The 56,784-nt window shown below is 60.9% G+C and carries 52 protein-coding genes and 1 pseudogene (1 of these 53 only partly in view); 23 read left to right on the forward strand and 30 right to left on the reverse strand.

The window, feature by feature from the left end:
- Positions 1–127 precede the first annotated feature (127 nt).
- The 3 genes and pseudogenes from AC19YR_RS17870 to AC19YR_RS17880 all read left to right on the forward strand — a co-directional run.
- A pseudogene (locus AC19YR_RS17870) lies at positions 128–853 on the forward strand (Mu transposase domain-containing protein); the annotation flags it as partial.
- Complete coding sequence (istB, locus tag AC19YR_RS17875; protein ID WP_182341123.1) at positions 846–1,649, forward strand: IS21-like element helper ATPase IstB; 804 nt, start codon at positions 846–848, stop codon at positions 1,647–1,649. The pseudogene AC19YR_RS17870 and the gene istB, both read left to right, overlap by 8 nt.
- 183 nt (positions 1,650–1,832) lie before the next feature.
- The gene (locus AC19YR_RS17880) at positions 1,833–3,371 is read left to right on the forward strand and encodes an IS3 family transposase (RefSeq protein WP_133076947.1); all 1,539 of its coding nucleotides are present in this window, start codon (positions 1,833–1,835) and stop codon (positions 3,369–3,371) included.
- 272 nt (positions 3,372–3,643) lie between these two features.
- On the opposite strand, the gene AC19YR_RS17885 is transcribed toward AC19YR_RS17880, so the two are convergent.
- The 5 genes from AC19YR_RS17885 to hrpB are packed head-to-tail and all read right to left on the reverse strand — an operon-like array spanning position 3,644 to position 12,083.
- Complete coding sequence (locus AC19YR_RS17885; protein WP_500599503.1) at positions 3,644–4,054, reverse strand: hypothetical protein; 411 nt, start codon at positions 4,052–4,054, stop codon at positions 3,644–3,646.
- Positions 4,051–6,105 (reverse strand): integrase, encoded by a 2,055-nt coding sequence (locus AC19YR_RS17890; protein ID WP_500599505.1) that lies wholly within the window; start codon positions 6,103–6,105, stop codon positions 4,051–4,053. The genes AC19YR_RS17885 and AC19YR_RS17890 overlap by 4 nt, the downstream gene beginning before the upstream one ends.
- The gene (locus AC19YR_RS17895) at positions 6,102–8,030 is read right to left on the reverse strand and encodes a hypothetical protein (protein ID WP_500599558.1); all 1,929 of its coding nucleotides are present in this window, start codon (positions 8,028–8,030) and stop codon (positions 6,102–6,104) included. The genes AC19YR_RS17890 and AC19YR_RS17895 overlap by 4 nt, the downstream gene beginning before the upstream one ends.
- Complete coding sequence (locus AC19YR_RS17900) at positions 8,023–9,498, reverse strand: site-specific integrase (RefSeq protein ID WP_500599507.1); 1,476 nt, start codon at positions 9,496–9,498, stop codon at positions 8,023–8,025. Before AC19YR_RS17900 ends, AC19YR_RS17895 begins: the two co-directional genes overlap by 8 nt.
- Before the next feature lie 56 nt (positions 9,499–9,554).
- Positions 9,555–12,083 carry an ATP-dependent helicase HrpB gene (hrpB, locus tag AC19YR_RS17905; RefSeq protein ID WP_500599508.1) on the reverse strand — a complete coding sequence of 843 codons (2,529 nt, stop codon included), beginning with the start codon at positions 12,081–12,083 and terminating at the stop codon, positions 9,555–9,557.
- Positions 12,084–12,200: 117 nt separating this feature from the next.
- On the opposite strand from hrpB, the gene pmcY reads away from it, so the two are divergent.
- Together pmcY and AC19YR_RS17915 are read left to right on the forward strand one after the other, a co-directional pair.
- Positions 12,201–12,620: a periplasmic Zn2+ metallochaperone PmcY gene (pmcY, locus tag AC19YR_RS17910; protein ID WP_095109580.1), complete on the forward strand. Its 420-nt coding sequence runs from the start codon at positions 12,201–12,203 to the stop codon at positions 12,618–12,620.
- A 27-nt stretch (positions 12,621–12,647) separates the two neighbouring features.
- The gene (locus tag AC19YR_RS17915; protein WP_095109581.1) at positions 12,648–13,535 is read left to right on the forward strand and encodes a cation diffusion facilitator family transporter; all 888 of its coding nucleotides are present in this window, start codon (positions 12,648–12,650) and stop codon (positions 13,533–13,535) included.
- Here AC19YR_RS17915 and AC19YR_RS17920 read toward each other — a convergent pair.
- Positions 13,529–14,467: a DUF6515 family protein gene (locus AC19YR_RS17920; protein ID WP_500599510.1), complete on the reverse strand. Its 939-nt coding sequence runs from the start codon at positions 14,465–14,467 to the stop codon at positions 13,529–13,531. The two genes, AC19YR_RS17915 and AC19YR_RS17920, sit on opposite strands and share 7 nt — an antisense overlap.
- 418 nt (positions 14,468–14,885) lie before the next feature.
- Here AC19YR_RS17920 and AC19YR_RS17925 point away from each other — a divergent pair, with 418 nt between their 5' ends.
- Both AC19YR_RS17925 and AC19YR_RS17930 read left to right on the forward strand, forming a co-directional pair.
- Entirely contained in the window at positions 14,886–15,365 is a 480-nt protein-coding gene (locus AC19YR_RS17925; protein ID WP_095109583.1) for an Lrp/AsnC family transcriptional regulator, read from the forward strand.
- Positions 15,366–15,492: 127 nt separating this feature from the next.
- A complete protein-coding gene (locus AC19YR_RS17930; protein WP_095109584.1) occupies positions 15,493–15,702 on the forward strand; it encodes a DUF2788 domain-containing protein in 210 nt (69 codons plus the stop codon).
- Here the strand turns inward: AC19YR_RS17930 and AC19YR_RS17935 are convergent.
- From AC19YR_RS17935 to AC19YR_RS17950, 4 genes are all read right to left on the reverse strand, one after another.
- The gene (locus tag AC19YR_RS17935) at positions 15,697–16,263 is read right to left on the reverse strand and encodes a pseudouridine synthase (protein ID WP_176465122.1); all 567 of its coding nucleotides are present in this window, start codon (positions 16,261–16,263) and stop codon (positions 15,697–15,699) included. The genes AC19YR_RS17930 and AC19YR_RS17935 overlap by 6 nt on opposite strands.
- Positions 16,264–16,402: 139 nt before the next feature.
- On the reverse strand, positions 16,403–17,875 hold the full coding sequence (amn, locus tag AC19YR_RS17940; protein ID WP_176465118.1) for an AMP nucleosidase: 1,473 nt from the start codon (positions 17,873–17,875) through the stop codon (positions 16,403–16,405).
- A gap of 173 nt (positions 17,876–18,048) precedes the next feature.
- Positions 18,049–19,698 (reverse strand): acyl-CoA dehydrogenase family protein, encoded by a 1,650-nt coding sequence (locus tag AC19YR_RS17945; RefSeq protein WP_095109587.1) that lies wholly within the window; start codon positions 19,696–19,698, stop codon positions 18,049–18,051.
- A gap of 72 nt (positions 19,699–19,770) precedes the next feature.
- Entirely contained in the window at positions 19,771–22,146 is a 2,376-nt protein-coding gene (locus AC19YR_RS17950; protein WP_095109588.1) for a hybrid sensor histidine kinase/response regulator, read from the reverse strand.
- Between the two features lie 278 nt (positions 22,147–22,424).
- Here AC19YR_RS17950 and AC19YR_RS17955 point away from each other — a divergent pair, with 278 nt between their 5' ends.
- From AC19YR_RS17955 to AC19YR_RS17970, 4 genes are all read left to right on the forward strand, one after another.
- Positions 22,425–23,222, forward strand: a complete 798-nt coding sequence (locus tag AC19YR_RS17955) for a hydroxymethylpyrimidine/phosphomethylpyrimidine kinase (RefSeq protein ID WP_095109589.1) — start codon at positions 22,425–22,427, stop codon at positions 23,220–23,222.
- 18 nt (positions 23,223–23,240) lie between these two features.
- Positions 23,241–23,864, forward strand: a complete 624-nt coding sequence (thiE, locus tag AC19YR_RS17960) for a thiamine phosphate synthase (protein WP_095109590.1) — start codon at positions 23,241–23,243, stop codon at positions 23,862–23,864.
- A 16-nt stretch (positions 23,865–23,880) separates the two neighbouring features.
- Complete coding sequence (gene hemL / locus AC19YR_RS17965) at positions 23,881–25,164, forward strand: glutamate-1-semialdehyde 2,1-aminomutase (protein WP_500599514.1); 1,284 nt, start codon at positions 23,881–23,883, stop codon at positions 25,162–25,164.
- Positions 25,165–25,380: 216 nt separating this feature from the next.
- Positions 25,381–25,935 carry a tetratricopeptide repeat protein gene (locus AC19YR_RS17970; protein ID WP_095109592.1) on the forward strand — a complete coding sequence of 185 codons (555 nt, stop codon included), beginning with the start codon at positions 25,381–25,383 and terminating at the stop codon, positions 25,933–25,935.
- A 24-nt stretch (positions 25,936–25,959) separates the two neighbouring features.
- Here the strand turns inward: AC19YR_RS17970 and AC19YR_RS17975 are convergent, their stop codons facing one another.
- Complete coding sequence (locus tag AC19YR_RS17975; protein ID WP_017735645.1) at positions 25,960–26,286, reverse strand: DUF1820 family protein; 327 nt, start codon at positions 26,284–26,286, stop codon at positions 25,960–25,962.
- 135 nt (positions 26,287–26,421) lie between these two features.
- Here AC19YR_RS17975 and miaB point away from each other — a divergent pair, with 135 nt between their 5' ends.
- The 5 genes from miaB (at position 26,422) to lnt (ending at position 31,834) form a co-directional block, all read left to right on the forward strand.
- Positions 26,422–27,750: a tRNA (N6-isopentenyl adenosine(37)-C2)-methylthiotransferase MiaB gene (gene miaB, locus AC19YR_RS17980; RefSeq protein WP_095109593.1), complete on the forward strand. Its 1,329-nt coding sequence runs from the start codon at positions 26,422–26,424 to the stop codon at positions 27,748–27,750.
- A 215-nt stretch (positions 27,751–27,965) separates the two neighbouring features.
- Positions 27,966–28,970, forward strand: coding sequence for a PhoH family protein (locus AC19YR_RS17985; RefSeq protein WP_500599517.1), 1,005 nt, complete (start codon positions 27,966–27,968; stop codon positions 28,968–28,970).
- Positions 28,963–29,457, forward strand: coding sequence for an rRNA maturation RNase YbeY (ybeY, locus tag AC19YR_RS17990; protein WP_095109595.1), 495 nt, complete (start codon positions 28,963–28,965; stop codon positions 29,455–29,457). The genes AC19YR_RS17985 and ybeY overlap by 8 nt, the downstream gene beginning before the upstream one ends.
- A 5-nt stretch (positions 29,458–29,462) precedes the next feature.
- On the forward strand, positions 29,463–30,302 hold the full coding sequence (locus AC19YR_RS17995; protein ID WP_095109596.1) for a CorC family transporter: 840 nt from the start codon (positions 29,463–29,465) through the stop codon (positions 30,300–30,302).
- Positions 30,303–30,310: 8 nt separating this feature from the next.
- The gene (gene lnt / locus AC19YR_RS18000; RefSeq protein WP_095109597.1) at positions 30,311–31,834 is read left to right on the forward strand and encodes an apolipoprotein N-acyltransferase; all 1,524 of its coding nucleotides are present in this window, start codon (positions 30,311–30,313) and stop codon (positions 31,832–31,834) included.
- A 62-nt stretch (positions 31,835–31,896) separates the two neighbouring features.
- On the opposite strand, the gene AC19YR_RS18005 is transcribed toward lnt, so the two are convergent.
- The gene (locus AC19YR_RS18005) at positions 31,897–32,658 is read right to left on the reverse strand and encodes a YdcF family protein (RefSeq protein WP_095109598.1); all 762 of its coding nucleotides are present in this window, start codon (positions 32,656–32,658) and stop codon (positions 31,897–31,899) included.
- A gap of 128 nt (positions 32,659–32,786) precedes the next feature.
- Positions 32,787–33,113: a hypothetical protein gene (locus AC19YR_RS18010; protein WP_095109599.1), complete on the reverse strand. Its 327-nt coding sequence runs from the start codon at positions 33,111–33,113 to the stop codon at positions 32,787–32,789.
- 274 nt (positions 33,114–33,387) lie between these two features.
- Here AC19YR_RS18010 and leuS point away from each other — a divergent pair, with 274 nt between their 5' ends.
- The 5 genes from leuS to AC19YR_RS18035 all read left to right on the forward strand — a co-directional run bounded on the left by leuS (position 33,388) and on the right by AC19YR_RS18035 (position 39,452).
- Positions 33,388–35,994, forward strand: a complete 2,607-nt coding sequence (gene leuS / locus AC19YR_RS18015; protein ID WP_500599520.1) for a leucine--tRNA ligase — start codon at positions 33,388–33,390, stop codon at positions 35,992–35,994.
- Positions 35,995–36,084: 90 nt separating this feature from the next.
- A complete protein-coding gene (locus tag AC19YR_RS18020; protein WP_500599522.1) occupies positions 36,085–36,687 on the forward strand; it encodes an LPS-assembly lipoprotein LptE in 603 nt (200 codons plus the stop codon).
- A 39-nt stretch (positions 36,688–36,726) separates the two neighbouring features.
- On the forward strand, positions 36,727–37,764 hold the full coding sequence (gene holA / locus AC19YR_RS18025; protein ID WP_095109602.1) for a DNA polymerase III subunit delta: 1,038 nt from the start codon (positions 36,727–36,729) through the stop codon (positions 37,762–37,764).
- Between the two features lie 139 nt (positions 37,765–37,903).
- A complete protein-coding gene (gene arfA / locus AC19YR_RS18030) occupies positions 37,904–38,068 on the forward strand; it encodes an alternative ribosome rescue factor ArfA (RefSeq protein ID WP_095109701.1) in 165 nt (54 codons plus the stop codon).
- A 61-nt stretch (positions 38,069–38,129) separates the two neighbouring features.
- Positions 38,130–39,452: a lytic murein transglycosylase gene (locus AC19YR_RS18035; RefSeq protein ID WP_500599524.1), complete on the forward strand. Its 1,323-nt coding sequence runs from the start codon at positions 38,130–38,132 to the stop codon at positions 39,450–39,452.
- A 48-nt stretch (positions 39,453–39,500) separates the two neighbouring features.
- Here the strand turns inward: AC19YR_RS18035 and AC19YR_RS18040 are convergent, their stop codons facing one another.
- The 13 genes from AC19YR_RS18040 to AC19YR_RS18100 all read right to left on the reverse strand — a co-directional run bounded on the left by AC19YR_RS18040 (position 39,501) and on the right by AC19YR_RS18100 (position 52,029).
- Positions 39,501–40,454, reverse strand: coding sequence for a S66 peptidase family protein (locus AC19YR_RS18040; protein ID WP_095109604.1), 954 nt, complete (start codon positions 40,452–40,454; stop codon positions 39,501–39,503).
- A gap of 154 nt (positions 40,455–40,608) precedes the next feature.
- Complete coding sequence (lipA, locus tag AC19YR_RS18045) at positions 40,609–41,628, reverse strand: lipoyl synthase (protein WP_095109605.1); 1,020 nt, start codon at positions 41,626–41,628, stop codon at positions 40,609–40,611.
- A gap of 1 nt (position 41,629) precedes the next feature.
- Complete coding sequence (gene lipB / locus AC19YR_RS18050) at positions 41,630–42,277, reverse strand: lipoyl(octanoyl) transferase LipB (RefSeq protein ID WP_500599525.1); 648 nt, start codon at positions 42,275–42,277, stop codon at positions 41,630–41,632.
- Complete coding sequence (locus tag AC19YR_RS18055; RefSeq protein WP_095109607.1) at positions 42,277–42,552, reverse strand: DUF493 domain-containing protein; 276 nt, start codon at positions 42,550–42,552, stop codon at positions 42,277–42,279. Before AC19YR_RS18055 ends, lipB begins: the two co-directional genes overlap by 1 nt.
- Positions 42,553–42,632: 80 nt before the next feature.
- Positions 42,633–43,790, reverse strand: a complete 1,158-nt coding sequence (locus tag AC19YR_RS18060) for a D-alanyl-D-alanine carboxypeptidase family protein (RefSeq protein ID WP_095109608.1) — start codon at positions 43,788–43,790, stop codon at positions 42,633–42,635.
- Positions 43,791–43,966: 176 nt separating this feature from the next.
- Positions 43,967–44,962: a septal ring lytic transglycosylase RlpA family protein gene (locus AC19YR_RS18065; protein ID WP_500599528.1), complete on the reverse strand. Its 996-nt coding sequence runs from the start codon at positions 44,960–44,962 to the stop codon at positions 43,967–43,969.
- A complete protein-coding gene (gene mltB, locus AC19YR_RS18070) occupies positions 44,962–45,972 on the reverse strand; it encodes a lytic murein transglycosylase B (protein WP_095109610.1) in 1,011 nt (336 codons plus the stop codon). Before mltB ends, AC19YR_RS18065 begins: the two co-directional genes overlap by 1 nt.
- A gap of 17 nt (positions 45,973–45,989) precedes the next feature.
- The gene (gene rodA / locus AC19YR_RS18075; protein WP_176465124.1) at positions 45,990–47,093 is read right to left on the reverse strand and encodes a rod shape-determining protein RodA; all 1,104 of its coding nucleotides are present in this window, start codon (positions 47,091–47,093) and stop codon (positions 45,990–45,992) included.
- Between the two features lie 31 nt (positions 47,094–47,124).
- Entirely contained in the window at positions 47,125–49,020 is a 1,896-nt protein-coding gene (gene mrdA / locus AC19YR_RS18080; RefSeq protein WP_095109612.1) for a penicillin-binding protein 2, read from the reverse strand.
- A gap of 10 nt (positions 49,021–49,030) precedes the next feature.
- On the reverse strand, positions 49,031–49,498 hold the full coding sequence (gene rlmH, locus AC19YR_RS18085; protein ID WP_500599531.1) for a 23S rRNA (pseudouridine(1915)-N(3))-methyltransferase RlmH: 468 nt from the start codon (positions 49,496–49,498) through the stop codon (positions 49,031–49,033).
- Between the two features lie 9 nt (positions 49,499–49,507).
- Positions 49,508–50,002, reverse strand: a complete 495-nt coding sequence (rsfS, locus tag AC19YR_RS18090) for a ribosome silencing factor (protein WP_095109613.1) — start codon at positions 50,000–50,002, stop codon at positions 49,508–49,510.
- Between the two features lie 70 nt (positions 50,003–50,072).
- A complete protein-coding gene (nadD, locus tag AC19YR_RS18095) occupies positions 50,073–50,789 on the reverse strand; it encodes a nicotinate-nucleotide adenylyltransferase (protein ID WP_095109614.1) in 717 nt (238 codons plus the stop codon).
- Positions 50,758–52,029, reverse strand: coding sequence for a glutamate-5-semialdehyde dehydrogenase (locus tag AC19YR_RS18100; RefSeq protein ID WP_095109615.1), 1,272 nt, complete (start codon positions 52,027–52,029; stop codon positions 50,758–50,760). Before AC19YR_RS18100 ends, nadD begins: the two co-directional genes overlap by 32 nt.
- Positions 52,030–52,205: 176 nt before the next feature.
- Here AC19YR_RS18100 and AC19YR_RS18105 point away from each other — a divergent pair, with 176 nt between their 5' ends.
- Positions 52,206–52,892, forward strand: a complete 687-nt coding sequence (locus AC19YR_RS18105; RefSeq protein WP_500599533.1) for a DNA-3-methyladenine glycosylase — start codon at positions 52,206–52,208, stop codon at positions 52,890–52,892.
- 19 nt (positions 52,893–52,911) lie between these two features.
- A complete protein-coding gene (locus AC19YR_RS18110; RefSeq protein WP_500599535.1) occupies positions 52,912–54,228 on the forward strand; it encodes a bifunctional DedA family/phosphatase PAP2 family protein in 1,317 nt (438 codons plus the stop codon).
- Positions 54,229–54,280: 52 nt separating this feature from the next.
- Here AC19YR_RS18110 and AC19YR_RS18115 read toward each other — a convergent pair whose 3' ends face one another.
- The 4 genes from AC19YR_RS18115 to AC19YR_RS18130 all read right to left on the reverse strand — a co-directional run.
- Positions 54,281–54,898: a hypothetical protein gene (locus AC19YR_RS18115; protein WP_500599536.1), complete on the reverse strand. Its 618-nt coding sequence runs from the start codon at positions 54,896–54,898 to the stop codon at positions 54,281–54,283.
- A 103-nt stretch (positions 54,899–55,001) separates the two neighbouring features.
- Positions 55,002–55,175, reverse strand: coding sequence for a hypothetical protein (locus AC19YR_RS18120; RefSeq protein ID WP_176465119.1), 174 nt, complete (start codon positions 55,173–55,175; stop codon positions 55,002–55,004).
- A gap of 252 nt (positions 55,176–55,427) precedes the next feature.
- Entirely contained in the window at positions 55,428–56,405 is a 978-nt protein-coding gene (locus AC19YR_RS18125) for an IS5 family transposase (protein ID WP_458729687.1), read from the reverse strand.
- A gap of 70 nt (positions 56,406–56,475) precedes the next feature.
- On the reverse strand, positions 56,476–56,784 hold the 3' portion of the coding sequence (locus AC19YR_RS18130; RefSeq protein WP_095109619.1) for an LON peptidase substrate-binding domain-containing protein. It continues 282 nt past the right edge of the window; 309 of the gene's 591 nt are visible here — the last part of the coding sequence; its start codon lies beyond the right edge, outside the window — the gene reads right to left on this strand; the stop codon is at positions 56,476–56,478.

Raw genomic sequence — 56,784 nt, forward strand, 5'->3', positions numbered from 1 at the left:
ACGTAAAAAGACGGAAGAAGAAGCGGCATCGTGACCGATGCGGTTAGAATTTAGACCCCGCGCAATCGGGTGGAGAAACCGGTCACGTTGTTAGCGAAATGACCGGTCACGATGAGCGAAATACGCATTCCACACCTTCGAAGAACTAAATGTCTGGCTTGGACAACGCTGTCGTGCGCTCTGGAACGAGTTGCTGCACCCACAGTACAACGGTCTGACGGTGGCGGACGTCCTGGAACTGGAACGGGTGGAAATGATGCCAATGCCCACGGCCTTTGACGGCTATGTCGAACGCACTGTGCGGGTCTCCAGCACCTGTCTGATCAGCGTGACGCGAAATCGCTACTCGGTGCCTTGTGAACGGGTCGGTCAGTGGGTCAGCAGCCGCCTGTATCCCACTCGGGTAGTGGTCATCGCCGATGAAACGATGATTGCCAGTCACGAGCGCCTCTTTGATCGAGACCAGGTCAGTTTTGACTGGCAGCATTACATCCCACTCATCGAACGCAAGCCCGGAGCGCTGCGCAATGGCGCTCCGTTTGCCGATCTGCCGAAGCCGTTGCTGCTTCTCAAGCGCGGTCTGAGACGTCACACCAATGGTGATCGAGTCATGACGCAGGTACTGGCGGCAGTTCCCATCGCCGGGCTCGATGCCGTGTTGGTGGCTGTGGAGTTGGTACTTGAATCAGGCAGCTTGAGCGCTGATCACATCCTGAATGTCCTGGCTCGACTGACATCGACAGCAGCCCCTCCATCTGCCGAAACCAGCCTTCAACTCAAGGTCGCGCCTGTCGCCAATACGGCGCGCTACGACCGGCTCCGTACCACCGACGAGGAGACTCGCAATGCGTGATCTTATGGCGGAACTCAAAGAACTGCGGCTGCATGGCATGGCCAGCGCCTGGGAAGAGCTGGCGTCCCAAGGAGAAGCTTCGACGGCGTCGTCGAAATGGCTGCTCGAACATCTGCTTCAACAGGAACATGCAGATCGCGCCGTACGCTCTGTGAATCATCAGATGAACATGGCCAAACTCCCCATGCATCGTGATTTGGCAGGCTTCGACTTCAGCGCTTCCAACGCAGACGCCCGCTTGGTCAGGGATCTGTCCAGCCTGGAGTTCACCGATACCGCGCAGAATGTCGTGTTCATCGGCGGGCCTGGAACAGGCAAAACACACCTGGCCACCGCCTTGGCCGTGTCCGGGATCACGACGCATAACAAACGCGTGCGCTTCTACTCCACGGTGGATCTGGTCAATTTGCTGGAGCGCGAAAAATACGAGGCTAAGGCAGGCCGAATCGCTCAAGGACTGCTTCGCACAGACCTGGTGATACTCGATGAGCTGGGGTATTTGCCCTTCAGTCAGAGCGGTGGTGCCCTGTTATTTCACCTGCTGTCCAAGCTATACGAGCACACCAGCGTGATTATCACCACCAACCTCAGCTTCTCGGAATGGTCGAGTGTGTTCGGTGACGCCAAGATGACCACTGCGTTGCTGGATCGGCTGACACACCACTGCCACATTGTCGAAACGGGCAACGAGTCCTACCGCCTGCAACACAGCAGCTTGGTCGACCAGACAAAGATCAAATCACGTGAGCGAAAGCGCAAGGACGATGACGGTACAGAGGACGATGAACCGTTTTGATCAACACCGGGAATACCCTGCCGCATGCCTGTATGCGGTGGGGCTTAGTGCCTATGTCAGCAGGACACTGCTGCTAAGCTTATCCACAGTTGCTGATGCAAAAATCAGCAATCCGCCCTGGGTCAATTTTCAACCGGCAGGGTGGGGATGCGGCGGAAATCTTGGACTACCTGGAGGTAGTTCATGTATTCATACGAAGACCGCATCCGAGCGGTCGAGCTCTACATAAAAGTGGGGAAACGCATTGGGGTAACGATTCGTCAGCTGGGCTACCCGACGAAGAACTCTTTGAAGAGCTGGCATGCAGAGTATGAGCGATGCCTCGACCTGCCGCGTGGCTACGAGAACTCGAAGTCGAAGTACTCACTGGCCCAAAGGGAAAAGGCTGTCGAGTACTATCTCGAACACGGTCGCAGCATCGCCGCTACCGTCACGGCGTTGGGCTACCCGGCACGGGATTCGTTGCGTGCCTGGATTTACGAATTGCACCCCGAGTTGCATACGCGTGTCGTTGGCCGATCTGACGGGTTGGCCCGCCCGCCAGCGATGAAGCAGTCAGCGGTCATCGCGCTGTGCACGCGAAAAGAAAGTGCGAAAGCCCTGGCTGAAAAACTAGGCGTATGTAGGCCGACCTTGTACAACTGGAAAAACCAGCTACTCGGCCCAGAGGTATCTGCATCCATGAAGCGCCGACTAGAACCCCCGTCGTCACCGGAGCGAGAAGAGTTGGAACGGCAACTCGAATCTCTCAGGCTCGACGTGCGCCGTCTGCAGCTTGAACACGACCTGTTGATGAAGGCGAATGAACTCATAAAAAAAGATACGGGCATCGACCGGCAAGTCCTGACCAACCGGGAGAAGACATTGCTGGCTGATGCCCTGAGGCAGACATACTCCTTGTCAGAGCTGCTTGAAGCGCTGGGCTTGGCCCGAAGTTCCTATTTCTACCATCGAGCCCGAATGCAGGTCGCGGAAAAATACACCGAAGTGCGTCGTGCCATGGCAGACATCTTCGAGCGCAATCATCGCTGCTATGGCTACCGACGGATGAGGGCTTCGCTGAGCCGGCAGCGCGTGCGTTTGTCAGAGAAGGTGGTGCAGCGCTTGATGAAGCAGGAGTGCCTGGTCGTCGCCAAGCCGAAACGGCGTCGATACGGTTCCTACCTCGGGGAGATCAGTCCCGCGCCGGAAAATCTCGTCAACCGGGACTTCACAGCTGTTGCTCCGAATGAGAAATGGCTGACTGACATCTCGGAGTTCCAGATCCCGGCCGGCAAGGTGTACCTGTCCCCCATCATCGACTGCTTCGATGGGAAGGTCATCAGTTGGTCGATCGGCACGCGTCCCGACGCCGAGCTTGTGAACACGATGCTGGATGCGGCCGTCGAAACGGTGGCCTGCAACGATAAACGGCCTGTTGTTCACTCCGATCGTGGCGCGCACTACCGCTGGCCCGGCTGGTTATCGCGCATCGCTGATGCGAAGCTGATTCGTTCGATGTCGCGCAAGGGCTGCTCACCTGATAACGCGGCGTGTGAAGGCTTCTTCGGCCGGCTGAAAACGGAGCTGTTCTATCCTCGCAACTGGCAGTCAACGAGCATCGAGCAGTTCATTCAGGCCCTGGACTCATACATTCGCTGGTACAACGAGAAACGTATCAAGATTTCCCTCGGCGCTCTCAGTCCCATTGAGTATCGTGAGAGCCTGGGCCTCGCGGCATAACCAGTCCAAGTTTTTGTCCGCATCCCCGGTGGGTCAGTTTTCAATCAGCGCCAACACGCATGGTACTAAATGGTACTAAGTGGCGGACCGCTTATGGCCATTCTCTACCGATCATGGTTAAAAAGCGTGCTGGTCAAATCCGATGCAATCGGTGGTCAGCGCGAATGCAAATGAGCATTAAAGTGGAGTGAAATTTCGCAAAGACTCTAAATAACTCACCATAATCTCATCCCTCTCTCAATAAACCTGTAAAATCTCAGCACTGATCAGTATCAGCGATTGAGTCGAGCTGTCAGGGATTTGTTATTGAGCAACGCCTGCTCCAATTCTCGTACACGCTCCCACAACTGAAGATTCTGTGTAAGAACTCGGTTACTTTGCTTCTGACTCATTGCAAGTTCGTACTCCAATTGCCGCAAGCTTTCTTCGAGACGTTCAATTTTTTTGCGATTTGACGACACTCCACCGTTACAAGCCTCCGCACGACAGATCTCAATCTTGGCCAGTAGCGGCCAATGAGATTTGCGCGATTTTTTTAAATAACCTCGATCGAACCCAGCCTCCAGGCTAACAATACTAGCCGTGATCTTTGCGAGATCCAACCCACCATGACCTGGCACCACAGGATTGCCATCAATAAGGCGTTGCAAGGCCTCCTCGCACGCGATCAGTCCATGGCTCATTCCGAAACCTCCACCCTATTGACCATTCGCGCCTTAAACTTTGAAAGCCGCTCAAGATCAGTCTTTGTGATTTGATACTCCCCTGAATTCTCTGTGTAATTCACGAGCTCCGCGCTTAAAGTTTCGATCACAGCATTAACCTTTTCCGGCTTGATAATTGCTTCTTCGCATGCAAGACACTCGGTGAAGTCACCAAGCAAGAAGGCGTCGCATCGGCCAATTTTTGTGCAACCACCGAGTAGCGTCGCACGATAACTAATATCGCCATTCGTTACCCGATCCAGTGTTTCAGCACGAACGCTCTCAATACATATCTCAGATCTATCTAAGCGCTTCTTTTGCTTTTCCATATAGGAGCCCGTGCCGCCGAAGAGAGGAGTGTCCCTAAACAGCACATCGGAGAGCAGTTGGTTGGCGACAGCCATTGGCATCCCCATCTGAAACTCCAGCGCAACATGCGATGGAGGCAGAACAAACTCTTTTTTCCTCGGATCGTAATATCCAAAAATCGTCCTGAGATTTTGGAACCCATTGCTATAATACCGGCTCATTTCAATAGTCATGTGTTTGTATTGGGATTTCACGCTCGGCAGTGAGACAAAGCCACTGTTGCTGGCATAGAAAGCCAGGGAGCGGCGAAATTGATGACTTGTCAGCGGCCAAGGTTGGCCAACTGCAAATTTAGCCTCACTGTAAAAATCACGCTTAGTATCGGTTTGAGATAGTTCCTGCAAGTCGGATGGCTCGATTAGCAACGAATTAACCGCAGAGAATTTTACGTTAGACGCAGCCAAAGCCCCTATACCAACTTCAGTTTTTTTATGCTTCAGAATAGCTGGATTAAGAAAAAGTGGGCAGTTCTCATCAATATTAATGTCGTACAACCTTGCAAGCCCGCGACAAATCGCCTGTGCGACTTTTACTGCTTTCACAACCTCACCCGGCGCGAACCACGACTCCGATTTTTTGTAGCCCACAAATTTTGTAGTCGCAGAAAGTAAATTTACTGCCTTAAAGCGATCACGTACTACCCCGCCATCGTCAACCACCTCCCTTATATAAATTTCATTAGCGAGACAATCATATGGCATACGCAGTACTTCCTGATCCCGCATCCCCGTATACAAGTGAACAACAAGCTTTAACACATACTGCATTCTGAGCAATACAGAACTTAAATATCTTTTTCGCCCACAAAAAAACTCACCAACAAAAACCTTATCTAAACCATGTTGTTCCAAGGCACCAGCCATAGTCGGCCTGAAACACGTCTTTCCACCAACCCCCAATGAACTCTGATTCGCAAGCTGAAGCCCATAATACTGATCATCAAAATTATGTATGAATGATTCAAAGCGATCAACGCCACCATACATTTGCTCTAACAGATCGGACAGGCTATTGATCAAACCCAAATAGATTCGGGTAGGTATAACCGGATGCTGGTAATAAGTGCCTCTATTAAATTTAAGATCCCCCGCACTGACCACTCGGTAACCCAAGCGATCCTCACCAACAAGAATCAAGGCCCTAAGAAGGCTAGAAACTAGTCTAACGATCATATGGTTGTTTTTATTCTCACTAAGGAATGACGCCAAATAAACGGGGGTAGTTAATAGCTGCCGCAATGTTAACTGGCCCACTGCCAGCTTCTGTTTCTGTCGTTCACAAAACATAAGCATCGCGCGAACCACAAACCAATAATTTGCTATAGTGCTGGCACTGAGCTTACCTATGCGCCCACCACCTACAAAGTAAATTAGGCAGTAGAGGATATATTTCGCTTCATCAATCAACAACCGTGACTCAACGTCGATAGATTCAAAAACCGTATCAAAATAAATTTTGTTCAGTTTTTTCGCACTGAGCCTGTATGGATTGAAATCCCAAATATTCTCCTTATAGACAGCCGTGGGAATACCTTCTTTATCTCGACATAAAACAAAGTCTGGCCCGGGCGCGAAATCCCCGTTCTGTAGGGCAACATCCGGTGCAAAAGCCGTAGACTTATTGACACCATCATACAAACTGCTTACAGAAACAAGACTCAAAAAACCACCCCCATCTGCTCGTAACGCTGCAAGCGACGCTCCCAAAAGCTCGTAAGCACGCCTAGTTCGTATACTCTATTTTTCATTCGCTCAACCATCTGAGCCAGCACATCCGAGCGATCTGAGATGGCATCTAATATAAACTCAACTCTGATGGATAAATCTTTAAATAACGTTTCTGCATGATTTGAATCACCTGCAGTATCACGCACTGCATTGATCACGTAGCTCAGACTAAGAAGCTTATGCACGTCTTCTTCGTCTGAGTGACAGACGTAGTGCATGCAATACAGGCAACCGTATTGGGTGCGACAGTTAGGCTCGATTATAATAGAGCCAGAATCGACAACTGGAGTCGGGGAGCTGAAAGCCTCACAATGGCCCGTAGCGATAGATATTGTCTCCTCGGGGGGATCCTCGCTACGCTCCCTCACCATCTGCGCCGCATGGCGTACAGACTCCCAATAGGTGGTGAACTCAGACTCTTGCTGCTCAATAGTAGCTTCAGCATACGCCAAAAAATTAACAGCTTTGGTATGGTTCAGTGACTCAGCCACAGTGTCTGGCGTAAAGCGGGCTGAGTGCTGCACATTGCTTTTATGCTTACGAATTTTCCTAGATGTTATATTTGGATATTTTGGATCTAGAAATACACCTGAAATTGAATTATAAAAGGTCTGCATAGATTCAGCCGCATGGAGCTTAGAATATACTCGACCAAATTCTTCCCCCTTGCTACTTATCGTAAAAAATAGCTTGTCGACAAACTGACCATCGAGAATCCACTCACGGAGTTTTAAATACTCTTTAAGCAATGGCAAGCCTTCTTTACGACCAATGACATATCCTGTCTCCTTACCGCCAGCTCGAAACTTGATGGCTTTCAGCTCTTTTTTTAACGACGACCTTTCAACCTCCAGCGCACCCTCATACTCAAACTGCTCTAACTCAGTTGGCGATGCACCAGTGATTAGCAAGAATAGGGCTGCATACGCTTTTGCCGCTAAAGCAGCCATTAAGACCCGGTCGTAATGCCGCATATTAGTGTTAGCGGCGTTAAAATTCTCACAAACCTTATCAAGCTCATACTTTATGTTTCCAACGTTAATTTCGCGTCTTTTCTCAACAAGACGCGAAATATACTCATCAAGCGTAGAAATACGCCTACGCTCCGCATTATAACAAGCGGGACCTTTACTGAGTGGACCAATCGCCCCCGACTTTGACGGAAATTTTACTATTTCATAATCCCTAATCTTCACGACGCATGGATATGGCTCATTATTAATCACAAACTTACTGTAGCAACGACCAACTGCTAAACAAACGTCTTTAAACATCTGAACATCGGACTGCCTAGGCGGCCTTATTTCGTTTCTTGTTGGCGAAATAACGAGAGCGCCACGAACTATATATTTAAAATCTTCCGGTATTTGCAATTTTACAAGCTGCTGAAAAACCTTCTGAAGTGCGTTAGCATGCCTAGGCGTAAACCTGCCATTCATTAGCAAGCCATTCAAAAAATTGGTGTAAGCAATATACGCTTTAGACGCTTGAACTGAATCACTGAATATATCTACAAACCCACTTTCATTAAGCCAATCAACAACACTCTCTAATAGTCTCCAACGGAGAAGCACTGTAGTATCGCGAAAGCCTTGAAGCCAATCGAGTAGATTTATAATCAGTTTTCGTCGACTTTTGACCAAAGATGATTCGACGACAGGAACACCTCGACCCATATGATCCCTAGACGTCACGGCACGTTTGCAGTAGGCAAGACTTCCGATATCAATAGGTGTTTTTTTAACTCTTTCATCTCCAAGCTGTAAGCGCAACAATTCAGGGTGCAGAAATTCACGGCCAATTTGATCACGAGTAATAACGTCTGTATCTCGGAACACCATTTTGCCTTGACTATTCATCTTCTGCACTCAGCCTCATATCAGTACAGCTACCAAAAAACAGTGTTGACTCATAAAGCTCCTGAGCCACTAGTTTCTGAGGTAACATCTTGAACAACTGCAAGTAATGCTCAGTCATTTCACGTGAGGCGTGGTGCAAACGTTCTCTTATAAAATCAATGTCGTCGCCTGGCTGCATAACACCTGCCGCAATCAAATCACGCAGGCGCTGGTACAATTGAAACGCGAAAGTGGCTCGTAACCAATGAAACGTGAAGTTCTCGGGAAACTTAGCAGACGCATTCTTTAGTAGTTTTCGCTTAATAGTATCTGCCACCTGCCCCGTAGGCCGTGACTTCACCACTGGATACCGAGGGTCGTCTTTCGCCATGTAATAGCAGCCGCCTTGATCAGAGAGAAAAACATACATATCGTCCTCACCCATGAAAAAGCCCGGATATTTTTTCGCCAGATGCTCACGCAACTTGGCTCGCCGTTTCTTCATCATAGGACTATAAGCCAAAACCTTTAGCTCCTCGACTAACTGTTTTGGTAGGTGCAATCGCTGGCTACGATCTTTCTTTGTATCAATGCCCGTTCCTGGGCCAGCATACAAAAGATAAGTACCATCGGCCTGCAAATTTTCCGACGTAAAACTCTTCAAATGCTTAAGGCGTATCGTCAAAACTGTCTGCTTACGCGCCCCAGTCATCAATGCCGTAAGCAGAATAAGACGTTCCGTAGCTGACCACTCTTTGCTTTTCAGCATTTCCATGAGTTCGTCCAGCTCGGTATTCGAGAGGGGTCGCAGTTCTTCCCCGTCTTCTCGGATATAACCTATTGATACCAAACTTCTGGGAGGCTTCGACTTCGTTTGACTGCGTTTCTCAGCCACAATCACTTTAGCCGCCCCATATGAGTTCTTTACATTAAATTTAATCTCTTTTACCGAGTCAACTCTTTGCATATCAATATCATGCCAATTGGCACTTACAAACCTGTAAAAATCAAATACAACGCCTGTGTACTGATTAACAACAGCCGCACTACGCTTATTTTCACTCACCAAATGAGCGAAGTATTTATATGTTGGTCGTAGCGCAGGACGACGGCCTGAAAAATCCAGCCAATCAAGTCCTTCGTCCTCACAATAGATTAGATAGTCCAGCAATTTGCTGGCCCGGCGTCGGGCCTCATCAGTAGGTCTATTAGTTAAAGCTTTTTCTTCAATTAACCCCCGAAGGTATGAATTAGCCTCAAACCACGGATCGCCGTTCCTGTGAAATAGGAAAGGAAAGTTGTAGATATCGCCTGAACCGTTTAATGCGCCGACTTCATTGACCTGATAAAGCAACTTCGAATCAGATCCTTCAAGCGGCATCTCGATTGAGCCGTTTGGCTTTTCGGTGATGTACAGGCTGGCATAAGCGTCCCGCACCTGGGGGATCAACACCAAGCGGCCTTCGTAACGCGGATTGGAATAGGACATGACTCACCCCTGAAGAAGTGAGTCAATTCTGAACGTTAGGTGTTAGTACAGAAACCCTACCTGTCAATTTCCTTCTTGTTAAGCGATTCAACCCATGGGTCCAACTTATGGAATAGTTTGGGGTAGCGGCCCTTGAGGTCTTTTTTCACTTCGGCGTAGGTGCTGCGCCAGAAGTTGGCCAGGTCCTGGGTGACTTGCACCGGGCGGCGCGCCGGGGATAGCAGGTGCAGCTTGACCACTTGGCGCCCGCCGGCGATGCGCGGGGTGTCGGCCAGGCCGAACAGCTCTTGCAGGCGTACGGCGAGGACGGGCGGGTGTTCGCTGTAGTCCAGACGCACCGAGGAGCCCGAGGGCACTTTCAGGTGATGGGGCGCCAATTCGTCCAGGCGCTGCGGCAGCGGCCAGGGCAGCAGGTTGTGGACGATGCTGGGCAGTTGCAGGTTGGCGAAGTGGCTCAGGCGCGAAACCTTGCCCAGGTACGGCAGCAGCCATTGCTCCAGGCCCGCCAGTAACGCGGCGTCGCTCACATCCGGCCACGGGCTCTGGCCCTGGGCGTCGAGGTCGAGTTGGCGCAGCAAGGCAACGCGCGCCTGCCATTGGCGCAGTTCGGGGGTCCAGGGCAGCAGCTCCAGACCTTTACGCCGCACCAGGCCCACCAGCGCCAGGCTGCGCGCCGCTTCGTCCAGGCCCGTCAGCGGCTCGCGGCTGAGCACCAGTTCGCCGACCTTGCGCTGGCGTTCGGCGCGCAGCACGCCTTCGCGTTCGTCCCAGTCCAGTTGATCCACGGTGCGCACCTGCTCGGCGAGCACCGAGTCGAACAGCGCCGGGTCGAAATCGGCGGCCAGGTAGATGCGCTCTTCGCGCTGGCCCTGGCGGCTGCCCAGGTCGGCGATCACCAGCCAGGGCTGTTTCATCAAGCTATCGGCTTCGGCGAACAGAGCGGCGCGGCCGTTGGCCAGGCGATATTCGACGCCGCCGGCGCGGCGTTGCTGGGCGACGCGGTCGGGGTAGGCCAGGGCCAACAAGGCGCCGAGCCAGCGCGGGTGGGCCGGGTCGGCCACCGGCGCCTGGGCCTGGGTGCGCAGGTAGCCGCGGTACTGGCGCGCCAGTTGCCGCGCCCGCTGCACCCCGCCCTGGGCAGCGCGTGCGGCCCGTTGTTCGCCGCCCAGCAGCGCCAAACGGCTATGCAGGTCAGCCCCGGCGCCGCGCAGGATGTCGCGCTCGCCCAGCAACGCGGCGACGTCGCAGGCCATATCCGCCAACCCCAGGGCCTGGCCGCGCAACAGTAAGTGGGCGATGCGCGGGTGGGCCGGCAGCTCAGCCATGGTTTGGCCGTGGGCGGTGAGCTTGCATTCGCCGCTGCCCGCACCCTGCAGGGCGCCGAGGCGTTCGAGCAGGTCCTGGGCCTGGGCATACGCGGCGGCGGGCGGTTGGTCGAGCCACACCAATTGCCCCGGCGTCACACCCCAGCGCCCCAGTTGCAGGGCCAGGGCGGCTAAATCCGCCGAAAGAATCTCAGCACTGCCATAAGCCGCCAGTTGTTCGTGCTGGTCTTCGGACCACAAGCGGTAGCACACGCCCGGCTCCAGCCGCCCGGCACGCCCGGCCCGCTGGGTGGCGCTGGCACGGGAGATGCGCTGGGTGTCCAGGCGCGTCATGCCGCTGCCCGGGTCGAAGCGCGGCACCCGCGCCAGCCCAGCGTCGATCACCACGCGCACGCCGTCGATGGTCAGGCTGGTTTCGGCGATGTTGGTGGCCAGCACCACTTTGCGCTGGCCGGCGGGGGCCGGGTCGATGGCTGCGCGTTGCGCCGCCAGGTCCAGTTCGCCGTGCAGCGGGCAGAGCAACACGATGTTTTGCTCGCCCAAAGCATCGGCCAGTTGCTGGTGTACGCGGCGGATTTCCGCTTGCCCGGGCAAGAACACCAGCAGGCTGCCGGTCTCGTCATGCAGCGCTTCAAGGATGGTCTGCACCAGGCGTGGCTCAATGAACTCCCCGGCCTGGAACGGCCGCCCCCAGCGCATCGCCACCGGGTACATGCGGCCCTGGCTGCGCAAAATCGGCGCGTCGCCCAGCAAGCTGGCCAGGCGCTCGCCTTCCAGGGTGGCGGACATCAGCAGGATTTTCAGCGGTTGCTCATCGCGAAACAGCTCCCGGCCATTGAGGCTCAGGGCCAGCGCCAGGTCGGCGTCGAGGCTGCGCTCGTGGAATTCGTCGAAGATCAGCAGGCCCACGCCTTCGAGCGCCGGGTCGTCCTGCAGGCGCCGGGTGAGGATGCCTTCGGTGACCACTTCGATGCGCGTGTTAGGGCCGACCTTGCTGTCCAGGCGGATGCGGTAGCCCACGGTTTGCCCGACCTTTTCCCCCAGTTCGCTGGCCAGCCGCTCGGCCGCCGCCCGCGCCGCCAGGCGCCGGGGTTCGAGCATGAGGATGGTTTGCCCGGCCAGCCACGGCTCATTGAGCAGGGCCAGGGGCACGCGGGTGGTCTTGCCGGCGCCGGGCGGCGCTTCGAGCACCGCTTCGTGGCGTTCGGCCAGGGCGGCGCGCAGCGCGGGGATGACGTCATCAATAGGCAGGGAAATCATGCTGGCTCCAAAACAGAGCGGCGAGTATAACGGCGAACTGCGCGGCGTTAATCAGGGTCTGAACGGTTCAGGCCCTGCCCTTTTACTGTTGGCCGCATCTTTACCCAGGAGATTGTCATGCGTATCCCTTCCCGCCTCGTCGGTGGCGTTCTGCTCGCCACTCTGGTGACCCAACTGGCCGCGTGCGGCTCGATTTTCTACCCCGACCGGCGCGGCCAGATCGAAGGCCGCATCGACCCGCTGGTGGCCGGGCTCAACGCTGTGGGCCTGTTGTTCTACGTGATCCCGGGGCTGATCGCCTTCGCCGTCGACTTCGCCACCGGCGCCATTTACCTGGAACCGGGCAAGACCGCGCAGATCGACCCGCAAAAACTCCAGCCCGCGGTGAACGCCGATGGCCAGGTGGACAGGCAAAAGCTGCAAGCCATTCTTGAAACCGAACTGGGCCGCAGCTTCCCGTTGGACGACCCGCGCCTGATCCAGCACAAGGGCAGCGCCCAGCAATTGGCGATGTACGCCCTACCGCCAGCGGCCTGAACCGCCTTCCAAGGAGCCTGATGGCTTATGACCAGTAGCCCCGAACACGCCCGTTTGTTGCGCCTGGCCACCCGCGCTTCGCTGGCGGTGGCCTCGATCCTGATTGTCAGTAAGGCCATCGCCTGGTGGCTGAGCGGCTCCGTCAGCCTGCTGGCGGGGCTGACGGACTCGATGCTCGACGGTGCGGCGTCCTTTCTCAACCTGCTGGCGGTGCATTACGCCTTGCGCCCGGCCGATGACGGCCACCGCTACGGCCACGGCAAGGCCGAATCCCTCGCGGGTATGGCGCAGGCGCTGTTTATCGCGGCGAGTGCGGTGCTGGTCGCGGTACAAGCCATCGATCGCCTGAAAAACCCTGAGCCGTTGGGTGCGCCGTGGATTGGCATCGGCGTGATGCTGCTGTCCCTGGCGCTGACCGTGGCGCTGCTGATGGTGCAACACCGGGTGATCCGCGAAACCGGCTCCACGGCGGTGCGCGCCGATTCGCTGCACTACCGCTCGGACCTGCTGCTCAACAGCAGCATCCTGGTAGCGCTGGTGCTGGCCAGTTTTGGCTGGCAACAACTGGACGCCTGGTTCGGCCTGGCGATTGCTGTGTACATCCTCTGGAGTGCGGTGCAGATCGCCCGGGAAAGCCTGGCGGTGCTGATGGACGAAGAGCTGCCGGCGGATGTCAGCCAGCACATGCTGGAGCTGGCCTGTGGCGTGCCCGGCGTGCTCGGCGCCCATGATCTGCGCACGCGGATCTCGGGCAATCACTGGTTCGTGCAGTTGCACCTGGAGTTGCCGGGGGAGCTGACCCTGTCGGTGGCCCATGGCATCAGCGACCGCGCCGCTGAGGCGATCCACGCCGCCTACCCGCGGGCCGAAGTGCTGGTGCACGCCGACCCACAGGAAGTGGTCCAGCGTCAGTAGGTCACCTGGTAGCCCCGTGAGGCAAGGCAACCGCCCTGCGCCTGGCGGTAGGCCTGCACCACCGCGGGCGCCGGGGCGTAGGTGACGGTAGCGGGGTCGAAGCCGCTTTGCTGCACCGCCCAGCGGTAGCAGTCGTCACCGTCCTGTTGGACTTGCTCGGGGCTTTGGCCATTGGCCGGGTAGGCGAGCACGTCATAGCCATTGCTGGCCGGTGGCGGCGGTTGCACCGGTTCCTGCACCACCACGTACTGGCGGGTGTCCGGCTCGTAGAGGTAGTAGGCGCCGGCGGCGAGGAAAAACAGCGAGCCGCCGATCCACATTTCCCGCGCATAGTCGGGCAAGTAGCTCACACGGATGCCGTAGGGCGGGCGCACCACCACGTAGCGCGGGCCTTGCGGGCGATACCAGTAGCCAGCGGAGTAGAAGTAGTCCTGGCCGTGATAGGGCACCCGGTAGTTGCGCTCGGGAAAGCGGTCCGTCTCATGGCCGGGGCGGTATTGCGGGCCGGGGCCCCAGCCATTGCCATGGCCGCCCGGGCGCCCCGGCCAGCGGTTGTCGCCAGGGCGCGAAGTGCCGTAGTACGAATCGCCAGGGCGCCGCGGCACGTCCTGGTAGTAGCCGCGCTGAGGGTCTTGGGTTTGGCGCACGCTGTCGGGGCGGCTCTGGATCGGCAAGTTGTTTTGCGGTGCAGGGCGGCCCTGGGCGTTGGGGTCCTGGGGTGGTGAATAGAGCTGCTGGCCAGCGCCCGATGGCCGATTTGGCTCGAATTGGCGGCTGTTGTCGCCACGGATGATCTCGTTGCTCTGCCCCTGCTCACGCGGGCCGCCCTGCTGCGGCCCGCGGCCGTTATCCCGCTCGTCGGCCAGCGCTGGGGCGCCCACGCCCATGCACAGCAAACCAACACCTGCCAGACGCCAGATGCGCGACTTCATGCTCTTCCTCACTGCAATTGGGGGGATGTGCTGCATCAGACTGGCATAGCCTGCCACTGTTGCCGCGACAGGTTAGCAGCGCGGCGGGTTATTTCGCAGACAAGAAAAAGGGAGACCCGTCGGCCTCCCTCTGAATGCTTCGTCCGTGCTCGGCGCTTATGACGCCGGCTCACCTCACGCCGTCTTCTGGACAGTGTGTAGCCCGGGGGCCAACTCAGCCCCTGTGGGGGTGGTGGCCGCGGCTGGCCTGATTCGGCGGGCCGCTGTGGACTGTTTGTCCGGGCAGTGATTCTGTTGCAAAGCATAGGCTTGGCGCGCCAGCAGAGGATTGCGAAGATTGCGGAAATAAACATAGCTTGCGCAATTTTTTACTCCAGACAGATAATTCGCCGCAATAGTTATGACAAAGGCCTAATCCATGAGCAAACTTGACCGGTATGACCTGAGCATTTTGGCGGAATTGCAGCGTGACGCCCGTATCTCCAACCAGGAATTGGCCGAACGCATCGGCCTGTCGCCCTCGCCTTGCTCGCGCCGGGTCAAGCAATTGGAAGACGACGGTTACATCGCCCGCCAGGTCGCCTTGCTCGACCGCAAGATGCTCGGCCTGAGCCTCACCGCTTACGTGCTGATCGGCATGGACCGCCACACCCCCGAGCGTTTCGAGAACTTCGAGGCCGCCATCCGCAGCCTGCCGCAAGTGCTCGAATGCAGCCTGGTAACGGGTGTGGACGCCGATTACCAGCTCAAAGTGGTGGTGCCGGACATGGACCACTATCAAAAACTGCTGCTGGGCCACCTGACCCGCATCGATGGCGTGACCAGCGTGCGCTCCAGCTTCGTGCTCAACCAGGTACTCAACAGCACCGAACTGCCGTTGACCCATTTGCGTAGCTGACCAACGCGCTTCGGGTTGGGGGTGGCCTCCTGCGCTGTGGCAGAGCGCCGCAGGTCAATGCGCCGCGCCCAGCCCTTGGCGTATACTCGCCCGGCCTTTTTTGCCGTGCCTGCGTTGGAGTGCCCCGATGGATCCTGCATTACTTGAAGAGTGGATGATGACCGGCCTGGTCAGCGTCCTGATTATTTTCATGGGTTTCATCGTCTGGGACCTGGCGAAGAAGTCCAAGGCCGGGCGTTTCGGTTCGTTCATCCTGTTTTTCGTGCTGGGCCTGGGCGTGGCCGCGTTCATCATTAAAAGCGTGGTGATTGGCCTGATCGAATCCGGCGCCTTATAAGCGCGCCGGCACTTCCCGGTATTGGCCCTGATCGAGCCCCTCGATAGACCAGTCGCCGATCCGCACCCGCACCAGGCGCAAGGTCGGCAAACCGACCGCCGCCGTCATGCGCCGCACCTGGCGGTTGCGCCCCTCGCGAATCACCAGTTCCAGCCACGCGGTCGGTACGCTCAGGCGAAACCGCACCGGCGGGTTGCGCGGCCACAGTTGCGGCGCGTCCAGGCGCCGCGCCTGGGCCGGCAGGGTCATGCCGTCATTCAACTCCACACCCTCGCACAACTGCCGCAATTGCTCGTCCGTGGGCTCGCCCTCCACCTGTACCCAATAGGTTTTCGCCAGTTTGTGCTTGGGGTCGGCGATCCGCGCCTGGAGCTGGCCGTCGTTGGTCAGCAGCAACAAGCCTTCGCTGTCGCGGTCCAGGCGCCCGGCCGGGTAAATACCGGGGATGGGGATGAAGTCCTTGAGCGTCGCCCGCCCTTGCCCGTCGCTGAACTGGGTCAGCACATCGAAGGGTTTGTTGAACAGGATCAGCTTCGGCTCGGCCGGCGGGGCCTTGGCCACGCGGCGCGCGGTGGCGGGCGCAGGCTTGGCGCCGGGGCGGCGCGCAGGGGGACGGGGGGGACGGGGCATGGCAACGACAACATCTAACGGTCAGGGCCGACCATGCTAGTGGCCCCAACGTTAAATGACCACCGCCCTGTCAGCGGAACGGCGGCTCGTCGAAGCTGCGCAGTTTGCGCGAGTGCAGGGAGTTGAGTTCGGTGCGCAGCAGGTCGACCGCTTCGATGCCGATCTTCAAATGCTGGCTCACCGCACGCTCGTAGAACGCATTCGCCGAGCCGGGCAGCTTGATTTCGCTGTGCAGGGGTTTGTCCGAGACGCACAGCAGCGTGCCGTAGGGCACCCGCAGGCGATAACCCTGGGCGGCGATGGTGCCGCTTTCCATGTCCACCGCCACGGCACGGGAGAGGTTAATCAGTGGCCGTTCCTGGGCCCAGCGCAGTTCCCAGTTGCGGTCGTCGTAGGTCAACACGGTGCCGGTGCGCAGGCGTTTTTTCAGCGCCTCGCCCTTCTCCCCGGTGACATTCGCCGCTGCCTGCTGCAATGCCATCTGCACTTCGGCCAGGGCCGGGATCGGGATGTTCGGCGGCACCACGCGGTCGAGGATGCCGTCGCGGCGCATGTAGGCGTGGGCCAGTACGTAGTCGCCGATGGTCTGGGATTGGCGCAGGCCGCCGCAGTGGCCGATCATCAGCCAGCAGTGCGGGCGCAACACGGCCAAGTGGTCGGTGATGTTCTTGGCGTTGGACGGGCCGACGCCAATGTTGACCAGGGTCACGCCGTGGCCGTCGCTGGCCTGCAAGTGATAGGCGGGCATCTGGTAGCGGTGCCAGACCACGCCCGCGGCGATGGCCGAGGCTTCGCCGTGGTCCATGGCTTTTTCGATAATCACGTTGCCCGGCAGCACCATGCGCACGAAACGCGGGTCGTTGCGCAGCCGTTCCAGGCCATGGACGATGAATTGGTCGACATAGCGGTGGTAGTTGGTCAGCAGGATCCACGGTTGTACATGGCGCCAGTCGCTACCGGTGTAATGCACCAGGCGCCGCAGGGAAAAGTCCACGCGCGCGGCGTCGAACAGGGCCAGGGGCAAGGGGTCGGTGTTTTCCCAGTCGTAGAGGCCGTCGGCGATGCCATCGGTGGCGGCCGACAGGTCGGTGCTGGGGAACACCCGCGCCAGCACGGCGGCAGTCACCCCGGAGCCGGCCAGTTCATCGCCCTGCTCGACCACGTAGGGGTAGGGAATGTTCTGCGCGCTGACACCCACTTCCACGGTCACGGTGAAGTCGTGCATCAGCGGTTCGAGTTGCTCCAGCAGGTACTTACGGAACGCCGCCGGGTGGGTCACGGTGACGCTGTAGGTGCCCGGCAGTTGCACCTTGGCGTAAGCGCGGGTGGTTTGTGGGACTTCGCCTTGGCAGAGGTAGGTCAGGCGCAGTTCCGGGTAGCGAAACAAGGCACGCTGCGCGGCGTCGGGTTCGATTCGGTCTTTGAGGTATTGCTTGAGGGCTTGATTCAATGCACGGGTGGCGCGCTCGTGCAGAGCAGCGAGGCGGTCCACGGCTTGCTCGGCGGTTTGAACGACAATAAAAGCTTCGGTCACGGTAAGCATCCTGTGTTCTGACGTGCAGGCCGTTATCTTGCCTGCATCGTCGTGTCACGGGAACACAGGATTTGCAGAACCTACCGTAGCAAGCGAGCGCGGTGGCGTAGCGGCCGCAAAAGATCGTCAGGCCCCACCACCGCCAGGGCTGCTGCGCACCCCAGCGCGGGCGAGCCTGCTGGCTACGCCAACGGCGGGGTGGCGCGCGCGACGATGGCTGCCACATCCACGCCCCGGGGCAAGGTGCCGTAGGCGCGCCCGCCACCCGCCAAGCGGCTGGCGATGAAACCGTCGCTGACGCTGGCATTACCGGCCTCCAGCAGCAGTTTGGCTTGCAGGCCCAGGGCGATGTCTTCGGTCAGTTGGCGGGCGCGGTACTGGATGTCGTCGGTGTCGCGAAAGGCGTTTTTCAGCGCCTCGATATGGGCGGCCAGGCGTTTGTCGCCGTGGCCGTCACCCAGTTCGACGAACAGCGCATCGAGCACCCCCGGCTCTTTGGACAGGGCCCGCAGCACATCCAGGCATTGCACGTTGCCCGAGCCTTCCCAAGTCGAATTCACCGGCGCTTCGCGGTAGAGGCGCGGCAGGATGCTGTCCTCCACATAGCCAGCACCGCCCATGCATTCGGCCGCTTCGTTAATCATGGCCGGGGCACGCTTGCAGATCCAATACTTGCCCACCGCCGTCACCAAGCGGGCGAACTTGGCTTCCTGGCTGTCGTCGAGGTGGTCCAGGGCGCGGCCCATGCGCAGGCTCAGGGCCAGGGCGGCTTCGCTTTCCAGGGCCAGGTCAGCGAGCACGTTCTGCATCAACGGTTGTTCGGCGAGCAGCCGCCCGCCCACTTGCCGGTGGGCACAATGATGGCTCGCCTGGGTCAGGGCCTGGCGCATCAGGGCGCTGGAGCCAACCATGCAGTCGAAGCGGGTCATGGCGACCATTTCGATGATGGTCGGCACGCCGCGCCCTTCCTCGCCCACCATCCAGGCCAGGGCGCCGCGGAACTCCACTTCGCTGGAAGCGTTGGAGCAGTTGCCGAGTTTGTTTTTCAGGCGCTGGATGTAGAACTGGTTGCGGCTGTCGTCCGGGCGGTGGCGCGGCAGCAGAAAGCAGGTCAGGCCCTTGTCGGTGTGCGCCAGGGTGAGGAAGGCGTCGCACATCGGCGCCGAGCAGAACCACTTGTGGCCCACCAGTTCATAGGCCTGGCCCGGGCCCGTCGCGCCCACCGGGTAGGCTTTGGTGGTGTTGGCGCGCACATCGGTGCCACCCTGTTTCTCGGTCATGGCCATGCCAATGGTCACGCCTGCCTTGTGGGCCATGCCGATGTTGCGCGGGTCGTACTCGGTGGCCAAAACCTTGGGCAGCCATTGCTCGGCGATGTCCGGTTGCAGCCGCAGGGCGGGCACGGAGGCGAAGGTCATGGTCAACGGGCAACCGCTGCCCGCCTCGGCCTGGCTGTGCAAGTAGGTCATGGCGGCGCGGGCAACATGGGCGCCGGGCTGCGGCGCGGCCCAGGGCAAGGAGGTCAGGCCATGCTCGATCGCGGTACGCATCAGTTCGTGGTAAGCGGGATGGAATTCCACCAGGTCAACGCGATGGCCATAGCGGTCATGGCTGGCGAACACCGGTTTGTTCTGGTTGGCCAGGAACCCGGCGGCCATCAGTGGCCCACCGGCCAGTTCGCCGTAGTGATCGATGCGCGATTGCGCCCAACCTGCGCCGAACCGCGCGGCCCATTCCTGTAGCGGCAGGTCGATGCGGTAGAGGTTAGTGCCATCCAGGGACGGTGGCTGGTTGGTGACCTCGTGGGTTTCGGCGAACTGATGCAGGTTCATGGCGGGGCTCCTTGGGTGGCTCGAAGGGCCAGTTAAGCACCGCCCCGCGGCCGAACAAAGTGGCATACGCGCCTAAATATCGGCGCTTTCGCCCTCTACCCGACAGAGCACCCGGCGCAGCAGAATCGCCTGCAACGCCTCGAATTTCACCGGTTTGCTCACATACTCGATCGCACCGTCACACCGCTCACGCTCCGGCGCCTGGGTCGCCACCAGCAGCGGCAGGTCGGCGTAGCCCGCCAAGGCGTGCAACTGGCAGCACAGCGAGACGCCATCGGCGCGCAAGCGATGGCCATCGAGCAGCACCGCATCGATCCTTTCGCGCAACATCACGGCCCGTGCGTCCTCACAGCCCTCGGCGGTGCGTACCCGGTAGCCGAGCTTGAGCAACATGCCGCGCATTACCCGTTGGTTGCCGCTGTTGTCGTCCACCAGCAACACCGTGCACGCCTCGGGCATGCGCTGCGCCAACGGCCCCGCCGCACGGGCCGGCGGCGTGGCGGCGCAAGGCAAGGCTTCGACTTCCAGTTCCAGCTCGAAGCGGCTGCCGCGCCCCGGTGTGGACTGGTGATGCAAGCGCCCGCCGAGGAGTTCGACCAACTGGCGGCAAATCGCCAGGCCCACGCCGAGGCCGCCGTAGCCGCGGGTCATCGACCCGTCGAGTTGGTAGAAACGCTGGTACAGCACCGCTTCGTCCCGCTCGGTGAAGCCGATGCCGCTGTCGGTCACCGTGCACGACAGGCGCAAGCGCTGCTCGCCAACGCGCTGGCCAGTGACCCGCAACTCCACGCCGCCGCTGTGGGTGAATTTGATGGCATTGTCGAGCAGGCATTCCAGGCATTGCGCCAGCTTGTCGCGATCACCGCGCAGGCGATCGGCCAGCACCGGGGTCACCTCAATGCGAAAGCCCAATGGCTTGCTCGCCGCATTTCCGGCGAACTGCGCCTGCAAGCCATCGAGCATGCGGCGCAGGCTGAAATCCTCGTGCTGCACGGTGAGCCGCCCAGCCTGCAACTGGGTCAGGGTGAGGATGCCGTTGACCAGGCGCATCATGTCCCGCGCCGAAGTAGCGGCGGTTTGCTGGTATTGGGCCAGCTCGGGGTCCAGTTCCAGGGTCTGCATCAGTTCCAGCGAGCCGATCACGCCATTCATCGGCGTGCGCAGTTCGTGGGTCAGGGTGGCGAGGAATTCGTCCTTGAGGCGGTTGCTGTGGGCCAGCTCCTGGTTGAGCATTTCGAGCGTGTGGCTGGCCTCGGCCAAGGTGCGCGCCTGCTGCTCGCGCATGCCGTTGATGCGGTCGGCCAGGGCCAGGGACAGCAGCGCCACCTCCACCGCCGAGCCGATCTGGCTGGCGTACATGGTCAGGAACACATTGGGCAGGTAGCCCAGCACCATCAGGGTATTGACCACCCCGCCGAGCAAAAACGCCGACCAGGCAATGATGAAGTAGCGCGCCACCCGCAGGCCGCGCCACCAGGCGAACACCCCGGCGGCGAAAATCGCCACAGTGAAGATCAGCGCCAGGGCAGTCGCCAGGCGCAGGGCCAGGGCGTAACTGGTCATCAGCGACAAACCAACGACCACGGCGCTGCCGGCAATCAGCGCCACTAATCCGCCATCAAGCCAGCGGCTGAGGCGAGCAGTTTGTAGGAAGCTGCGGGCGAACTGGCTGCCAAACAGCGCCGCCAAACCGATGAAAAACGGCGTTGCGGCGTTGGCCCACCAAGGGTTGTCGGGCCAGAAATATTCCACCGCCGCGCCGTTGACCGAGAGCTGGTAGAGGCCGAACGCGGCGATATAGAGGATGTAATACAGGTAGCTGGTGTCGCGCACCGCCAGGTAAATGAACAGGTTGTAGACCAACATGCCCAGCAGCACGCCGTAGATCACCCCCAGCACATACAGGCGCAAGGGCTGCGCTTCCAAGTACGCGGTGCTCGACCACAGGGTCAGCGGCGCCTGGATCGAGCCTTCGCTTTGCAGGCGCAAATACAGGGTGCGGGGCTGGCCGGCGGCGAGGTCCAGGTCGAAAAGATAGTTGTTCTGGCGGATCTGCCGTGTGCCGAAGGGCAAGGCGTCGCCGGTGCGCCCGGCCAATTGCAAGCGGCCCATGGCGTCGGCCAGGTACAAATCCAAGTGGTCGAGGGGCGGGTAGGCCAGTTCCAGCAGCCAATTACGCGGGGCGTTGGCCTGGGTCGGGCGGTACAGCAGGTCTACCTTGAGCCAGAACACCGAGCGCGAATAACCGGCATTGAGTGTGGCGCTGTCGTGGGGCTTGAAGCGGTCGGCCAGGGCTGGCGAACTCACGTCTTCGATGCGGGCCTGGCCGCTGGCGTCCTCGAACACTTGCATCGCCCGGCCCAGGGGAAGGCTGCGGGTGGTTTCGTTGAATTCGATGGCGTCGGCCAGCAGGGGCCAGCTCAACAGCAGCATCAGCAAATAGCGCATTAAAGCCCCGGCATAGCTCGTCCGATTGTGTCAGGAAGCCCCCCATTCCTTTTGAGTAGACGCAAACCGGCATGGCCTGTTGTTGGTTTGGATCCACTCTAACATAGCCACTACTGGCCTTTGAACACCATTTAATAGCTCAAGCTAAAGGCTCTAGGACGGGCATTACAGCGATTTCGCCGGTTAATTTACCTCGCCGCCGGATGATGGCATGCAGGCATACACGACAATTCTTACGGCGCTTTCGAAAAAAGCGTTTGGTGGTAAGCTCGCGCACCATGACTATCTACAGCTCTCGCCCCGTTGTCCTCTGTCTCTCCGGCCACGACCCCAGTGGTGGCGCCGGCCTGCAGGCAGATATCGAAGCCCTCATCGCCCAGGGTTGCCATGCCGCCACCGCGATCACCGCGCTGACCGTGCAAGACACCGTCAACGTCAGTGACTTTCGCGTGCTCGAGCGCGAGTGGGTGCTGGCCCAGGCCAACGCCGTGCTCAACGACTCCACCGTCGCCGCCGTCAAACTGGGAATGCTCGGTTCCCTGGAGATGGTCGATACCGTGGTCGAGTTGCTCACGGCCCACCCGCACCTGCCGGTGATCTGCGACCCGGTGCTGCGCGCCGGGGGCGGCGGGCGCCTGGGCAAGGATGAAGTCGGCTATGCGCTGCGCGAACGCCTGCTGCCGCTAGCCGTAATCGCCACGCCCAACCTGCCCGAAGCACGCATCCTCGCCGAACTGCCCGAGGGCAGCGCCGACGCATGCGCGGAAAAACTCCTGCCGTTCATCCAACACCTGCTGATTACCGGCGGCCACGGCGACGAGCAGCAAGTCCACAACCGCCTCTACAGCCGCGACGGCACGCGCCACACCTTTACCTGCCAGCGCTTGCCGGGCAGTTATCACGGCTCCGGTTGCACCCTGGCCAGCGCCCTCGCCGGGCGCCTGGCCCAGGGCGAAGCCTTGGTCAGCGCTGTGCAGTCGGCGCTCAATTACACCTGGCGCACCCTGCGCGATGCCGAACAGTTGGGCCAAGGCCAGTTCGTGCCGCGGCGCCTGCCCCTGGATTTTTGCTCGTAACGCCATGAGGCTCGCCCGATGAAACTACGTGGCCTGTATGCCATCACCGATAGCCAACTGCTGGCCGGCAAGTTCCTCAATTATGTGGAGGCAGCGCTCGAAGGTGGCGTCACGCTGCTGCAGTACCGCGATAAAAGCAGCGACGAGGCCCGTCGCCTGCGCGAAGCCGAAGCCTTGCGTGGCTTGTGTGAACGCTACAAGACCCAACTGATAATCAACGACGACGCCGAACTGGCCGCACGGCTGGGCGTGGGTGTGCACCTGGGCCAGACCGACGGCCCGCTGACCCCGGCCCGGGCCCTGCTCGGGCGCGGGGCGATCATCGGTTCCACCTGCCATGCCCAACTGGCGTTGGCCGAACAAGCCGCCAGCGAGGGCGCCAGCTATGTCGCCTTTGGCCGCTTCTTCAATTCCAGCACCAAACCCGGCGCGCCCACCGCGACCCTCGACGTGCTCGACCAGGCTCGCGCCAAGCTGCACTTGCCGATCTGCGTGATCGGCGGCATCACCCTGGACAACGCCGCGCCCCTGGTGGCCCACGGTGCCGACCTGCTGGCGGTGGTGCATGGCCTGTTTGGCGCCGACACCGCGCAGCACGTCACGCGTCGCGCCCGCGCCTTCAACGACCTCTTCAACTCTTGATCCCGAGACCCCGCTCATGTCCCGTTCCGAAACCCTGTTTGCCAATGCCCAGAAACACATCCCCGGTGGCGTGAACTCGCCCGTTCGTGCGTTCAAGAGCGTGGGCGGCACGCCGCTGTTCTTCAAGCACGCCGAAGGCGCCTACGTCACCGACGAGGACGACAAGCGCTACGTTGACTACGTCGGCTCCTGGGGGCCGATGATCCTCGGCCACAGCCACCCCGACGTACTGGACGCGGTGCGCAAGCAGCTTGAGCACGGCTTGTCGTACGGCGCGCCGACAGAAATGGAAACGCGCATGGCGGACCTGGTGTGCTCCATCGTGCCGTCAATGGAAATGGTGCGCATGGTCAGCTCCGGCACCGAAGCGACCATGAGCGCGATCCGCCTGGCCCGCGGCTTCACCGGCCGCGACAGCATCATCAAGTTTGAAGGCTGCTACCACGGCCACTCCGACAGCCTGCTGGTCAAGGCCGGCTCCGGCCTGCTGACCCAAGGCGTGCCCAGCTCGGCAGGCGTGCCGGCGGCGTTCGCCAAACACACCCTGACCCTGCCGTTCAACGACATCGCGGCGGTGGCGCAGATGCTCAGCGAAGTGGGCCAGGAAGTTGCGTGCATCATCGTCGAGCCCGTGGCCGGCAACATGAACTGCGTACCGCCGGCGCCGGGTTTCCTCGAAGGCCTGCGCAGCCTGTGCGACCAGCACGGCGTGGTGCTGATTTTCGATGAAGTGATGACCGGCTTCCGCGTGGCCCTGGGCGGCGCCCAGGCTCACTACGGCGTCACCCCGGACCTGAGCACCTTCGGCAAGATCATCGGCGGCGGCATGCCGGTGGGCTGCTTCGGCGGCAAACGCGCGATCATGCAGCACATCGCACCGCTGGGCCCGGTCTACCAGGCCGGTACTTTGTCGGGCAACCCGCTGGCCATGGCCGCCGGCCTGACCACCCTGGGCATTATCAGCCGCCCGGGCTTCCACGCCGAACTGACCGACTACACCACCCGCTTGCTCGACGGCCTGCAACAGCGCGCCGACGCGGCGGGCATCCCGTTCGTCACCACCCAGGCCGGCGGCATGTTCGGCTTGTACTTCAGTGGTGCGGACGACATCGTGACCTTCGATGACGTGATGGCCAGCGACGCCGACCTGTTCAAGCGCTTCTTCCATCTGATGCTCGACGGCGGCGTCTACCTGGCGCCGAGCGCCTTCGAGGCAGGTTTCACCTCCATCGCCCACGGCGACACCGAGCTGAAACTGACCCTCGATGCCGCCGAACGCGCCTTCGCTGCACTGAAGTGACCGCTCGCACCTGGCGCATTGCGCCAGGTGCTCGCCTACTCTTACGGTTCTTTTATTCCCTCTTCTGCACGAAAAATCCCACAAACAGAGGGATATCCGGTCATGCAGCAGAAAAACGAGTAAAGACTTTGTAAGGTTGGCCCTGCTTATTTCATAATGCGCGCTTATTGGGCCCCCACTCAGGCCCGCGCGCCCTTCAGAGGTAAGTCGATTCCCATGAACCGCACCGGCCGCACCCTTGCATTGGGCTGCCTGTTGCTCCTTCAGCCCCTGCTCGCGCACGCACAAGCAGGCGGCAACTCGTTGTTGATCCCGGCGATAGGTCGTTGCACCCTCAATACCCAGCCCCAGGACCTTGCCGAGGCACTCACCGCCTGCCAGCAAGCCTCCGACGCCGGGGATGCGCAGGCACAATACGAGTTGGGCGAATTCTATTACGACGGCAAAAACACGCCGCGCGACCTCAACCTGGCCCTGAGCTACTTCGAGAAGGCCTCCCTGCAAGGCCACGCCCAGGCGCAATTCAAACTAGGCAGCATGTTCTTCCACGGCGAAGGCGTCCCGGCCAACAACGTCCAGGCGTACATCGTGCTGAAAATGGCCGCCGTCAACGGCGCCGAAGACGCGCTGGACACCGCTGACGAAGTCGCCGAGCACATGCAGCGCGATGAACTGGAAGTCGCCACCCAAGTGCTGGGCCAGATCTTCCGCAAGTACCTGATGGAACTGCAAAGCGCCGACGGGCGTTCGCCTTTTTCGCCGTTGCCCTAAGTTCGTCCGCCCCTCTGTGACGCCCTACTTCTCCGGCATCGGCATCGGGAACGGCATGACATTGCCCATGCCCCGTGCTTCGCTGATTTTCGGCGTGCCCAGGCGTTCGACTTCATCGATGCGCACGATCGAGTGCATGGGCACGAAGCTGCGCACCACGCCTTCAAATTGGGCCTTGAGTTTCTCTTCGCCGGGGTCGACCACCAATTGCGTGCGCTCGCCGAAGACGAATTCTTCCACTTCCAGGAAACCCCACAGATCGCTTTGATAGATCTGTTTGGCGTACATCTCGAACACCTGGCCCTGGTTGAGGAAAATCACCTTATAGATTGGAGCTTCGCGTTTGGTCATGGTGGGCGGGTAACACATCGGGGGATAAAAAGAGGGCGCGAACTATAGCATAGCCATCGGGCGCGCAACGCTAGGAAGCAACCGCGATGACCACTATAATGCGCGGTTCTTTGAATCACGTGATGACCCCTGTCCATGGCCAAGAAGCTTTACATCGAAACCCACGGTTGCCAGATGAACGAGTACGACAGCTCGCGCATGGTGGACCTGCTGGGCGAACATCAGGCCCTGGAAGTCACCGCCCGCGCCGAAGACGCGGACGTCATCCTGCTTAACACCTGCTCCATCCGCGAGCGCGCCCAGGACCGGGTTTATTCCCAACTCGGCCGCTGGCGTGAGCTGAAATTGGCCAACCCGGACATGGTGATCGCCGTCGGCGGTTGCGTGGCCAGCCAGGAAGGTGCCGCGATCCGCGACCGCGCTCCTTATGTCGATGTGGTGTTCGGCCCGCAGACCCTGCATCGCCTGCCAGAAATGATCGATGCCGCGCGCGTTACCAAGCTGCCGCAAGTGGACGTCTCGTTCCCGGAAATCGAAAAGTTCGACCACCTGCCCGAACCCCGCATCGACGGCCCCAGCGCGTACGTTTCGGTGATGGAAGGCTGCAGCAAGTACTGCACGTTCTGCGTAGTGCCCTACACCCGCGGCGAGGAAGTGAGCCGGCCGTTCGACGATGTGCTGGCCGAAATCATCCACCTGGCCGAGAACGGCGTGCGCGAAGTGACCCTGCTGGGGCAAAACGTCAACGGTTATCGCGGCCAAACCAACGATGGCCGCGTGGCCGACTTGGCCGAATTGATCCGCGTGGTGGCCGCGGTCGATGGCATCGAGCGCATCCGCTACACCACGTCCCATCCGCTGGAGTTTTCCGACAGTTTGATCCAGGCCCACGCCGAGGTTCCAGAACTGGTTAAGCACCTGCACTTGCCGGTGCAATCGGGTTCGGACCGCATCCTGTCGGCCATGAAGCGCAACCACACTGCGCTGGAGTACAAGTCCAAGTTGCGCAAGCTGCGGGCGGCGGTGCCGGGGATTTGCATCAGCTCGGACTTTATCGTCGGCTTCCCCGGCGAGACGGAAAAAGACTTCCAGCAAACCATGAAGCTGATCGAGGACGTGGGTTTCGACTTTTCCTACTCGTTCGTCTACAGCCAGCGCCCCGGCACGCCAGCAGCCGACCTGGCCGACGACACCCCCGAGGAGCTGAAAAAGGAACGCCTGAACGCCTTGCAGCATCGCCTCAACCAGCAGGGTTTTGAGATCAGCCGACAAATGGTCGGCTCGACCCAGCGCATCTTGGTCACCGATTACTCGAAGAAGGACCCGGGCGAGCTGCAGGGGCGCACGGAGAACAACCGTATCGTCAACTTCCGCTGCGATGATCCGACTTTGATCGGGCAGTTCGCCGATGTGCACATCGACGCCGCCCAACCGCACTCGCTGCGCGGCTCGCTGTTGCCCTGAGAGAGGGCTCAGCGTGTGTGAGGCCGCTGTGGGAACGAGCCTGCCCGCGATAGCGATCTATGGGCCAATGAGCGTGGCGGGCCCGGCGCCGTCGCGAGCAGGCTCGCTCCCACAGGGGCAAGAACCAGACGGGCCTGCTTAAGTGCTTTCGTACCCGGCGTGCTGGCGTTATCCTTCATTTCACCTTAATTGCCCCAGGGCGGCTAAAAACGACCTTGAACGCACCTATCGAACCACATCGTTTCATTCTCGAGCCCTTCGAGGCTCGCCGCTTCGCCAACCTGTGCGGGCAATTCGACGAGCATCTGCGCTTGATCGAACAACGCCTGGCGATTGAAATCCGCAACCGCGGCAATCAATTCGAGCTCATTGGCGAACTCAAGCACACCACCTGCGCGGAAACGCTGCTGCGCCGCCTGTACCGGGAAACCCAGAGTACGGAGCTGTCGCCAGACATGGTGCACCTGTTCCTGCAGGAGTCGGCTGTCGAGGAAATGGACAACCACTCCCCTGCCGATGCCGCCATCGCCCTGCGCACCAAAAAAGGCATGATTCGCCCTCGCGGCCTGAATCAGCAGCGCTACGTGAAGGAAATCCTGGGCAACGACATCAACTTCGGCATCGGCCCGGCCGGTACTGGCAAAACCTACCTGGCGGTCGCCTGCGCCGTGGATGCCCTGGAGCGCGAACAAGTGCGCCGCATCCTGCTGGTGCGCCCGGCGGTCGAGGCCGGCGAGAAGCTGGGCTTTTTGCCCGGCGACCTGGCCCAGAAGATCGACCCGTACCTGCGCCCGCTGTATGACGCGCTGTACGAGATGCTCGGCTTCGAGTACGTGGCCAAGCTGATCGAGCGCCAGGTCATCGAGATCGCGCCGCTGGCCTACATGCGCGGCCGCACGCTGAACAACAGTTTCATCATCCTCGACGAAAGCCAGAACACCACCGTCGAGCAAATGAAGATGTTCCTGACCCGCATTGGCTTTGGCTCCACCGCCGTGATTACCGGCGACATCACCCAGGTCGACCTGCCCAAGGGCACCAAGTCCGGGCTGGGCCAGGTGATCGAGGTGCTCAAGGATGTGCCAGGCATCAGCTTCACCCACTTCATGCCCAAGGACGTGGTCCGCCACCCCTTGGTGCAACGCATCGTCGAAGCCTACGAGCGCTTCGAGCACAAAGACGACATGCCCGCCGCCAAGGACAGCCGTCACGATGCTTGAGCTCGATCTGCAATTGGCCACCGAGGCCACCGCGCCCGACGAAAGCCAGTTCCGCCAATGGTGTGAGCTGGCTTTACGCCAGCGCAGCGCCGATTCGGAACTGACCATCCGCCTGGTGGACGAACCTGAGGGCCGCGAGCTGAACCACACCTGGCGGCATAAGGACTACGCCACCAACGTGCTGTCCTTTCCCGCTGACGTGCCGGACGAACTGCTGGATATCCCGCTGCTGGGCGACCTGGTGATCTGCGTGCCCGTGGTCGAGCGTGAAGCGGCCGAGCAAGGCAAGGCGCTGGACGCCCATTGGGCGCACCTGGTGATTCACGGCTGCTTGCATCTACTGGGTTACGACCATATAGATGACGACGAAGCCGAAGAAATGGAAGCGCTGGAACGAACGTTGCTTGCCGAGCTGGGTCATCCCGACCCCTATGCAGACGACGAACCTGACAACCTCTTAACTGAAACAACAAAGGACTTAGAGTAATCGCTATGAGCGAAGACCGATCGAGCAACGGGCAAAAGTCATGGCTGGGGAAACTGACCCAGGCTTTTGCCCATGAGCCGAAAAACCGCCAGGAGCTGCTGGAGCTGCTGCGCGAAGCGCACCAAAACAAACTGTTGGACAGCGAAGCGCTGGCCATCGTCGAAGGCGCCATCCAGGTAGCCGATCTGCAAGTGCGCGACATCATGGTGCCGCGCTCGCAAATGGTCAGCATCAAGGCGACCCAGACACCCCGCGAGTTCCTCCCGGCAGTCATCGACTCGGCGCATTCGCGCTACCCGGTCATCGGCGAAAGCCACGACGACGTCATGGGCGTGTTGCTGGCCAAAGACCTGCTGCCGCTGATCCTCAAGGAGAACGGCGACAGCTGCAACGTCAAGGACCTGCTGCGCCCGGCGACCTTCGTCCCCGAGTCCAAGCGCCTGAATGTGCTGCTGCGCGAGTTCCGCGCCAACCATAACCACATGGCCATCGTCATCGACGAATACGGCGGCGTGGCAGGCCTGGTGACCATCGAAGACGTGCTGGAACAGATCGTCGGCGACATCGAAGACGAGCACGACGTCGAGGAAGACAGCTATATCAAACCGCTGCCCAGCGGCGATTTCCTGATAAAGGCCCTGACGCCGATCGAGAACTTTAACGAGTTTTTCGACAGCGAGTTCTCCGACGACGAGTTCGACACCGTCGGCGGCCTGGTGATGAGCGCTTTCGGCCACCTGCCAAAACGCAATGAAATCACCGAAATCGGCGCCTACCGCTTCCGCATCCTCAATGCCGACAGCCGCCGGATTCACTTGATCCGCCTCACCCCCATTGCTCGCTAAGGATTGATATGCGCCGTCTGACCCGCCCCGGCTGGCCCGGTAACCTGCTGGCCGTGGCGGCCGGCGCACTCACCACCCTGGCATTGGCTCCCTTCGATATCTGGCCGCTGGCACTGCTGGCGGCCGGGTTCTTCTACGCCGGCCTGCGCCATCTGAACCCGCGCCAGGCCTTGGGCCGTGGCTGGTGCTTCGGTTTCGGCCTGTTCGGCGCGGGCACCAGTTGGATCTACTACAGCATCCACCACTTCGGTGGCGCTTCGGTGCTGCTGGCCGGGTTGCTGATGCTGGCCTTCACTGCGGCGATTGCCTGGTTTTTCGCCCTACCCGCGTGGCTCTGGGCACGCTGGTTGCGCCGCAACGAAGCGCCGCTGGCCGACGCCCTGGCCTTCGCTGCGTTGTGGGTGGCCCAGGAAGCCTTTCGCGGCTGGTTCCTGACCGGTTTCCCGTGGCTCTACTCAGGTTACAGCCAACTCGATGCACCGCTGGCCGGGCTTGCGCCGCTGGGTGGGATCTGGCTGATTTCCTTCAGCCTAGCCCTGACCGCCGCGCTGCTGTACAACCTGCCGCGCCTGATAAAAGGCCGGCGCCCGGGTTTCATCGCCGCCGGCCTGCTGCTGTTGGCCGCGCCCTGGGTGATCGGGATCGCGCTCAAGGGCCATGCCTGGACCAGCCCTTCGGGCGAGCCGCTGAGCGTGGCGGCGATCCAAGGCAACATCGAACAAAGCATGAAGTGGGACCCGGCGCAGTTGAACGCGCAACTGGCGCTGTACCGAGACATGAGCTTCAGCACCAAACGCGTTGACCTGCTGATCTGGCCGGAAACCGCGATCCCGGTGCTCAAGGAGTCGGCCGAAGGTTTCCTGAGCATGCTCGGCACCTTCGCCGCCGACCGTAACTCGGCGCTGATTACCGGGGTGCCGATCCGCCAGCAAGTACGCCATGAAAAACGCTACTTCAACGGTATCACCGTGGTTGGCCAGGGCGACGGCACGTATCTGAAGCAAAAACTGGTGCCTTTCGGCGAGTACGTGCCGCTGCAAGACCTGCTGCGCGGGCTGATCGCCTTCTTCGACCTGCCAATGTCCGACTTCGCCCGTGGCCCGGCCGACCAGTCAATGTTGCAGGCCAAGGGCTATCAAATTGCGCCGTTCATCTGCTACGAAGTGGTCTACCCGGAATTTGCCGCCGGCCTTTCGGCCCGCAGCGACCTGCTGCTGACCATCAGCAACGACACCTGGTTCGGCACCTCCATCGGGCCCTTGCAGCACTTGCAGATGGCGCAGATGCGCGCCCTGGAAGCGGGACGTTGGATGATCCGCGCCACCAACAACGGCGTGACCGGCCTGATCGACCCGTTTGGCAAGATCACCGCGCAGATCCCGCAATTCGAGCGCGGCATTCTGTATGGCGAAGTGGTGCCGATGCACAACCTCACGCCGTACCTGCAATGGCGCTCGTGGCCGCTGATTATTGCGTGCCTGCTGCTGTTTGGCTGGGCGCTGCTGGCCAGCCGGATGGCCAAGACCGTGTGACCCCGTGCCAGCGATCGCGCGCCTGATGGCGCCATCGCTGGCAAGCCAGGCCTCTACGCGGCCTAACGATAGAACAGGCGATAACCCACCAGCCCCGCCGCCTCATTGAGCAACTGCCCGGACTGCCAGATCGACTTGAACTCCGGCATCCAACCGCCCAGCGGCCGCGCGTTGTCCACCCCGAGAAACCCCACCGGCGCCGGTACTACGCCAAACCCCGCGCGCTCGAAACTCCACACGCTGCGCTGCATGTGCCAGGCCTGGGTCACGACCACCACCCGCGTGACGCCCTCAGGCAGCAATACCTGGGCGCTGAACTGGGCGTTTTCCCAGGTCGTGCGGCTGCGCCCTTCCTGCCAGCGCACCGCCACGCCAAAGTCATCGCGCAGGGAATCGGCCATCAGCGCCGCCTCGGTGGGCGGCGTGCCATAGTGCAGGCCGCCACTGGTCAGGACCGGCAACCCCGAGGCCTTGGCCAGGCGCGCCGCGTACCGCTCACGCTCCAGGCCCACCCCGGTGGGCTGATCCGCGCCCCAGGCCGGGTCGCCGCGCTCCCGGCCTGAGCCCAACACCACAATCGCATCGGCGCGCTCGGCCAGGGTCGCCCACTCGCTGCGCTCCAGCGCAGGCTCGGTTTCCAGGGCGCGGGCGCTCCACTCCACCACCACCGGCAGGCTCATTAGCCCGAAACCACCAAGCCCCAGCGCAAAACACAAGCCCGCCAAGCGCGGGCGGCTGCGGCGCAACCACCAGGCCAGCGCCAGCAACAACAAAAGAATGCCGGGAGGTAACAGCAACTGTTTGACGAAGTAACGAAAAGGCATCGGGCATCTCCAAAAAATGCCCGAAGCCTAAGGGGGTTGAAGCAAAGCAACAACAGAGGATATCGGCCGTTCTATGGAAAGGCCCTTGGCGGTGACGTCATGCCAGTGCCCTTGCGGGCTGCGTACACTTACTTGAATTGCAGGGACCGGACCTTTACCGCGCCCCCGCTATTAGGCGCCTTGTCTCTCAACCAGATGATCTTGGCCGAATGCGGCGCCTGTGGCGGTGTAACCTGATTGTTGCCCGCACCCTGCGGCGCCTCCTGCCCGCTGCGGTCCAGATAAGCCTGAATCAACTCGAACTCGGCAGCGCTCAAACCACGCAGTTCCAATTCGGCGGGACGCTCGTCGCGTAACCGGCCCGCCGTCTTTGCCGCATCCAGGGCCAGACCCAAACGGTCAATCAGCCGCTCATAGAACTCCGGTTTAATGACTTTTCGCTGCGACTCAACCATCCGTTCACCTCACTAGAAGGATATGACTCACTCCCCAGTTAGAAGCGTAGTCCCGCGCGGCAAACGGGCCGGTCCCCGCGACCAACGGCCCGCCGGGCCGCGCGGGGTGCAATCAGGGTTTCCCTCGGCGGAGTACGGTCATGTATGCTACGGCGCTTCCTGTAATTCCACTTCCAGCTCGCCTGGGCACCGAAAACGCCACAATCTGGCGGCATTTGCGCCCAGCGTCGCATTGAAGAGGATTAGGCCACCCCTATTCAGTTCAAAAGTAGCCATGCACGAACACTATCAGCCCCGTGAAATAGAAAACGCCGCCCAATCCTTCTGGGACGAACAGAAGTCCTTCGAGGTCAGTGAACAGCCAGGCAAGGAGACTTACTACTGCCTATCGATGTTCCCTTACCCCAGCGGCAAGCTACACATGGGGCATGTGCGTAACTACACCATCGGCGACGTGATCTCCCGCTACCAGCGCATGCAAGGCAAGAACGTCCTGCAACCCATGGGTTGGGACGCCTTCGGCATGCCGGCGGAAAACGCCGCGATGAAAAACAACGTAGCGCCCGCCAAGTGGACCTACGAAAACATCGCCTACATGAAATCCCAGCTGCGCAGCCTGGGCCTGGCGGTGGATTGGTCGCGCGAAGTGACCACCTGCAAGCCTGATTACTACCGCTGGGAACAATGGCTGTTCACTCGCCTGTTCGAAAAGGGTGTGATCTACCGCAAGAACGGCACCGTGAACTGGGACCCGATCGACCAGACCGTGCTGGCCAACGAGCAGGTGATCGACGGCCGCGGCTGGCGTTCCGGCGCACTGATCGAAAAGCGCGAAATCCCGATGTACTACTTCAAGATCACCGCCTATGCGGATGAACTGCTGGAGAGCCTCGACGACTTGCCGGGCTGGCCCGAGCAGGTCAAGACCATGCAACGCAACTGGATCGGCAAATCCCGTGGCATGGAAGTGCAGTTCCCCTACCACGTCGACTCCATCGGCGAAGCGGGCGTACTGAAAGTCTTCACTACCCGTCCGGACACCTTGATGGGCGCGACCTACGTCGCCGTGGCCGCCGAGCACCCGCTGGCCACCCTCGCCGCGCAGAACAACCCTGAGCTGCAAGCCTTCATCGCCGAATGCAAAGGCGGCAGCGTCGCCGAAGCCGACGTCGCCACCCAGGAAAAGAAAGGCCTGCCCACCGCCCTGTTCGTCGAACACCCACTGACCGGCGAAAAACTGCCGGTGTGGGTCGCCAACTATGTGCTGATGCACTACGGCGATGGCGCGGTGATGGCTGTGCCGGCCCATGACGAGCGGGATTTCGAGTTCGCCACCAAATACGCCTTGCCAATCAAGCCCGTGGTGCGCACCAGCGCCGGCGACGAGAGCCCGGCGCCCTGGCAGGACGCCTATGGCGAACACGGCACGCTGATTAACTCCGGCGAATTCGATGGCCTGGACTTCCCCGGCGCCTTCGACGCCATCGAAGTGGCGCTCATCAAGAAAAACCTCGGTGCCTCGCGCACTCAGTTCCGCCTGCGCGACTGGGGCATCAGCCGCCAGCGCTACTGGGGCTGCCCGATCCCGATCATCCACTGCGATAGCTGCGGTGACGTGCCCGTACCGCAAGACCAACTGCCCGTCGTCCTGCCCGAAGACGTCGTACCCGACGGCGCCGGTTCGCCCCTGGCACGCATGCCCGAGTTCTACGAGTGCGCCTGCCCCAAATGCGGCGCGCCGGCCAAGCGTGAAACCGACACCATGGACACCTTCGTCGAGTCCTCGTGGTACTACGCCCGCTATGCCTCGCCTCACTACGAGGGCGGCCTGGTGGAAAAATTCGCGGCCGACCATTGGTTGCCGGTGGATCAGTACATCGGCGGCATCGAACACGCGATCCTGCACCTGCTCTACGCGCGCTTCTTCCACAAACTGATGCGCGACGAAGGCCTGGTCAGTTCCAACGAACCGTTCAAGAACCTGCTGACCCAGGGCATGGTGGTCGCCGAGACCTACTATCGCCGCGAGGCCAACGGCAGCTACACCTGGTTCAACCCGGCAGACGTCGAGCTTGAGCGCGACAGTAAGGCCAAGGTCATCAGCGCCAAGCTGATCGCCGATGGCCTGCCGGTGGAAATCGGCGGCACCGAGAAGATGGCCAAGTCCAAGAACAACGGCGTCGATCCACAGTCGATGATCGACCAGTTCGGGGCCGATACCTGCCGCCTGTTCATGATGTTCGCCTCGCCGCCCGACATGAGCGCCGAATGGTCCGACTCAGGCGTCGAAGGCTCGCACCGCTTCCTCAAGCGCGTCTGGCGCCTGGCCCACGCCCATATCAGCCAGGGCTTGCCCGGCAAACTGGACGTGGCCAGCCTGAGCGACGAGCAAAAAGCCATCCGCCGCAGCACCCACCTGGCCATCAAGCAAGCCAGCCAGGACGTGGGCCAGCACCACAAGTTCAACACCGCTATCGCCCAGGTGATGACGCTGATGAACGTGCTGGAAAAAGCACCGCAAACCACCGCACAAGACCGCGCGCTGGTACAGGAAGGCCTGGAAACGGTCACCCTGCTGCTGGCGCCTATTACCCCGCACATCAGCCATGAACTGTGGAACCAGTTGGGCCACAGCGGCGCAGTAATCGACGCCACATGGCCGGTGGCCGATGACAGCGCCCTGGTACAGGACACGCTGCAACTGGTGATTCAGGTCAACGGCAAGCTGCGCGGCCAGATCGACATGCCCGCCAGCGCCAGCCGCGAAGAAGTGGAAGCCGCCGCCCGTGCCAACGAGAACGTGCTGCGCTTCACCGAAGGCCTGACGATCCGCAAAGTGATCGTCGTGCCCGGCAAACTGGTCAACATCGTCGCTAGCTAAATTGGATCAGGTGCCGGGCAACACGCCCGGCACCGCACAGAACCTTACGGGCCGCACGGCGGCCCACCTGGTTTCAAGGGGAGCATCAAGATGATTAAACGCAATTTGCTGGTTATAGGCCTGGCCGTGTTGCTAAGCGCCTGCGGGTTCCAGTTGCGCGGCACCGGCACCAGCGAACTGGCCATCAAGGAACTGGACGTCACGGCCCGCAACGCCTATGGCGACACCGTGGTGCAATTGCGCCAGGTTCTGCAAAGCAGCGGCGTCAAGGTCTTTGCCGGCGCGCCGTACAAACTGGTGCTGGCCAACGAGCAGGAATCCCAGCGCACCCTCAGCTACGCCGGTGCCGGCCGCTCGGGTGAATACGAGCTGACGACTGTGCTCAACTACGAAATCCTCGGCCAGGGCAATCTGTCGCTGCTCAGCGACAAGCTGCAAGTGCAGCAAGTATTCCTGCACGACGGCAACAACCTGGTGGGTTCCGACCAGGAAGCCGACCAGACCCGCAAGGAAATGCGCCGCGACCTCGTCCAGCGCATGGTGCTGCGCCTGCAACAGTTGAGCCCGACGCAACTGGACCAATTGCAGCAAACCGCCACGGCCCGCGCCAAGGCCGAAGCCGATGCACTGGAAGCCGCGCAAAAGGCTGAAGCCGAAACGCCGCGCCAGTCGCCGCTGCAACTGAACCAATAAGTCTTGCGGGGCGCCTCGGTGCCCCGCTTGCCCTCGCCGATGAAACTCGCCCCCGCCCAACTCGCCAAGCACCTGCAAGGTGCCCTCGCGCCCGTCTATATCATCAGCGGCGACGACCCGCTGTTGTGCCAGGAAGCCGCCGACGCCATCCGCGCCACGGCCCGCCAGCAGGGTTTCGATGAACGCCAGGTGTTCAGCGCCGATGCCAGTTTCGACTGGGGCACGCTGCTACAGGCCGGCGCCAGCATGTCGCTGTTCGCGCAAAAACGCGTGTTGGAACTGCGTTTGCCCTCGGGCAAGCCTGGGGACAAAGGCGCCGCCGCCTTCATCGAATACTGCGCCCGCCCGGCCGAAGACACCCTGCTGCTGATAAGCCTGCCAAAACTCGATGGCAGTGCGCAGAAGACCAAGTGGGGCAAGGCCCTGATCGAAGGCGCCCACACCCAGTTTGTGCAGATCTGGCCGGTGGACGCCAACCAGTTGCCGCAATGGATTCGCCAGCGCCTGTCCCAGGCCGGGCTTAGCGCCAGCCAGGATGCGGTGGAACTGATCGCCGCCCGGGTCGAAGGCAACCTCTTGGCCGCCGCCCAGGAAATCGAAAAACTCAAATTGATGGCCGAAAGTGGGCAGATCACCGTGGAAACGGTGCAGGCCGCCGTGGCCGACAGTGCGCGCTTCGATGTCTTTGGCCTGGTGGACGCCATTCTCAACGGCGAAGCCGCCCACGCCCTGCGCATGCTCGAAGGCCTGCGCGGCGAGGGCGTAGAGCCGCCGGTTATTCTCTGGGCCCTGGCCCGGGAACTGCGGGTGCTGGCTAACCTGGCGCTGCAATACAGCCAGGGCACGCCGCTGGACAAAGCCTTCAGCCAGGCCCGCCCGCCGATCTGGGACAAGCGTAAACCGCTGATGAGCAAAGCCCTGCAACGCCACAGCGCGCAACGCTGGGCGCAACTGCTGCAGGACGCCCAGCGCATTGACGCGCAAATCAAGGGCCAGGCCAGCGGCTCGCCGTGGATGAGCCTGAGCCGCCTGTCACTGTTGATGGCCGGGCAACGGCTGGCCTTGCCGGCGGAGTAAGCCTTACTGCAATTCTCTGTGGGAGCGCGCTCTGACAGGGGTTATGCCTAAGGCCGCCGCCCATCACCAGGGCTGGACACTTGCCCCACTTGGGCCGATGATTCGCAGCGCTGCATCCACCTACCTGCGAGAAGCCATCATGAGCAAAAAGCCTTCACGGCATCGGCCCAATAAAGCCAAATCCATCGTCGCCCAGCCACTGTTCCGCAGCCGTCAGGAACAACCGGCCAAGGGCAAAGGCAGCTACCGCCGCGAAGCCTTCCAGTCTAATAGCTGGGAGGCTTCTTACTTTCTGGCCGCTTAAAGGCAAGCACCCGTTCAACATGTTAAGGTCGGCACCTGATTCGTATTCTCTGGACCTGTGCATGCCCCTCTGTATTTCCCGTCGTTGGCACCTGCGCCAATTGATCGCTGCCTCCAGCCTCATTCTGTTAGTTGCCTGTGCGGAAAAACCCACCGCCGCCGACGCGCAACCGCTGCAAAGCATTCCCGACGTGCCCGCGCCCGCCGTCATTCCGCCGGTGATACCGAGCGGCGAAAACCTCGATATCCAGCCGACCCAGACCTTCGCCCAGTGGCAGGAAGCCTTCCGCAAGGACGCCCTGGCCGCCGGCATCCGCGCCGAACTGTTCGACCGCGCCTTCGCCAACGTAACCCCCGACATGAGCGTTATCCGCGCCGACCGCAGCCAGCCTGAGTTCTCGCGCCCGGTGTGGGAATACCTCAACGGCGCGCTCTCCCCCGTGCGCGTGCGCAAGGGTCAGTTGCTGCTGGAGCAATACGGGCCGATCCTGCAAAGCATCGAACAGCGTTACGGCGTGGATCGCCAGGCACTGGTTTCGGTGTGGGGTATGGAAAGCAACTTCGGCAGCTTCCAGGGCAGCCAATCAGTGATCCGCTCCCTGGCGACCCTGGCCTACGAAGGCCGCCGCCCGGCCTTCGCTCACGCGCAATTGATCGCTGCCCTGCAAATCCTTCAACAGGGCGATATCGAGCCGGAAAAAATGCTCGGTTCCTGGGCCGGCGCCATGGGCCAGACCCAGTTCATCCCCACCACCTACAACACCCACGCCGTGGATTTTGACGGTGACGGGCGCCGCGATATCTGGGGCAGCCCCACCGACGCTTTGGCGTCCACCGCCCACTACCTGCAAAGCTCCGGCTGGCAAAAAGGCCAGCCCTGGGGCTTTGAGGTGCAACTGGCCAATGGCTTCGACTACGTGCTGGCCGATGGCGCAATCCGCAAGACCGTCGCCGAGTGGCGGCAACTGGGCGTGAGCCTGCCCAATGGCGCCAGCGTGCCTGCCGGGGCCGAGCAGTTGTCGGCCGCCCTGCTACTGCCGGCCGGCTATCGCGGCCCGGCGTTCCTGATCCTCGATAACTTCCGCGCCATCCTCAAGTACAACAACTCCTCGTCCTATGCATTGGCGGTGGGGCTGTTATCCGAGCGGTTTGGCGGTGGTGGGACGATCAATGGTGAGTGGCCCAAGGATGACCTGCCCCTGAGCCGCTCCGAGCGCATCGAGCTGCAAACCCTGCTCAGCGCCCAGCACTACGACGCGGGTACCGCTGACGGGATCATCGGCGCCAATACACGCAAGGCGATCCGCGCAGCTCAACAGTCGTTCGGCTGGCCGGCGGACGGCTACCCGACGCAGAAATTACTGCAGGGTTTGCGTAATCGCTGAGGCAAAAAACAGGAGTGTCTTGCACTCCCGCACGGGCCAGTCCGCTGGCTACAGGGGCAGTAGCACCACGTCTTGTTCGAGCCGCAGCTCCTGATTACCCGCATCCAACCTGACCATCGCCCCCAACGGCAGGGTCAGGTTCGGGTCGCAATGGCCGCTTCGCCACCCCGCCAGCACCGGAATGCGCAGCGGCGCGAAGGTCTGCTTGAGCAGAGCTTGTAGCGCCTGGCCATCAACCCCCGCCACATCCCCCACCAGAACGCCGCCAATCGTTGCCAACTTGCCCGCCAGGCGCAGGTGCGTCAGCAATCGGTCAATGCGGTACAGCGGCTCGTTGACGTCCTCGATGAACAAAATGATGCCCTCGGCATCGAGTTCATAAGGCGTGCCCAGGGTGGCGGCGATCATCGACAGGTTGCCACCCATCAAGCGCCCCTGGGCGATACCCGGCTCGATGGTGACCAAGGGGTAGGCCGCAGGGTGGGGAAGGACGCTGCCGCGCTTCAATTGCCCGCGCAGCATGCGAAACAGCGACGATTCGGTGGGTTGCTGCTTGTTGCCCAGCAAGTCGGCGTTGAGCATCGCGCCATGGAAGGTGACGAAGCCGGCATAACGGCTGATGGCCACGTGCAACGCGGTGATGTCGCTGTAACCCACAAAGGGCTTGGCGTTGCGCCGCAGCAGGTCGAAGTCGATGCCGTCGAGCAGGCGTGGGCTGCCGTAGCCGCCACGCAGGCACAGGATGGCGTCCACCTGGGGGTCAGCGAATGCGGCATGTAGGTCGTTGAGACGCACCTCATCACTGCCCGCGAGGTAGCCCTCCTTCGCCGTCACACCGGGGAACACCTTGAGCGAATAGCCCCGCGCTTGCATCCACTGCAATGCCTTGTGGGCATCCAGCGTCGCCGGCCCGGCAGGCGCGATCACGCCAATCAAGCCCTCCACAGGCAAGGCCGGCACCGGCATGGACTCACAGTAGGTGGGGGTGTTTGAAGCGCTCATCCATGATTCTCCCTGCGTAGATGGTCCACGCACAGTAGCCACGAAAGGGAATAAAGAGAAGGGACCGGTGACTTCGGGGCTTGCAAGAAAAGGCCCGCGCGCAGCCCATAAAAAACGCCCGCAGGAACCGAGGCTCCTGCGGGCGTTTTGCGGATCAGGACATCAGGCTGGCTTTTACCAGTTTCGCCTGCTCGTCGGCGTGGTACGAGGAACGTACCAGGGGGCCGGACGCGACGTTCTTGAAGCCCATTTTGTAGCCTTCCTCGGCGAACCAGGCAAAGGTGTCAGGGTGCACGAAACGCTGCACCGGCAAGTGGTTGCGCGACGGCTGCAGGTACTGGCCCAGGGTCAGCATGTCGATGTCGTGTTCGCGCATGCGCTTCATGACTTCGATGACTTCCTCGTCGGTCTCGCCCAGGCCCAGCATCAGGCCGGACTTGGTCGGAATATGGGGCATCATCTGCTTGAATTTCTGCAGCAGGGTCAGCGACCACTGGTAGTCCGAACCCGGGCGCGCGGCCTTGTACAGGCGTGGCACGGTTTCCAGGTTGTGGTTGAACACATCCGGCGGCTCGGCAGCGGTGATTTGCAGCGCCACGTCCATGCGCCCACGGTAGTCGGGCACCAGGGTTTCCAGCAGTACGTCGGGCGACAGCTTGCGGATCTCGCGGATGCAGTCGGCAAAATGCTGGGCACCGCCGTCGCGCAGGTCGTCCCGGTCTACCGAGGTGATGACCACGTACTTGAGGCGCAGGTCAGCGATAGCGATGGCCAGGCTCTCGGGCTCGTTGGTATCCAGCGGCTTCGGCCGCCCGTGGCCGACGTCGCAGAACGGGCAACGACGGGTGCAGATGTCACCCATAATCATGAAGGTCGCGGTGCCGCCGGAGAAACACTCGCCCAGGTTCGGGCAGGAGGCCTCTTCGCACACGCTGTGCAGCTTGTGTTTGCGCAACAGGGCCTTGATGCGGTCAACCTCGGGGGACACCGGGATGCGCACGCGGATCCAGTCGGGTTTCTTTGGCAGTTCGGTGGTCGGAATGATCTTCACCGGGATGCGTGCAACCTTCTCGGCGCCGCGCAGTTTCACACCGGCTTCGACCTTGGCACGCGGGGCCGCACGCTCAGTGACATCGAGCGTCGGGATCATGGTTTGCACTGCATCAGTAGTCATATCAGTCGATTCCGCCCGTTAGGGTCGTCTGCTCAGCATAGTCGAGGTGTTTGACGAGCTGCGCGCGCAGCCGGGCACTTACCTCGGCAAATTCAATCGGCCCTGTGTGATCGCACAACTGGGTCATCGCCAGGCCGGCGTAGCCACAGGGGTTAATTCGGCGAAACGGCTCCAGGCTCATGTCCACGTTCAGGGCCAGGCCATGGAAGGAGCAGCCGTGACGAATACGCAGGCCCAGGGAGGCGATTTTCGCGCCGTCGACATAGACCCCCGGCGCATCGGCTTTGGCCGCAGCGGTCACGCCGTAGCTGGCCAGCAGCTCGATCAGGCACTGTTCCATGCGGCTTACCAAGTCGCGTACGCCAAACCCCAGCCTGCGCACATCCAGCAGCAGGTAGGCCACCAACTGGCCGGGGCCGTGGTAAGTCACCTGGCCGCCGCGGTCGACCTTGACCACCGGGATATCGCCCGGCAGCAGCAGGTGCTCGGCCTTGCCAGCCTGGCCTTGGGTGAACACGGGCGGGTGTTGCACCAGCCAGACTTCGTCCGGCACATCGGTGCCCCGTTCATTGGTGAACCGCTGCATCGCGTGCCAAACCGGCTCGTAGGCCATCTGGCCGAGCTCGCGAAAGCCCAGGGTCTGGTGCATCACAACACCATGTGCACGAAACCGGTGGCCCGCAATTCGCTGTTGATGTTGTAGAGCTGATCCTGGTCGGTGGCGACGATGTGCAACTGGATCGTGGTGTACTTGCCGTTGGTGCTCTGACGCTCGTCCACGCGGTTATGGTTGATCGTGGCGTGCTTGAGCACGATCTCCAGGATCTTGTCCTTGTTACCCGCGCCCGTGTCGCTGATTACCTTGATCGGATAATCGACGTTGGGGAATTCGATCTTTGGCGCCTTTACTTCGGTATCGGTCATGGCGTAACGGCCTCGTAAGCCGTGGCGACAGACATGGCCCCGCGCCGGATCAGCGCGGGGCCATGCAGGTGCACACTAATTCAGTTGAACAAGCCGTAGAAGAATAGCCGGATGCTATCCCACACGCGGCGGAAGATACCACCTTCGTCGACCGCGTCCAGCGCGATCAGGTCGGCGCTGTGCACCACCTTGTCGTCCAACTTGACTTCGACCTTGCCGATCACATCGCCCTTGGCGATTGGTGCGATCAATTGCGGGTTCATGGTCATGCTGGCTTGCAGTTTTTTCAGCTGACCTTTTGGCAGGGTCATGGTCAGGTCCTGGGCCAGACCGGCCTTGACCTGGTTGGTGGTGCCCTTCCAGACCGGCGATTGCGCCAGCTCGGCACCTTTCTGGTAGAAGGTCTGGGTTTCGAAGAAGCGGAAACCATAGGTCAGCAGCTTCTGGGTTTCTGCCGCGCGAGCCTGTTCGCTCACGGTGCCGAACACCACGGCGATCAAGCGCATGCCGTCACGTACCGCCGAGGACACCATGCAGTAGCCCGCTTCATCGGTGTGGCCGGTTTTCAGGCCATCAACGGTCTTGTCGCGCCACAGCAGCAGGTTGCGGTTGGGTTGCTTGATGCCGTTCCAGAAGAACTCTTTTTGCGAGTAGATCGCGTAGTGCGCCGGATCCTCGTGGATGATCGCGCGCGCCAGCACCGCCATGTCGTGGGCCGAGGAGTAGTGCTCGGGGTTCGGCAGGCCGGTGGGGTTCAGGAAGTGGCTGTTGGTCAGGCCCAGTTCGCCGGCCGTTTTGTTCATCATGTCGGCAAAGGCGTCTTCGCTGCCGGCGATGTGCTCGGCGATCGCGACGCTGGCATCGTTACCCGACTGGATGATGATGCCGTGCAGCAGGTCGCTGACGCTGACCTGTGTGCCGACCTTGATGAACATCCGCGAACCGCCGGTGCGCCAGGCGTTTTCACTGACGGTCACCGGATCGTTCTCGCCGATCTGGCCGCGACGGATTTCCAGGGTCGCCATGTAGGCGGTCATCAACTTGGTCAGGCTGGCCGGAGGCAGGCGCTGGTCACCGTTGTTCTCCACCAGCACGTTGCCGCTGCTGGCGTCCATGAGCACGTAGGATTTGGCGGCCAGTTGCGGCGGCGACGGCATCATCTCGACCGCGAATGCGGCAGGCGAGAGGAGCAGCGGGACTAGCAGGCACAGGCGTTTGGCAAAGGTGGTGATGTTCATCCGTCTCTCGAAGTAGCTAATGGAAACTTGCCCTCTCGGGCAAAACTAATCTGACAACCGGTCCCGGCTGTCGCGTATTTCAGTTGTTCACTCTAGGCCCTTTGCCGGGCTTTTGTTCTTGGGTGAGCCAACAACCGGAGCCAGGCCCTAAGGCCCAACCCTCAATCGGGTGTCATTTATTCTGCGGTAACCACGCTTGGCTGGCCGAGATTGGCCAGGCGCACGCTGTTTTGCACTTGCTGGATCTCACCTGGCGTACCGATCGGCCCCAGGCGTACCCGGTGCAGGGTTTGCTGGTTGCGCACGATGGAGCTGATGAACACCGGCGCCTGCACCATGGAACTGAGCTTGGAACGCAGCAGTTCAGCCGCGTCCGGGTTGGCAAAAGCGCCGACTTGTAGGTACTGCCCGCCCGCCGCCTGGCCCTGGGCCAATTGCGGGACCGCCACAACTGGCGCCGCGTGTTGCTGCGGCGGCGGGGTCCACTGCTCGACCTTGCCGGTGGAGGCGGTGATCTGTGGTTGCGCGGCCTGCGGCTCGTTAAGCATCAACGGCGCCGGTTTGCCACGCTGGGCCCAATACTGCTGCGGGTCGATGCCTTCGACCTTGACCCGCGCGGTACCGGTTTCGGCGTAGCCAAGTTTCTTCGCCGCCGCGTAGGACAGGTCGATGATGCGGTCGGAGTAGAACGGCCCGCGGTCATTGACCCGCAGGATCACGCTTCTGCTGTTGTCCAGGTTGGTCACCCGCACATAACTGGGCAGCGGCAGGGTCTTGTGCGCGGCGCTCATGCCGTAGAGGTCATAGACCTCGCCGTTGGCGGTGTTTTGCCCGTGGAACTTGGTGCCGTACCAGGAGGCCGTGCCGGAGGCGACGTAATCCTTGGATTGCTGGATCGGAAAGTAGTTTTTGCCCAGCACCGTGTAAGGGTTGGCCTTATACGGGCCGGTATGCAAGGTAGGCGTGGCATCAGGAATGCGCGAGACGTCCACGTCCCACCAGGGCGCGCCATCTTTATGGGCGCGGTTGATGTCCAGGCCTGGTTTGGCGCGCACCACCGCGGCTGAGGTTTTTTGCTGTGGCGCGCGGCTGGTGGTGCAACTGGCCACCAGCATCGCCAGGGCGGCGATGGCCACCAGCTTCAGGGGTTGTTGAATCGGCATTGCCCGCATTACTTGACGCCCCGTGCTTGAACCAGCGAATCAGACAGCTGATGAACAGCCATCGCGTACATCACGCTGCGGTTATAACGCGTGATTGCGTAGAAATTTTTCAGCCCCATCCAGTATTCCGGACCGTTATCGCCTTCAAGGCGAAACGCGGTGACTGGCAAGTCGTCGCGCAGCGCATCATGACTCGACCAACCCAGGGCTCGCAACTCCCCGACGGTTTTCGTCGGTTCGATACCCGTGGTCAGGCCTTGGTCCACCTGGTCGCCACGCACACTGGCGAGGCTGACTACCGGCTCGCCAGCCACCCAGCCGTGGCGCTTGAAGTAGCTGGCCACGCTGCCGATAGCGTCGTCCGGGTTGTTCCAGATATTGATGTGGCCGTCGCCGTCAAAATCCACCGCATAGGCGCGGAAACTGCTGGGCATGAACTGCGGCAGGCCCATGGCGCCGGCGTAGGAACCCTTGAGAGTCAGCGGGTCAACTTGTTCTTCGCGGGCCAGCAGCAAGAATTCGCGCAGCTCCTTGCGAAAGAACTCGGCGCGCGGTGGGTAATCGAAGCCCAAAGTGGACAAGGCGTCGATCACCCGGAAATTGCCGGTGTTGCGGCCAAAGAAGGTTTCGACACCGATGATCGCCACGATCACCTGGGCCGGCACCCCGTATTCCTGCTCGGCGCGGGCCAGTACGGCCTCGTGCTGGCGCCAGAAATCCACGCCCCGGGCCACCCGGGCATCGGTGAGGAACATCGGGCGATATTCCTTCCATTGCTTGACGCGCTCGGCGGGCCGCGAAATGGCGTCCAGAATGGACTGCTTGCGCTGGGCTTCGCGGAACACCCCCATCAGTTGTTCGCCGGCAAAACCGTAGTCGCGGGTCATTTCGCCGACGAACTCGGCCACCTGGGGTGAGCCTTCGTAATCGCCGGCCAGCACCAGGGGCGCAGTGCCAAGGATGCCTACCAGGCCGACCCATGGCGCGTATCGAGTCGCCCAGCCACGCATTGCTTGCATTGAAATCTTCACCTTATTCAAACCTGCGCGATCCACTTACGATGGGTATGGATCGACATCAAAACCCCAAACGCTGACAGCAGCGTCACCAGCGAAGTTCCGCCATAGCTAATGAACGGCAATGGCACTCCCACCACCGGCAGCAGGCCACTGACCATACCGATGTTGACGAAAACATAAACAAAAAAAACCATGGTCAGCGAACCGGCCAGCAGTTTGCCAAACAGTGTCTGCGCCTGGGCGGTAATCACCAGCCCACGGCCGATCAGCAGCAGGTAGATAAGCAGCAACACGCAGATGCCCACCAGGCCGAATTCCTCGCCCATCACGGCGATGATGAAGTCGGTGTGGCTTTCGGGCAAAAAGTCCAGATGGGACTGGGTGCCCAGCAGCCAGCCCTTACCGAACACGCCGCCCGAGCCGATAGCGGCCTTGGACTGGATGATGTTCCAGCCAGTGCCCAGCGGATCGCTTTCTGGGTCGAGGAAGGTCAGTACGCGCTGCTTCTGGTACTCGTGCATGACGAACATCCACATGGCGATCGCCACCGGCACGGTGGCCGCCAGCACACTGAGGATCCAGCGCCAGCGCAACCCGCCCATGAACAGCACGAACGCCCCGCCCGCCAGGATCAGCAGCGAGGTGCCGAGGTCAGGCTGACGCACGATGAGGATGAACGGGATGCCGATCAGCAACAGGCTGATTATCACGTGCTTGAGCTGCGGCGGCAGGCTGCGCTTGGCCAGGTACCAGGCGATGGTGGCTGGCATGATGATTTTCATGAATTCCGAGGGCTGGAAGCGGATCACCCCGGGGATGTTGATCCAGCGCGTGGCGCCCATGGCGTTGTGGCCCATGACGTCCACCACCACCAGCAACACCACGCCGCAGACGTAGGCCAGCGGCACCCAGCGCGCCATGAAACGCGGTTCGAGCTGGGCGATGATGACCATCGACACCAGGCCGATGCCGAAGGACGTCGCCTGCTTTATCAGCAGGTCCCAGCTCTTGCCGCTGGCCGAATACAGCACGAACAGGCTGCCGGCAGCGAGGATCAGCAACAGCACCAGCAACGGGCCATCAATGTGCATACGCTGCAGGAGCGTGGCGCGGCGGCGCATCACATCCTCGCTGGAGAGAATGCGATCAAAATTACTCTTCACGGGCCGTAGCCTCCGCGCTGATAGGGCTGGCGTACTCGGGTTTGAGCCGACCTTCCTGGTCCAGCAGCCAGGCGTCCATCACCTGACGCGCCACCGGGGCGGCGACGCCGGAACCGGCCTCGCCGTTCTCGACCATCACCGACACCACGATCTTCGGGTTTTCGGCCGGCGCGAAGGCGACGAACAAGGCGTGGTCGCGGTGGCGTTCCTGGACCTTGGAGCGGTCGTACTTCTCGCCCTGCTTGATCGCCACGACCTGGGCCGTACCGCTTTTGCCGGCGATGCGGTACTGCGCGCCGGCCGCAGCCTTGCGCGCGGTGCCACGGGCGCCGTGCATCACTTGCTGCATGCCGTGGTTGACCCGGGTCCAGTCCGCCGGGTCGCGCAGGATGATGTCCGGGATCGGGTTTTCATCCACAGGCTTCTGCCCTTCGATGGACTTGGCCAGGTGCGGGCGCAGCCATTTGCCCTTGCTCGCCACCAATGCGGTGGCCTGGGCCAGTTGCAGCGGTGTGGTCTGCATGTAGCCCTGGCCGATCCCCAGAATCAGGGTTTCACCGGGGAACCAGGCCTGGCGGCGGGTGGCTCGCTTCCATTCCCGTGATGGCATCAGGCCCGGGGATTCCTCGAACATGTCCAGGGACACCTTCTGCCCCAGGCCGAACTTGTTCATATAGGACGAGAGCCGGTCGATCCCCAGTTTGTGGGCCAGGTCATAGAAGTAGGTGTCGTTGGACCGCATGATCGCGGTGTCCAGATCCACATAGCCGTCGCCGGTGCGGTTCCAGTTGCGGTACTTGTGGTCGTAGTTGGGCAGCATATAGTAGCCAGGGTCGAATACCCGGCTGGAAGCCGTAATCACGCCCGCATCCAAACCGGCGATCGCTACCGCTGGCTTGATGGTCGAGCCCGGCGGGTAAAGGCCACGCAGCACGCGGTTGAATAGCGGCCGGTCGATAGAATCGCGCAGCTCGGCGTAGGCCTTGAAGCTGATGCCGGTGACGAACAGGTTGGGGTCGAAGCTCGGCTGGCTGACCATCGCCAATACTTCGCCAGTGGTCGGGTCCAGGGCCACGACTGCGCCACGGCGCCCGCCCAAGGCCAGTTCGGCAGCTTCCTGCAACTTGATGTCCAGGCTCAGGACGATGTCCTTGCCGGGAATCGGGTCAGTACGCTTGAGCACCCGCAGTACGCGGCCGCGGGCGTTGGTCTCGACCTCCTCGTAACCCACCTGGCCGTGCAGCTCGGGCTCGTAGAAACGCTCGATGCCGGTTTTGCCGATGTGGTGGGTGCCGCTGTAGTTGACCGGGTCGAGGGTCTTGAGCTCTTTCTCGTTGATGCGCCCCATGTAGCCCACCGAATGCGCAAAGTGTGCGCCCTGGGGGTAATGGCGCACCAGTTGCGCGACCACTTCGACGCCCGGCAGGCGGAACTGGTTGACGGCGATGCGGGCGATCTGCTCTTCGTTGAGCTCGAACAGGATCGGCACCGGCTCGAATGGCCGGCGCCCCTGCTTCATGCGTTTCTCGAACAGGGCCCGGTCTTCGGGGGGCAATTCCAGCACCTGGACGATCACGTCCAGCACCTGCTGCCAGTCACCGGAGCGCTCGCGGGTCATGCTCAGGCTGAAACTGGGCCGGTTGTCCGCTACCACCACGCCGTTACGGTCGAAGATCAACCCACGGGTGGGCGGAATCGGCTGCACATGGACGCGGTTATTTTCCGACAGCGTGGAGTGGTACTCGTACTGGATGACCTGGAGGAAATACAGCCGGGCAATCAGCACGCCGAACAGCAGCACCACCGTAATGGCCCCGAACACGACGCGGCCGCGCACCAGACGGGCGTCTTTCTCGTGGTCCTTGATGCGGATCGGCTGGGACATGGGGGCAGAACTACTTGTGGTAAGGGTGGCCGGACAACACTGTCCAGGCGCGGTACAACTGCTCGCCGATCAGGATGCGCACCAGCGGGTGAGGCAGGGTCAGGGGCGACAGCGACCAGCGCTGATCCGCCCGCGCACAGACTTCCGGCGCCAGCCCCTCGGGGCCGCCGACCATGAAGTTCACCATGCGCGAGTCCAGGCGCCAGCGGTCCAGTTCCACCGCCAACTGCTCGGTGCTCCAGGGCTTGCCGTGGACCTCAAGGGTGACGATCCGCTCATTCGGCCCGACCTTGGCCAGCATGGCTTCGCCTTCCTGGCGGATAAAGCGCGCCACATCGGCGTTCTTGCCACGGGTATTGAGCGGGATTTCCACCAGTTCCAGCGCCAGTTCCGATGGCAGGCGCTTGGCATACTCGTGCCAGCCTTCTTCCACCCACTTGGGCATGCGGGAACCGACGGCGATCAGACGCAGGCGCACAGCCGTTCCTTATTCCTGGTCTTTGTTGAGCTTGATGAAATGCTCGTGGGTGTTTTCCGGGCTGTGGTGGGCAGCGCTGCTGGCGCGGCTCTGTTCGGCACCCTGCCACAGGCGTTCCAGGTCGTAGAACTGGCGGGCGTTGGAAGTCATCATGTGGACGATTACTTCGTCCATGTCCAGCAGCACCCAGTCGCTGTCGCCCTTGCCTTCTTCGCCCAACGGCTTGATGCCCAGGGCCTTGACCGCTTCGCGCACCTTGTCGAGCATCGCGCCGATCTGACGGTTGGAGGTACCGGTGGCGATAATCATGTAGTCGGTGATGCTTTGCTTGTCGCGCACATCGATGACCAGCACGTCCTGGGCCTTGACATCTTCCAGGGCTGCCACGGCCACATCGACCAGGGCCTGGCCCTTGAGGGGTTCGGTGCTGAGGACTTTCTCAGGCAGCGGAGCGCTCTTGAAGGTGCCTTTGCGCTTAACTTTGCTTACGTCTTTGTTCGTCATATAAAACTCGTTTTGCTCATATGTTCGGGCGCTTCAATACACGTTGATTCGTGCCTTGGAGCACTCCGTTTCAGTTCGGCGCACGGTACAGTCCGTGCGCATCGATGTAGGCCAGGACCGCGTCGGGCACCAGGAAACGTACCGACTTACCGCTGGCCAGCAGTTGACGGATCTGGGTGGCGGAAACCGCGAGCGGTGTCTGCCAGACGAATGCAATCTGTCCGCTCGGCCCCTTGAGGGCCAGCGGGTCGCTCACCGACCGCGCCGCCAACAGGTTGCGCAAGGCATCCGGCGGTTCGCTGTCGGCATCCGGGCGTTGCAGCACCAGGATGTGGCAATGCTGGAGCAACTCCTCCCAGCGGTGCCAAGTAGGCAGGCCGCAAAATGCGTCCCAGCCCAGAAGCAAAAACACCTGGTCGTGCGCGGCCAACTCGGCGCGCATCAGTTCCAGGGTGTCGATAGTGTAGGACGGTTTATCCCGTTGCAGCTCACGCGCGTCCACCACCAGTGGCGCCACGCCCACCACCGCGCACTCGACCATCGCCAGGCGATCCTGCGCCGAGACTTGCGGCGTATCCCGATGGGGCGGCCTGGCGTTGGGGGTCAGGCGCAATTCGTCGAGCCCCAGGCTTTCGGCCACTTCCAGGGCGCCGCGTAAGTGCCCGATGTGCACCGGGTCGAAAGTTCCGCCCAGCACACCGATGCGCCGGGGTTCGCTTGCGATCACGACGCCTGGATCAGGCTGGTCGGCCAAGTCAGAACGACTCCTGTCCGCGCAACTGGCCATCACCGACCACGATGTACTTCTCGCAGGTCAGCCCTTCGAGGCCCACCGGGCCGCGGGCGTGCAGCTTATCAGTAGAAATGCCGATCTCGGCACCCAATCCGTATTCAAAGCCATCGGCGAAGCAGGTCGGGGTGTTAATCATCACCGACGCCGAGTCCACCTCGGCGACGAAACGCCGGGTCTGGCCCTGGTGTTCGCTGACGATCGAGTCGGTGTGGTGCGAGCCGTGGCGGTTGATGTGCTCGATGGCCTCGTCCAGCCCTTCGACCACGCGGATCGACAGGATCGGCGCCAGGTACTCGGTGTTCCAATCGTCCTCGGTGGCCGCAACGGCCTCGATGATTGCCCGGGTGCGCTCACAGCCGCGCAGTTCGACGCCTTTTTCGCGAAATTGGGCAGCCATTGCCGGCAAGAACGCCTCGGCGACAGCCTGGTCAACCAGCAGGGTTTCCATGGCGCCGCAGATGCCGTAGCGGTAGGTCTTGGCGTTGAAGGCAATGCGCTGGGCCTTGGCCAGGTCGGCGTGGGCGGCCACATAGACGTGGCAGATGCCGTCCAGGTGCTTGATGACCGGTACGCGGGCATCGCGGCTGACCCGCTCGATCAGGCCCTTGCCACCGCGCGGCACGATCACGTCGACGTACTCGGGCATGGTAATCAGCGCGCCCACGGCGGCGCGGTCGGTCACTTCGACCACTTGCACCACAGCGGCCGGCAACCCCGCCTCGGCCAAGCCACGCTGGATGCACGCGGCAATGGCGCGGTTGGAATGAATGGCCTCGGACCCGCCGCGCAGGATGGTCGCGTTGCCCGACTTCAGGCACAGGCTCGCGGCATCGATAGTCACATTCGGGCGCGACTCATAAATGATGCCGACCACACCCAGGGGCACGCGCATCTTGCCAACCTGGATACCCGAAGGCCGATAACTCATGTCGCGGATCGCGCCCACCGGGTCCGGCAACGTCGCCACCTGGCGCAAACCAACGATCATGCCGTCGATGCGGGCCGGGGTCAGGGCCAGGCGTTCGAGCATGGCCGGTTCCAGGCCATTGGCGCGGCCGGCGGCCAGGTCCAGCTCATTGGCGGCGGACAACTCGGCGCGCGCCTCGTCCAAAGCAGCCGCGGCGGCGTGCAGGGCGCGGTTTTTCTGCGCGGTGCTGGCACGGCCGATCACGCGGGAAGCTTCGCGGGCGGCGCGACCCAGGCGGGTCATGTAGTCAAGAACGGACTCAGTCATGGTCTGGCGAGGTCTTGGCAAAGAGGAAAGCGGCCGATTATAGCTGCCGCGCCCTTCTACTAACAGCGCAGACAGGCGGATGGTCGAAATCAAGGGTAAATTGCCGAAGTTCAGCTTGAATTAAGCGCGCAATTGCTATCATCGCCGGCCAATTCACACCCACTGCATTCGCCGCCATGCCCATCGCCGCCGCTCCCCACGCCCTCCCGGACAGCTTTTTCGACCGTGATGCCCAACTACTGGCCCGCGACCTGCTGGGCAAAGTCATCCGCCACCGGGTCGGCGACCTCTGGCTAAGCGCGCGCATCATCGAGACCGAAGCCTATTACTGCGCCGAAAAGGGCAGCCACGCCTCACTGGGCTACACCGAAAAGCGCAAGGCACTGTTTCTCGATGGCGGCCACATTTATATGTATTACGCCCGTGGGGGCGACTCGCTGAACTTCAGCGCCCAAGGGCCGGGCAACGCCGTGCTGATTAAATCGGCGTACCCCTGGACCGACGCCCTATCCGGCCCCGCCAGCCTGGCGCAGATGCAGCTCAACAACCCCGACGCCCAGGGCCTGCCGCGCCCGGCGCAACGCCTGTGCGCCGGGCAAACCCTGCTGTGCAAGGCTTTAGGCCTGAAAGTACCAATGTGGGACGCCAAGCGCTTCGATCACGACATGCTCTATGTTGAAGATGTGGGTGCCCAGGTGCCGAGGGTCGTTCAGACTACGCGGCTGGGCATCCCCCATGGCCGCGATGAACACCTGCCCTACCGCTTCATTGATGCCCAGTACGCAGCGTTCTGCACCCGGAACCCCTTGCGCCGTGGCCAGGTCGAAGGACGCGACTACCGACTGCTAGTGCCAACACCCTAACTTGATTGGAGTTGTATGTATGGGCCCATGGCTCGATAGCGTGACCCTTTGGCTGACCGCCAACCCGCAATGGCTGGCGGCGGCGATTTTCATCCTCGCGTGTGCCGAGTGCCTGGCGATTGTCGGGCTTATCGTACCTGGCACTGTGCTGTTGTTCGCGGTCAGTGTCATGGCCGGCAGCGGCGCCTTGCCCCTGGGCCAGGCATTGCTGATGGGCCTGCTGGGCGGGTTGCTGGGCGACGTGGTGTCGTACCTGCTGGGCCGGCGCTTCCACCAGAACATCCGGCGTTTACCGGGCCTGCGCCACCACCCGGAATGGATCAGCGGTGCCGAAAGCTACTTCCAGCGCTACGGCATCGCCAGCCTCCTGGTGGGGCGTTTTATCGGCCCATTGCGGCCCATGCTGCCCATGGTGGCGGGGATGTTCGACATGCCCTCCCCGCGCTTTATCGCCGTCAGCATCCTGGCCGCCGCCGGTTGGACCGTCGCCTACATCCTGCCGGGCTGGGCCACCGGGGCGGCAATTCGCCTGCCGCTGCCCGAGGGTTTCTGGCCCCAGGCCGGTGTGGTCGCCGCCAGCGTGGCGATCATGCTGGGCCTGAGCATCAACAGCACCCTGCGTCATCATCGCAATGCCACCCTGATGATCGGCGGCTTGAGCCTGGCCTTGGTCGGCGCGGTATTTATCGGCTACCCATATCTCAAAGAATTCGACGAAGGCCTGATGGCCCTGGTACAGGAAAACCGCAGCAGCACCCTGGATGCCGTGGCCGTGATGGTCACGCGCCTGGGGGATTTCACCACTCAGGTGTTCGCTGGCACAGTGCTGACACTCCTGCTGCTGGCCTGCCGCCAGTGGCGTCACGGGGTATTCGTCGGTGCGACGCTGCTGTGCACCGCCCTGGTCAACACGGCGGGCAAATGGTTTTTCGCGCGCATCCGCCCCGATGTGCTGCACGAACCGCTGACCACCTTCAGCATGCCCAGCGGCCACAGTTCGGCCTCGTTCGCGTTTTTCCTGGCCCTGGCCGTGCTCGCCGGTTGCCGGCAGCCACCGCGCATGCGCCTGACCTGGTTTCTGCTGGCGAGCCTGCCGGCGGCGTCGATCGCGCTCTCGCGGGTGTACCTGGGGGTGCACTGGCCGACCGACATCCTGGCCGGCGCCCTGCTGGCGACCGGGGTCTGTGCCCTCAGCGTGACGCTGACCCAGCACAGGCAAAAGCTCGAAACCCTGCCGCTACGTATCTGGTGGCTGATCGTGCCTGCATTGGTCGCCCTGCTAGGGTTCTTCGCCCTGCGCCAGTTGCCTGATGCCATCTTGCGCTATGCCTACTAACATTACTTGTGTCATCACTCTTACAGAGTGATGACACAAGATGTTCAGCCCTTCAAAAGTCTGTCACTTGGGGCTCATCAACAACCTTGAGCAAAAACTTTGCCACTCGCCCGTTAAAAGCATCGTGCCCCGTAAAGTTAGGATTGACATCGACAATGATGTTTCTGTAGTCGTTCTTGAGCGTACTACCGTGTTTGTCTCGGTAATTACTGCGCGCCAAGTACATTCCGGATTGCCGCTCCTCACTTACTAAAATCACCTGACTTGGACCCGGCCCAAAATCCCTATACAGCGCCCTTTCCGCTCCCTCGCGTATGAGTGAGAAGGTCGAGAGAGCAGCCTCGTCAGTGACCTCCAGATGGCGACCCTGTTGGTCGATTGCTAAACGCCAGCCGTCATACTTACCTGGCAACTTCGCATACACCTCATACTTCTTTTCCCCTACCGAGACGAACTGAAACAACAACGGGGCATCGTCATCGTAGTCCGCCAGCGTCACAAACCGCGGAAATACCTTGTCAGCCAAGCCGGCTTCAAACTCGACACGTTGTTCAGCTGTAAGACGTTTGTTCAGAAGCTTGGTTTGAAGGTATTGCTGATTCAAAACCAGCGGATAACCATTAATATACAAATGCGCGGTAAATACGTCCGCACGCCCTTCGAAAGACATAAGACCACCTAAAATATCTATATAAAATGCAGACTAAAAAATGAACCCAACGAAGAGAGAGCATCACTTCGCAACATTCTCCACTTCAAAATAAAAACCCTAGTCACTCAGGAACTTTCTCAATTTTTAGTTCGCGACGCGCTTTAATCATGAGTTCCGCGTAAAGAACAGCCGCCTCAACAATATAGTCTGCACGGCCACCTGCCGTAGCGTTCGCCTGAATAAAGCGAGCAGTAATCTCATCCCAATAAGCAACTTCATCCGTAAAAATTCGCATCGTAAATCCTTTCTTAGTTAGTCAGCCGCCCACTTCCTGCGAGCAACTTAAAACTAGACAAGCCATACCGAAAAATCCACAAAACAACTCAATACAAAATATAACTAGGGAAGGTCTGAAGTAAGCAGCCGTTTTTAACGGCCTCGCTGTTTTAGGTTCAAAAAACGCCGACTTGCTCGGAAATCAGGCCTTTCCTCCTCTCAGTTCGCGTTTTTTTGCGAGATAGCACCTTTTCAAGGCTCATTGTCCGCATCACAGGCGCACCTCGCCTGCATTCAACAGCCGTTTTCGCATCATCCACAGGTTCGACAAGGCAAACAGTGTGGTCTGCTGCGCAGAGTTTTTAACCAAGCCTCGGAAGCGGACTTTCGTATAACCAAACTGGCGCTTGATTACCCGGAATGGATGCTCAACCTTGGCTCGTACTTGTGCTTTCGCGTATTCGATTTTGCGGCGCACACGACCGATCAGGCTCTTTTTTGCATGCTTCTTATAGCTGCTTGGGCGCGCGGCAATCGACCAGATCATCTCGCGATCCTGATGCTCGGGACGCTTTTCTACACCGGTGTAACCGGCATCGCCAGAGACGTAAGTTTCCTCGCCATGCAGCAACTGGTCGACCTGGGTCACGTCCGCCACATTCGCCGCCGTGCCCACTACGCTATGCACCAAACCGGATTCCGCATCGACACCGATGTGCGATTTCATCCCAAAAAAGTACTGATTTCCTTTCTTGGTCTGGTGCATTTCAGGGTCGCGTTTACCGTCCTCGTTCTTGGTCGAACTGGGTGCATGAATGATCGTCGCATCGACCACTGTACCTTGGCGCAGCAGCAAACCACGATCACACAAATAGCCGTTGATGACCTGCAAAATACCACCGGCCAGCTCATGCTTTTCCAACAGCCGGCGGAAGTTGAGGATCGTGGTTTCATCCGGAATCCGATCCAAATGCAGCCCGGCAAACTGGCGCAGAATCGTGGTTTCGTAGAGGGACTCTTCCATCGCCGGGTCGCTGTAGCCGAACCAGTTTTGCATCAGATGAACCCGAAGCATGGCCATCAACGGATACGCCGGACGACCGCCTTCGCCCTTCGGATAGTACGGCTCGATCAACGCAATCAGACCTTTCCAGGGCACAACCTGATCCATCTCAATCAGGAAACGCTCGCGGCGGGTCTGCTTACGTTTGCCTGCGTACTCGGCATCAGCGAAAGACATTTGCTTCATCGGGGCTCAACCGTTCAGTTCGTGGGACAGGCGTATTTCACCAGAGTTGGAAGTCTTTTTCAGAGTTTCCCTAGGCAAATAACTCGCCCTGCAACTCATCTAACAGAGCCTGGATCGCATCCAAACGCTGCTGTGGATCGTCCAGTTGCAGCAAGTCGATCTTGTCCAACTCGGTGAATGGCAGCAGGTAGGCCAACTGATTGGCCAGGGACTGCTGGCCGGCGGCGTCGGTGCCCATGTCCAAAGCTTCGACCATCGGGTGTTCGGCCAACGCCTTGAGCAGCGCCATCAAGTCGGCATCTTCGTCTTGCAGGGGCTGCTCGGGAAGCTCTTGGAGCCACTCGACATCGGCAACGGTCAATTGGTCGCGCTGCACCTG

The organism is Pseudomonas sp. MF08817 (assembly GCF_059862705.1).

Bases quoted from the DNA above. Each gene is read 5' to 3' on its own strand.
- AC19YR_RS18115 (WP_500599536.1), bottom strand. From the start codon at position 54,898: ATGTCTTTCGAAGGGCGTGCGGACGTATTTACCGCGCATTTGTATATT.
- lipB (WP_500599525.1), bottom strand. From the start codon at position 42,277: ATGCACCAGACCCTGGGCTTTCGCGAGCTCGGCCAGATGGCCTACGAG.
- AC19YR_RS18100 (WP_095109615.1), bottom strand. From the start codon at position 52,029: ATGACTGAGTCCGTTCTTGACTACATGACCCGCCTGGGTCGCGCCGCC.
- AC19YR_RS18060 (WP_095109608.1), bottom strand. From the start codon at position 43,790: ATGAACATCACCACCTTTGCCAAACGCCTGTGCCTGCTAGTCCCGCTG.
- thiE (WP_095109590.1), top strand. From the start codon at position 23,241: ATGAAACTACGTGGCCTGTATGCCATCACCGATAGCCAACTGCTGGCC.
- lipA (WP_095109605.1), bottom strand. From the start codon at position 41,628: ATGACTACTGATGCAGTGCAAACCATGATCCCGACGCTCGATGTCACT.
- AC19YR_RS17975 (WP_017735645.1), bottom strand. From the start codon at position 26,286: ATGACCAAACGCGAAGCTCCAATCTATAAGGTGATTTTCCTCAACCAG.
- holA (WP_095109602.1), top strand. From the start codon at position 36,727: ATGAAACTCGCCCCCGCCCAACTCGCCAAGCACCTGCAAGGTGCCCTC.
- AC19YR_RS17955 (WP_095109589.1), top strand. From the start codon at position 22,425: ATGACTATCTACAGCTCTCGCCCCGTTGTCCTCTGTCTCTCCGGCCAC.
- miaB (WP_095109593.1), top strand. From the start codon at position 26,422: ATGGCCAAGAAGCTTTACATCGAAACCCACGGTTGCCAGATGAACGAG.
- AC19YR_RS17885 (WP_500599503.1), bottom strand. From the start codon at position 4,054: ATGAGCCATGGACTGATCGCGTGCGAGGAGGCCTTGCAACGCCTTATT.
- hrpB (WP_500599508.1), bottom strand. From the start codon at position 12,083: ATGATTTCCCTGCCTATTGATGACGTCATCCCCGCGCTGCGCGCCGCC.
- AC19YR_RS18005 (WP_095109598.1), bottom strand. From the start codon at position 32,658: ATGCCTTTTCGTTACTTCGTCAAACAGTTGCTGTTACCTCCCGGCATT.
- AC19YR_RS17915 (WP_095109581.1), top strand. From the start codon at position 12,648: ATGACCAGTAGCCCCGAACACGCCCGTTTGTTGCGCCTGGCCACCCGC.
- AC19YR_RS18125 (WP_458729687.1), bottom strand. From the start codon at position 56,405: ATGAAGCAAATGTCTTTCGCTGATGCCGAGTACGCAGGCAAACGTAAG.
- AC19YR_RS17920 (WP_500599510.1), bottom strand. From the start codon at position 14,467: ATGAAGTCGCGCATCTGGCGTCTGGCAGGTGTTGGTTTGCTGTGCATG.
- AC19YR_RS17900 (WP_500599507.1), bottom strand. From the start codon at position 9,498: ATGTCCTATTCCAATCCGCGTTACGAAGGCCGCTTGGTGTTGATCCCC.
- AC19YR_RS18105 (WP_500599533.1), top strand. From the start codon at position 52,206: ATGCCCATCGCCGCCGCTCCCCACGCCCTCCCGGACAGCTTTTTCGAC.
- AC19YR_RS18065 (WP_500599528.1), bottom strand. From the start codon at position 44,962: ATGCGGGCAATGCCGATTCAACAACCCCTGAAGCTGGTGGCCATCGCC.
- pmcY (WP_095109580.1), top strand. From the start codon at position 12,201: ATGCGTATCCCTTCCCGCCTCGTCGGTGGCGTTCTGCTCGCCACTCTG.
- AC19YR_RS18110 (WP_500599535.1), top strand. From the start codon at position 52,912: ATGGGCCCATGGCTCGATAGCGTGACCCTTTGGCTGACCGCCAACCCG.
- ybeY (WP_095109595.1), top strand. From the start codon at position 28,963: ATGCTTGAGCTCGATCTGCAATTGGCCACCGAGGCCACCGCGCCCGAC.
- lnt (WP_095109597.1), top strand. From the start codon at position 30,311: ATGCGCCGTCTGACCCGCCCCGGCTGGCCCGGTAACCTGCTGGCCGTG.
- AC19YR_RS18055 (WP_095109607.1), bottom strand. From the start codon at position 42,552: ATGACCGATACCGAAGTAAAGGCGCCAAAGATCGAATTCCCCAACGTC.
- AC19YR_RS18035 (WP_500599524.1), top strand. From the start codon at position 38,130: ATGCCCCTCTGTATTTCCCGTCGTTGGCACCTGCGCCAATTGATCGCT.
- amn (WP_176465118.1), bottom strand. From the start codon at position 17,875: ATGCTTACCGTGACCGAAGCTTTTATTGTCGTTCAAACCGCCGAGCAA.
- AC19YR_RS18020 (WP_500599522.1), top strand. From the start codon at position 36,085: ATGATTAAACGCAATTTGCTGGTTATAGGCCTGGCCGTGTTGCTAAGC.
- hemL (WP_500599514.1), top strand. From the start codon at position 23,881: ATGTCCCGTTCCGAAACCCTGTTTGCCAATGCCCAGAAACACATCCCC.
- AC19YR_RS17950 (WP_095109588.1), bottom strand. From the start codon at position 22,146: ATGCGCTATTTGCTGATGCTGCTGTTGAGCTGGCCCCTGCTGGCCGAC.
- AC19YR_RS17945 (WP_095109587.1), bottom strand. From the start codon at position 19,698: ATGAACCTGCATCAGTTCGCCGAAACCCACGAGGTCACCAACCAGCCA.
- mrdA (WP_095109612.1), bottom strand. From the start codon at position 49,020: ATGTCCCAGCCGATCCGCATCAAGGACCACGAGAAAGACGCCCGTCTG.
- AC19YR_RS17925 (WP_095109583.1), top strand. From the start codon at position 14,886: ATGAGCAAACTTGACCGGTATGACCTGAGCATTTTGGCGGAATTGCAG.
- leuS (WP_500599520.1), top strand. From the start codon at position 33,388: ATGCACGAACACTATCAGCCCCGTGAAATAGAAAACGCCGCCCAATCC.
- rodA (WP_176465124.1), bottom strand. From the start codon at position 47,093: ATGCGCCGCCGCGCCACGCTCCTGCAGCGTATGCACATTGATGGCCCG.
- AC19YR_RS17970 (WP_095109592.1), top strand. From the start codon at position 25,381: ATGAACCGCACCGGCCGCACCCTTGCATTGGGCTGCCTGTTGCTCCTT.
- nadD (WP_095109614.1), bottom strand. From the start codon at position 50,789: ATGGCCAGTTGCGCGGACAGGAGTCGTTCTGACTTGGCCGACCAGCCT.
- AC19YR_RS17995 (WP_095109596.1), top strand. From the start codon at position 29,463: ATGAGCGAAGACCGATCGAGCAACGGGCAAAAGTCATGGCTGGGGAAA.
- AC19YR_RS18040 (WP_095109604.1), bottom strand. From the start codon at position 40,454: ATGAGCGCTTCAAACACCCCCACCTACTGTGAGTCCATGCCGGTGCCG.
- AC19YR_RS18120 (WP_176465119.1), bottom strand. From the start codon at position 55,175: ATGCGAATTTTTACGGATGAAGTTGCTTATTGGGATGAGATTACTGCT.
- AC19YR_RS18010 (WP_095109599.1), bottom strand. From the start codon at position 33,113: ATGGTTGAGTCGCAGCGAAAAGTCATTAAACCGGAGTTCTATGAGCGG.
- arfA (WP_095109701.1), top strand. From the start codon at position 37,904: ATGAGCAAAAAGCCTTCACGGCATCGGCCCAATAAAGCCAAATCCATC.
- mltB (WP_095109610.1), bottom strand. From the start codon at position 45,972: ATGCAAGCAATGCGTGGCTGGGCGACTCGATACGCGCCATGGGTCGGC.
- AC19YR_RS17895 (WP_500599558.1), bottom strand. From the start codon at position 8,030: ATGAATAGTCAAGGCAAAATGGTGTTCCGAGATACAGACGTTATTACT.
- istB (WP_182341123.1), top strand. From the start codon at position 846: ATGCGTGATCTTATGGCGGAACTCAAAGAACTGCGGCTGCATGGCATG.
- rsfS (WP_095109613.1), bottom strand. From the start codon at position 50,002: ATGACGAACAAAGACGTAAGCAAAGTTAAGCGCAAAGGCACCTTCAAG.
- AC19YR_RS17880 (WP_133076947.1), top strand. From the start codon at position 1,833: ATGTATTCATACGAAGACCGCATCCGAGCGGTCGAGCTCTACATAAAA.
- AC19YR_RS17930 (WP_095109584.1), top strand. From the start codon at position 15,493: ATGGATCCTGCATTACTTGAAGAGTGGATGATGACCGGCCTGGTCAGC.